The 57,671-nt window shown below is 59.2% G+C and carries 48 protein-coding genes (2 of these 48 only partly in view); 31 read left to right on the top strand and 17 right to left on the bottom strand.

Annotation, left to right across the window (positions count from 1 at the left end; translation table 11 throughout):
• Both HF320_RS01035 and HF320_RS01040 read right to left on the bottom strand, forming a co-directional pair.
• Nucleotides 1-2,079, bottom strand: the 5' portion of a protein-coding gene (locus tag HF320_RS01035) for a transglutaminase domain-containing protein (RefSeq protein WP_169276686.1). 564 nt of this gene lie to the left of the window's left edge; the window shows 2,079 of its 2,643 coding nt (coding positions 1-2,079); its start codon is at nucleotides 2,077-2,079; its stop codon lies beyond the left edge, outside the window.
• A gap of 3 nt (nucleotides 2,080-2,082) precedes the next feature.
• Nucleotides 2,083-3,432 carry an alpha-L-fucosidase gene (locus tag HF320_RS01040; protein WP_169276687.1) on the bottom strand — a complete coding sequence of 450 codons (1,350 nt, stop codon included), beginning with the start codon at nucleotides 3,430-3,432 and terminating at the stop codon, nucleotides 2,083-2,085.
• A 269-nt stretch (nucleotides 3,433-3,701) separates the two neighbouring features.
• Between HF320_RS01040 and HF320_RS01045 the strand changes: the two genes are divergently transcribed.
• The 7 genes from HF320_RS01045 to nhaA all read left to right on the top strand — a co-directional run bounded on the left by HF320_RS01045 (nucleotide 3,702) and on the right by nhaA (nucleotide 12,020).
• Complete coding sequence (locus tag HF320_RS01045; protein WP_169276688.1) at nucleotides 3,702-5,411, top strand: ABC transporter substrate-binding protein; 1,710 nt, start codon at nucleotides 3,702-3,704, stop codon at nucleotides 5,409-5,411.
• A gap of 121 nt (nucleotides 5,412-5,532) precedes the next feature.
• The gene (locus tag HF320_RS01050) at nucleotides 5,533-6,453 is read left to right on the top strand and encodes an ABC transporter permease (RefSeq protein ID WP_169276689.1); all 921 of its coding nucleotides are present in this window, start codon (nucleotides 5,533-5,535) and stop codon (nucleotides 6,451-6,453) included.
• 9 nt (nucleotides 6,454-6,462) lie between these two features.
• Nucleotides 6,463-7,362, top strand: coding sequence for an ABC transporter permease (locus HF320_RS01055; protein WP_169276690.1), 900 nt, complete (start codon nucleotides 6,463-6,465; stop codon nucleotides 7,360-7,362).
• Nucleotides 7,363-7,372: 10 nt separating this feature from the next.
• A complete protein-coding gene (locus HF320_RS01060; protein ID WP_022386806.1) occupies nucleotides 7,373-8,368 on the top strand; it encodes an ABC transporter ATP-binding protein in 996 nt (331 codons plus the stop codon).
• Entirely contained in the window at nucleotides 8,368-9,357 is a 990-nt protein-coding gene (locus tag HF320_RS01065) for an ABC transporter ATP-binding protein (protein ID WP_169276691.1), read from the top strand. The genes HF320_RS01060 and HF320_RS01065 overlap by 1 nt, the downstream gene beginning before the upstream one ends.
• A gap of 248 nt (nucleotides 9,358-9,605) precedes the next feature.
• Nucleotides 9,606-10,532 (top strand): manganese-dependent inorganic pyrophosphatase, encoded by a 927-nt coding sequence (locus HF320_RS01070; RefSeq protein WP_169276692.1) that lies wholly within the window; start codon nucleotides 9,606-9,608, stop codon nucleotides 10,530-10,532.
• 144 nt (nucleotides 10,533-10,676) lie between these two features.
• Nucleotides 10,677-12,020, top strand: coding sequence for a Na+/H+ antiporter NhaA (gene nhaA / locus HF320_RS01075; RefSeq protein ID WP_169276693.1), 1,344 nt, complete (start codon nucleotides 10,677-10,679; stop codon nucleotides 12,018-12,020).
• A gap of 165 nt (nucleotides 12,021-12,185) precedes the next feature.
• Here the strand turns inward: nhaA and HF320_RS01080 are convergent, their stop codons facing one another.
• On the bottom strand, nucleotides 12,186-12,440 hold the full coding sequence (locus tag HF320_RS01080) for a hypothetical protein (RefSeq protein ID WP_022386810.1): 255 nt from the start codon (nucleotides 12,438-12,440) through the stop codon (nucleotides 12,186-12,188).
• Nucleotides 12,441-12,540: 100 nt separating this feature from the next.
• On the opposite strand from HF320_RS01080, the gene HF320_RS01085 reads away from it, so the two are divergent.
• The 15 genes from HF320_RS01085 to HF320_RS01155 all read left to right on the top strand — a co-directional run bounded on the left by HF320_RS01085 (nucleotide 12,541) and on the right by HF320_RS01155 (nucleotide 32,932).
• Nucleotides 12,541-13,845 (top strand): aspartate aminotransferase type Ic, encoded by a 1,305-nt coding sequence (locus tag HF320_RS01085; RefSeq protein WP_169276694.1) that lies wholly within the window; start codon nucleotides 12,541-12,543, stop codon nucleotides 13,843-13,845.
• 78 nt (nucleotides 13,846-13,923) lie between these two features.
• On the top strand, nucleotides 13,924-15,312 hold the full coding sequence (locus HF320_RS01090; protein ID WP_169276695.1) for an amidohydrolase family protein: 1,389 nt from the start codon (nucleotides 13,924-13,926) through the stop codon (nucleotides 15,310-15,312).
• A gap of 132 nt (nucleotides 15,313-15,444) precedes the next feature.
• Nucleotides 15,445-15,759: an STAS domain-containing protein gene (locus HF320_RS01095; RefSeq protein ID WP_169276696.1), complete on the top strand. Its 315-nt coding sequence runs from the start codon at nucleotides 15,445-15,447 to the stop codon at nucleotides 15,757-15,759.
• Between the two features lie 159 nt (nucleotides 15,760-15,918).
• A complete protein-coding gene (locus HF320_RS01100) occupies nucleotides 15,919-16,518 on the top strand; it encodes a Sec-independent protein translocase subunit TatA/TatB (RefSeq protein ID WP_169276697.1) in 600 nt (199 codons plus the stop codon).
• Nucleotides 16,518-17,303, top strand: coding sequence for a twin-arginine translocase subunit TatC (gene tatC, locus HF320_RS01105; protein WP_211158903.1), 786 nt, complete (start codon nucleotides 16,518-16,520; stop codon nucleotides 17,301-17,303). Before HF320_RS01100 ends, tatC begins: the two co-directional genes overlap by 1 nt.
• A gap of 190 nt (nucleotides 17,304-17,493) precedes the next feature.
• Entirely contained in the window at nucleotides 17,494-20,073 is a 2,580-nt protein-coding gene (locus HF320_RS01110; protein WP_169276698.1) for a DNA topoisomerase I, read from the top strand.
• Between the two features lie 500 nt (nucleotides 20,074-20,573).
• Nucleotides 20,574-21,062, top strand: a complete 489-nt coding sequence (locus HF320_RS01115; protein ID WP_169276699.1) for an RrF2 family transcriptional regulator — start codon at nucleotides 20,574-20,576, stop codon at nucleotides 21,060-21,062.
• Nucleotides 21,063-21,105: 43 nt separating this feature from the next.
• Nucleotides 21,106-21,999 (top strand): HhH-GPD family protein, encoded by an 894-nt coding sequence (locus HF320_RS01120; protein ID WP_169276700.1) that lies wholly within the window; start codon nucleotides 21,106-21,108, stop codon nucleotides 21,997-21,999.
• Nucleotides 22,000-22,134: 135 nt separating this feature from the next.
• A complete protein-coding gene (locus HF320_RS01125) occupies nucleotides 22,135-22,683 on the top strand; it encodes a hypothetical protein (RefSeq protein WP_169276701.1) in 549 nt (182 codons plus the stop codon).
• Nucleotides 22,684-22,739: 56 nt separating this feature from the next.
• Nucleotides 22,740-24,152 carry a DNA recombination protein RmuC gene (locus tag HF320_RS01130; protein WP_248276544.1) on the top strand — a complete coding sequence of 471 codons (1,413 nt, stop codon included), beginning with the start codon at nucleotides 22,740-22,742 and terminating at the stop codon, nucleotides 24,150-24,152.
• Nucleotides 24,152-24,808 carry an endonuclease III gene (nth, locus tag HF320_RS01135; RefSeq protein ID WP_169276702.1) on the top strand — a complete coding sequence of 219 codons (657 nt, stop codon included), beginning with the start codon at nucleotides 24,152-24,154 and terminating at the stop codon, nucleotides 24,806-24,808. Before HF320_RS01130 ends, nth begins: the two co-directional genes overlap by 1 nt.
• Before the next feature lie 81 nt (nucleotides 24,809-24,889).
• Nucleotides 24,890-28,534: a transcription-repair coupling factor gene (gene mfd / locus HF320_RS01140; protein WP_169276703.1), complete on the top strand. Its 3,645-nt coding sequence runs from the start codon at nucleotides 24,890-24,892 to the stop codon at nucleotides 28,532-28,534.
• A gap of 131 nt (nucleotides 28,535-28,665) precedes the next feature.
• Nucleotides 28,666-29,691: a threonine aldolase family protein gene (locus tag HF320_RS01145; protein WP_169276704.1), complete on the top strand. Its 1,026-nt coding sequence runs from the start codon at nucleotides 28,666-28,668 to the stop codon at nucleotides 29,689-29,691.
• A gap of 39 nt (nucleotides 29,692-29,730) precedes the next feature.
• Nucleotides 29,731-31,743 carry a RecQ family ATP-dependent DNA helicase gene (locus HF320_RS01150; protein WP_169276988.1) on the top strand — a complete coding sequence of 671 codons (2,013 nt, stop codon included), beginning with the start codon at nucleotides 29,731-29,733 and terminating at the stop codon, nucleotides 31,741-31,743.
• Between the two features lie 76 nt (nucleotides 31,744-31,819).
• The gene (locus tag HF320_RS01155) at nucleotides 31,820-32,932 is read left to right on the top strand and encodes a Gfo/Idh/MocA family protein (RefSeq protein WP_169276705.1); all 1,113 of its coding nucleotides are present in this window, start codon (nucleotides 31,820-31,822) and stop codon (nucleotides 32,930-32,932) included.
• Nucleotides 32,933-33,148: 216 nt separating this feature from the next.
• Here the strand turns inward: HF320_RS01155 and HF320_RS01160 are convergent, their stop codons facing one another.
• Entirely contained in the window at nucleotides 33,149-34,102 is a 954-nt protein-coding gene (locus HF320_RS01160; protein WP_169276706.1) for an L-lactate dehydrogenase, read from the bottom strand.
• Nucleotides 34,103-34,178: 76 nt separating this feature from the next.
• Here HF320_RS01160 and HF320_RS01165 point away from each other — a divergent pair, with 76 nt between their 5' ends.
• On the top strand, nucleotides 34,179-34,712 hold the full coding sequence (locus HF320_RS01165; protein WP_169276707.1) for a hypothetical protein: 534 nt from the start codon (nucleotides 34,179-34,181) through the stop codon (nucleotides 34,710-34,712).
• Nucleotides 34,713-34,840: 128 nt separating this feature from the next.
• The gene (gene metA, locus HF320_RS01170) at nucleotides 34,841-35,761 is read left to right on the top strand and encodes a homoserine O-acetyltransferase MetA (protein WP_169276708.1); all 921 of its coding nucleotides are present in this window, start codon (nucleotides 34,841-34,843) and stop codon (nucleotides 35,759-35,761) included.
• A 210-nt stretch (nucleotides 35,762-35,971) separates the two neighbouring features.
• On the opposite strand, the gene thrB is transcribed toward metA, so the two are convergent.
• Both thrB and thrC read right to left on the bottom strand, forming a co-directional pair.
• Nucleotides 35,972-36,853, bottom strand: a complete 882-nt coding sequence (gene thrB, locus HF320_RS01175; protein ID WP_169276709.1) for a homoserine kinase — start codon at nucleotides 36,851-36,853, stop codon at nucleotides 35,972-35,974.
• Between the two features lie 6 nt (nucleotides 36,854-36,859).
• Nucleotides 36,860-38,374, bottom strand: a complete 1,515-nt coding sequence (gene thrC, locus HF320_RS01180; protein ID WP_169276710.1) for a threonine synthase — start codon at nucleotides 38,372-38,374, stop codon at nucleotides 36,860-36,862.
• Nucleotides 38,375-38,605: 231 nt separating this feature from the next.
• Here thrC and HF320_RS01185 point away from each other — a divergent pair, with 231 nt between their 5' ends.
• From HF320_RS01185 to HF320_RS01200, 4 genes are all read left to right on the top strand, one after another.
• Nucleotides 38,606-39,994 carry an aspartate kinase gene (locus HF320_RS01185; RefSeq protein WP_022386833.1) on the top strand — a complete coding sequence of 463 codons (1,389 nt, stop codon included), beginning with the start codon at nucleotides 38,606-38,608 and terminating at the stop codon, nucleotides 39,992-39,994.
• A gap of 171 nt (nucleotides 39,995-40,165) precedes the next feature.
• Nucleotides 40,166-41,194, top strand: a complete 1,029-nt coding sequence (locus HF320_RS01190) for an aspartate-semialdehyde dehydrogenase (RefSeq protein ID WP_169276711.1) — start codon at nucleotides 40,166-40,168, stop codon at nucleotides 41,192-41,194.
• A 438-nt stretch (nucleotides 41,195-41,632) separates the two neighbouring features.
• Nucleotides 41,633-42,319, top strand: a complete 687-nt coding sequence (locus HF320_RS01195; RefSeq protein ID WP_211158905.1) for a response regulator transcription factor — start codon at nucleotides 41,633-41,635, stop codon at nucleotides 42,317-42,319.
• Nucleotides 42,319-43,635 (top strand): sensor histidine kinase, encoded by a 1,317-nt coding sequence (locus tag HF320_RS01200; protein ID WP_169276712.1) that lies wholly within the window; start codon nucleotides 42,319-42,321, stop codon nucleotides 43,633-43,635. Before HF320_RS01195 ends, HF320_RS01200 begins: the two co-directional genes overlap by 1 nt.
• A gap of 76 nt (nucleotides 43,636-43,711) precedes the next feature.
• Here the strand turns inward: HF320_RS01200 and HF320_RS01205 are convergent, their stop codons facing one another.
• Complete coding sequence (locus HF320_RS01205; RefSeq protein WP_169276713.1) at nucleotides 43,712-44,413, bottom strand: ABC transporter ATP-binding protein; 702 nt, start codon at nucleotides 44,411-44,413, stop codon at nucleotides 43,712-43,714.
• 199 nt (nucleotides 44,414-44,612) lie between these two features.
• Between HF320_RS01205 and HF320_RS01210 the strand changes: the two genes are divergently transcribed.
• Entirely contained in the window at nucleotides 44,613-45,152 is a 540-nt protein-coding gene (locus HF320_RS01210) for a methylated-DNA--[protein]-cysteine S-methyltransferase (RefSeq protein ID WP_138378079.1), read from the top strand.
• A 265-nt stretch (nucleotides 45,153-45,417) separates the two neighbouring features.
• On the opposite strand, the gene HF320_RS01215 is transcribed toward HF320_RS01210, so the two are convergent.
• Entirely contained in the window at nucleotides 45,418-45,816 is a 399-nt protein-coding gene (locus HF320_RS01215; protein WP_169276714.1) for a holo-ACP synthase, read from the bottom strand.
• 111 nt (nucleotides 45,817-45,927) lie between these two features.
• On the opposite strand from HF320_RS01215, the gene HF320_RS01220 reads away from it, so the two are divergent.
• Together HF320_RS01220 and HF320_RS01225 are read left to right on the top strand one after the other, a co-directional pair.
• Nucleotides 45,928-47,301 (top strand): M18 family aminopeptidase, encoded by a 1,374-nt coding sequence (locus HF320_RS01220; protein ID WP_211158906.1) that lies wholly within the window; start codon nucleotides 45,928-45,930, stop codon nucleotides 47,299-47,301.
• A gap of 167 nt (nucleotides 47,302-47,468) precedes the next feature.
• A complete protein-coding gene (locus HF320_RS01225; protein WP_169276715.1) occupies nucleotides 47,469-48,326 on the top strand; it encodes a DegV family protein in 858 nt (285 codons plus the stop codon).
• 105 nt (nucleotides 48,327-48,431) lie between these two features.
• On the opposite strand, the gene HF320_RS01230 is transcribed toward HF320_RS01225, so the two are convergent.
• The 9 genes from HF320_RS01230 to HF320_RS01270 all read right to left on the bottom strand — a co-directional run.
• Nucleotides 48,432-49,367, bottom strand: a complete 936-nt coding sequence (locus HF320_RS01230; protein ID WP_169276716.1) for a D-2-hydroxyacid dehydrogenase — start codon at nucleotides 49,365-49,367, stop codon at nucleotides 48,432-48,434.
• 111 nt (nucleotides 49,368-49,478) lie between these two features.
• Nucleotides 49,479-50,366 carry a methionyl aminopeptidase gene (locus HF320_RS01235; protein ID WP_075844599.1) on the bottom strand — a complete coding sequence of 296 codons (888 nt, stop codon included), beginning with the start codon at nucleotides 50,364-50,366 and terminating at the stop codon, nucleotides 49,479-49,481.
• A 119-nt stretch (nucleotides 50,367-50,485) separates the two neighbouring features.
• Nucleotides 50,486-51,262, bottom strand: coding sequence for a radical SAM protein (locus HF320_RS01240; protein WP_169276717.1), 777 nt, complete (start codon nucleotides 51,260-51,262; stop codon nucleotides 50,486-50,488).
• Nucleotides 51,263-51,287: 25 nt separating this feature from the next.
• A complete protein-coding gene (locus tag HF320_RS01245; protein WP_349290678.1) occupies nucleotides 51,288-52,127 on the bottom strand; it encodes a gamma-glutamyl-gamma-aminobutyrate hydrolase family protein in 840 nt (279 codons plus the stop codon).
• 36 nt (nucleotides 52,128-52,163) lie between these two features.
• On the bottom strand, nucleotides 52,164-52,919 hold the full coding sequence (locus HF320_RS01250) for an amino acid ABC transporter ATP-binding protein (RefSeq protein ID WP_169276718.1): 756 nt from the start codon (nucleotides 52,917-52,919) through the stop codon (nucleotides 52,164-52,166).
• A gap of 22 nt (nucleotides 52,920-52,941) precedes the next feature.
• Nucleotides 52,942-53,775 (bottom strand): amino acid ABC transporter permease, encoded by an 834-nt coding sequence (locus HF320_RS01255; RefSeq protein ID WP_169276719.1) that lies wholly within the window; start codon nucleotides 53,773-53,775, stop codon nucleotides 52,942-52,944.
• A complete protein-coding gene (locus HF320_RS01260; protein WP_169276992.1) occupies nucleotides 53,772-54,431 on the bottom strand; it encodes an ABC transporter permease subunit in 660 nt (219 codons plus the stop codon). Before HF320_RS01260 ends, HF320_RS01255 begins: the two co-directional genes overlap by 4 nt.
• A 142-nt stretch (nucleotides 54,432-54,573) precedes the next feature.
• Nucleotides 54,574-55,563 (bottom strand): glutamate ABC transporter substrate-binding protein, encoded by a 990-nt coding sequence (locus HF320_RS01265; protein WP_169276720.1) that lies wholly within the window; start codon nucleotides 55,561-55,563, stop codon nucleotides 54,574-54,576.
• Nucleotides 55,564-55,740: 177 nt separating this feature from the next.
• Nucleotides 55,741-57,671, bottom strand: partial view of an insulinase family protein gene (locus tag HF320_RS01270; protein WP_169276721.1) — the 3' portion only. It continues 1,060 nt past the right edge of the window; 1,931 of the gene's 2,991 nt are visible here — the last part of the coding sequence; its start codon lies off the right edge, out of view — the gene reads right to left on this strand; it ends in the stop codon at nucleotides 55,741-55,743.

Below are 57,671 nucleotides of genomic sequence, written 5' to 3' on the forward strand. Positions count from 1 at the left end.
ATCGCCGTTGGGCAAGCGCGTGCTGCACACCAGGCGATAATCACCGGCGGGAAGCGGCAGCGTGCACGAGCCGTCTTGGACCGAGGCACCCCAGAAGTCGAGGGCCTCGAAGCCCAGCGCGCGAGTTCCGGCAACCGTAACGCTTGTCTCCAAGCGGGCAACGCTCCAGGCCTGGAAATATCCAGGACCGGGCTCCACGGTGGAAGTGAATGTGACGTCGGCGGTGTGCTCGGCGCGCTCGACGGCCACAAATGCGCCCTGGTGGTAATACTCGATGGCGCGATCATGCGGGTTTTGACGAGCGGCGATACCAAAGGTGCGGCAGATTGCCACGAACAGTGCACGGCAGGTGACGGGGCTGCCCTGGCGGGAGAGCCAGGCGCCGCGCGGGCTGGCGCAGAGCTTCTTGACGTGCTCGGAAGCGGTGAAGTCGAGGTTTTCGCAAATCATGTCCCAAACACGGCGCGGGTCTGCGCGGAATTCCTCGACTGTCGCCGCGTCAAAAGTCTCGACAAAGTAGGAGCGGAAGCTCGAGAGCTGTTCGAACATGATGCGCGGAGCGAGGACGTACTTGACGTAGAGCTCCTCGGCAGCGTCTTTTGCACCCTCGCGCTCGAGGTAAGCGATGGCGGCGTCGTGCATGGCGCGGGCGCCGGCCAGATGATCTTCCAAAACATCGGCGGTAAGGTCGCGGAAGTCTTTTGAGGTGAGCGTCGAGAGCAGCTGGACGCGATCGGCGCCGTTGTCCACGGAGAGGAAGCGATCAACTTCGGGGGCGTTGGCAAAAGCCTGCTCATAGTAGGCGAGACATTCGTCTTTGCCATGGCCTGCGGCGTTTGCCAGGCGACGTGCCTCCTCGACAAAGCCTGCCACGCGCTCGGTGCGCATCTGGTCGGCTTCGTGCTTGCGAGCACGGCCAGATGCTGCCTGTTCGGGCGTGAGGGGGCAGGAGGGGGCGGGATGGTCTGCCGGTGCGTGGACGTCGATATCGCGCCATGCGGCGGCTGCGGCCGTGTCCACGTCGTGCAGGGTAAGTTCCACATGATCGCACTCGCCGGTGTCGACCAAGGTGTCTGCCATTTGATTTTCGGTTGCGGCGATAACGCGCAGAGTGCCCTTGCCGATCACAATCTGGGCATGGCCGCATTCATCGGCGATGAGGTGCGCGATGTCGCCCCATTCGGCGGAGTTTACAAGCGTCAGGCGCACATAGGCGCAGGGTGCGGGCTCGCCCGCCTCATCGGTGACCGTAACCGTGAGTTTGACGGTGGGGCCATAGGCCGCCGTTTGGTTCACGATGACCTGGCTGCCTTCGCGTGCGAGGATGCTGCGATCGCGCTCAAAATCGCAGCCGTAGTCGGAGAACAAGCGCGTGTGCACCAGCATGGCGCGTCCGGAGGCGGCGGTGAACCAACCGCGGTTAAGCGCCTCTTCAGGCTCGCAAGCGCCCAGGTAGTACCATTCGCCATCGACATAGGCTTCGACCCAGGCGTGGTTGTCATCGCAATGGGCCCAAAGCGGGGTGTAGATCTGACGGGCGGGGATGCCGTTTGCGCGCAGTGCGGTGACCAGATAGGTTGACTCTTCGCCGCAGCGGCCATTGCCGGATGCCAGCATGCCCAGTGGCCCCAGGGTGCGCTCGTCGGCAGTCTGATAGGTTGCGGTCTCGCAGCACCAGTAGTTGGTCTCGAGCACGGCGTCGTGCGCGCTCATGCCTGCGATGCGTTCTGCAAGCTCCTTGCGCAGGATGGGCCACGAATCGACGAACGGCTCGTTGTTCACGCGCGGGGTTGCCACAAAGTGGATAAAGATGTCTTCGTCAACATCGCGGCACCACGGCGAGGTGGCGCGAAGCTCGACGGCTTGGCGTGCGATGGATTCGAACACGGAGAAATCGGCGTCGAATACGTCGGTGAGCGGCAGGGTGCCATAGTAATTTTTGATGAGCGCAGCGACGTCGGCGTTGTCGACGCGGGCAAGGCCCGCGGCGATGGTGCTCGCGAGCGGCTTGAGCAGCTCGGCACGCTCGTCAAATTTAGCTTGGGCAAAGGATGCGAAGGCGGGGGAGAGAATGCGCATACGTTAGTTCTCCTTGATCTTGATGGCCAAGACGGTGTCAACGGGGTCGGGCAGATAGGGCGAGGGACCCAGATCGGCAAAGGCGATGTCGGGATAGTCGCTGTGCGTCCAGCTGGTGGAGAGCTTGACCTCGCTGCCATCGCGCAGAAGGCGAATGGACTCGATGCGATCTTTGGGCACGCCCATGAGCGGCACGGGGCCCAGGGCGTTCTCATATAGATGGAAGTAGTACGTATTGCCGTTGCGCGTGATGCGACCCCACTCGGGGCGCTCGGGCTCGATGGGGCCGCCTGCGGCCATGCCCGCGCCGTAGATGCTCTGGGAGTTGCGCGCCATCCAAGCACCGATCTCCTTCAGGATGGCGCAGGACTGCTCGGGGAAGCGACCCGTCGCGTCGGGGCCCACATTGAGAATAAGATTGCCGCCCTTGGAGACGCACTCCACCAGCTTGTGGATGAGCAGCGACGAGGGTTTGTAGTTGGTGTCGGTAGAGCAGTAGCCCCAGTTGTCGTTCATGGTGATACAAGATTCCCAGGCAAGGGGGTTGCCCTCGGCGTCCAGGATGCCGGTCGGCGGGATGATGCGCTCGGGCGTTACGAAGTCGCCGTGATAAGGCGTGGGGTTGCACTCTGCGAGCGATCCGTAGCCCTCACCCGAGACCTCGAGGCGATTGTCGGTGATGACCTGCGGCTGCAGCTCGCGTACCATGCTCATGAGCTCGGTTGCGCGCCAGGTCTCGCCGCGCATCTTCATGCCGTTGACGGGCGAGTCGTAGGCAAAATCGAACCACAGCAGGTCGAGCTTGCCGTAATTGGTGCACAGTTCGCGCACCTGCTCGTGCATGTAGTCGAGGTAGCGGTTGAAATCGCGTTTATCGTTGCAGCCCGCTACGGGGTCGTTGCGCAGCGGGGCCTGACGATCGCCGTACTGGGGGAAGTCGGGATGGTGCCAGTCGATGATCGAGTAGTATAGGCCTACTTTTAGACCCTCGGCACGAAACGCCTCGAGGAACTCGGCGACGATATCGCGCCCAAAGGGAGTCTTGGTTGATTTCCAGTCGGTGGTCTGGGTGTCGAAGAGGCAAAAGCCGTCGTGATGCTTTGCGGTGAGTACGGCATATTTCATACCGGCCTCACGTGCGGCGCGCGCCCAGGCGCGGGCATCGAAGGCATAGGGGTTGAACTCATCGAAATAGGGCTGATAGAGTTCCTCGGGCATCTCCTCATCGCTGCGAACCCATTCGCCGCGAGCGGGGATGGAGTACAAACCGAAATGAAGGAAAAGGCCAAAGCGATCGTGCAGGTACCATTTCATGCGTTCGTTATACCGAACGCGGTCAAACTGATAGGTCATGGCAATCTCCGTTCTGCTGCCGACGTTTTGTGTACAAATCGCGTGTTATGGGCCGTGAAAGGTAGTTATTTTGGGGTGATCGGTAAGTCGACCCACCGTTTACCTGCTCGGATAGTCATGTTAAAGCATCGTAAACGGAGAAACAGGGCGAATTTAATACAATAAGATGTGATGTGTGGTTCTTCGGAGACGAAAGACTTCGAAGGCCGCGTAGAGAAAAAGGGTGCCCGCGATTCTGGATGGCTCGCAGGCGCGAAAGGAGAGTTTTCATGGACTTGGAAAACAAGCTTAACCCCGCCGTTTCCCGCCGTGGTTTCGTCGGTGCCGCTGCTGCTGGCGCCGCCGCTCTCGGTCTTGCTGCTTGCGGCAACACCGGCTCCGACACCAAGGGCTCCGCAGCCGGCTCCAGCTCCAGCTCCGTCGAGGAGATCGTTGCTGACAAGGACGGTTTCGTCGTCAAGGCAGAGAAGACCGACGGCAAGGCCCCCAAGAACGAGTGCATCATCGCGCTCGAGGGCGAAATCCAGAACATGCACCCCATGAACTGGTCCGATGGCAACTCCGGCAATGTCGTGTACTACATCTACGATTCCCTGTATGCGTTCGACGAGGATTACAACTTCGTCCCGAAGGCCGCCGACTCCTATGAGGTCTCCGATGATGCCTGCACCTACACCTTCCACATCCATGAGGGCATCACCTTCGAGGACGGTACGCCGCTCGATGCAGACGCTATCGTCACCAACTATCAGGAGTGCATCAAGAAGGAGAACGGTTGGCGTCGCCGCCGCATGTTCATCCGCACGATCGATGACAACACCGAAGAGACCCGCATCGACAACGTCTACAAGGTCGATGATGATCCTTTGACCGTCGCCTTCCACCTGCCGAAGCCCTACGCTCCGTTCATGAACTCCATCACGCAGTTCTACATCGTTAATCCTAAGGTCATCACCGATCCGGATTACGATTATGGTAAGAAGTCCGCTGGCTCCGGCCCTTACATCCTCGAAGAGTATGCAAAGGGCGACCACTGCTCGCTCGTCAAGAACGACAAGTACTGGGGCGGCCAGAAGGACGAGGGCGAGGTTACGATCGACCGCGTCGACTTCAAGATCATTCCCGAGGCTGGCTCCCGTATCGCCGCTCTTCAGACCGGTGAGGCTACGGTCATTTACCCGATGCCGACCGACCAGGTCGCTACCGTCCGCAGCGCTGGCGACATCAACATGGTCTCCATGCCCTCCACCACCATGCGCTATGTGACCCTCAACACCAACGTCAAGGAGCTCTCCGACGTTCGCGTGCGTCAGGCCATGAACTACGCCTTCAACCAGGACGAGTACGTCAAGGTTATGTACGCTGGTGCCGCTACCCCGGCTACCTCCGTGCTCCCCGCTCTCGTTCCCGGTTACAAGGAGCAGGAGCCGTTTGCCTACGACCTCGACAAGGCCAAGTCGCTGCTCAAGGAAGCCGGCTACGAGGATGGCTTCGAGGTCGAGATCATCGGCGACAACTCCACGCAGGAGACCAAGGGCATGACCTTCGTCATGCAGCAGCTCAAGGAAGTTGGCATCGACGTTAAGGTTGTCCCCAACGAGGCCGCTACCAACGCCGAGATCGCTGCTGAGCCCGAGGACACCACCAAGATTCAGATGTGGTACGTCAACTGGTCCCAGTCTGACGCCGACGGCTTCATGCGTTCGCTGCTTTCCACCGCTATGACTCCTCCGACCGGCTACAACACCGCCTTCTGGAAGAACGAAGAGTTCGACAACGAGCTCCAGCTTGGCAACGAGGGCAAGACCGAGGACGAGCAGAACCAGCACTACGCCAAGTGCCAGGACATCGTCTGGCCCGAGTGCCCGTGGCTGTACCTCGCTTCCGACAACACGCTGATGTCCTACAAGGCTTACCTCACCGGCATCAAGTATGTTGCTCAGGGTATCGATGTCATTCATGCTAAGCTCAACGCTTAAGGCTGCGCGTGTTTGATTCTGTAAGCTGACAAGCAAGCAGTTTTGGCTGCCGGCCTCCCATCCGCGGAGGCCGGCAGCTTTGCGCTTTGATTGTCCTTAATTTGAAAGGGGAGGGAGCTAAATGGGGAAATACACCGTTAAGCGAATCATCAACATGATTCCGCTGCTATTCGTTATCTCCATCATCATCTTCTTGTTCATCCACCTTATCCCCGGTGACCCCGCCCGCCAGATTGCCGGACCTACCGCGACCATCGGCGAAGTGGACGAGATTCGTAACCAGCTTGGTTTGAATCAGCCTTTGGTGCCGCAGTACATCAAGTGGATTACCGGCATTTTCACGGGTAATTTCGGTGTCTCGTATGCCAATAAGACCACCGTCATCGCGCTCCTTGCGCCCCGCCTGCCCATCACCATCTACCTGACCATTTGCTCTATTACTTGGTCTGCGATCATGGGTATCATCATCGGCGTTCTGGCCGCTGTGAACCGCGGTCGTGCGTTCGATCTTATCGGCATGGTTATCGCCATCGCCGGCATCTCGCTGCCTAACTTCTGGCTGGGTCTGCAGCTCATGCAGATCTTCGCCGTGAACCTGAGGATCCTGCCTACGGGTGGCCTTGATTCGTGGAAGGGCTACATCCTGCCTTCCATCGCCATGGGCGCGGGCATCATGTGTATTCTGGCGCGCGTGACGCGCTCTTCGATGATTGAGAACCTGGGCAAGGATTACATTCGCACGGCACGTGCCAAGGGTCTGCCCGAGCATCGCGTGATTATGCGCCATGCGTTCAAGAACTCCTCCATCGACGTCATCACCGTCACTGCGCTTCAGATCGGCGCATTGATCGCCGGTTCCGTCGTGGTCGAGTCGGTTTTCTCGATTCCGGGCCTCGGCCGTCTGCTCGTCGATTCCATCGGCTTCCGCGACTACGAGGTTGTGCAGGCACTCATTTTGTTCTTCTCGCTGGAGTACATGGTGATCAACCTGCTTGCGGACATCCTGTACGGCATCATTAACCCGCGCGTGCGCTACGAATAGGAGGTTGCCATGTCTGATACCACTGCTAATGCTGCCTCCGCAACACGTGAGGCTGAGGAGCTGCCGAAGGCGCAAAGCCCCGTTAGGCAGTTTGTCAAAAAGTTCTTGCGCCGCAAGACCGCCGTTATCGGCTTTCTGTTTATCGTCTTCATCCTGATTCTTGCCGTGATCGGACCCAACATCACGCCGTACGATCCCAACGCGTACGACTACAGCGCGATTTTGGCTGGCCCTTCCGCTAGGCATCTGTGGGGCACCGACGAGTTTGGCCGAGATGTCTTTAGCCGCATCCTTGCCGGCACGCAGCTGTCGCTTGGCACGGCGCTTACCGCTTCGATCATCGGTACCGCCGCGGGCGTCGTCTTTGGCCTTATCGCCGGCTTCTTTGGCGGCATTGTCGACTCCCTTATCATGCGCGTTTGTGACGTTATGTTCGCGTTTCCGGGCATCCTGCTCGCCATCGCCATCGTGGCCATCATCGGTCCGGGCATCACCAACATCATGATCGGTGTTGCCGTTTTCACGGTGCCGTCGTTTGCGCGTATTATTCGCGGCGCGGTGCTCGAGGTGCGTGGTGAGCTGTACGTCGAAGTGGCGCAGTCCATTGGCTGCCCGTCCACCCGCACCATGTTCGTGCACATCTTCCCGGGTACCATGCAGGCCCTCATCGTCAACTTCACGATGAATATCGGTGGCGCCATCCTTTCGGCATCGTCCCTGTCCTTCCTGGGCTTCGGCGCATCCGTGACGCAAGCCGAGTGGGGTGCGATCCTGTCTCAGGGCCGCAACTACCTGGCTATTGCTCCGCACCTGGTCCTTTTCCCCGGCTTGGTGATTTTCTTGACCGTGCTTGCCTTCAACCTGTTCGGTGACGGTCTGCGCGACACGCTCGACCCGCGACTGAACTAAGGAGGCCCTGATGTCTGAAACTCTTTTGGAGGTCAAGGACCTCAGAACGCAATTTAAGCGCGGTAAGAAGGATTGGATCACGGCGGTAAACGGCGTCTCCTTTAACGTCAACGCTGGCGAGATCGTGGGCCTGGTCGGCGAGTCCGGCTGCGGAAAATCCGTAACCTCGCTTTCTGTCATGCGCCTGCATAACGAGCGTCTGACCAAGATTTCCGGCTCCATCAAGTTTGGCGGCAAAGAGGTTCTCGACCTCACTACGAGCGAGATGCAGTCCATGCGCGGTAACGAGATGTCCATGATCTTCCAGGAGCCCATGAGCGCTCTTGACCCGATCATGCGCATCGAGGATCAGCTTGCCGAGGCCATCAGCCTGCACAACAGCAACATGAGCAAGGCTGAGATTCACGAGCGTTGCGTTAACGCCCTCAAACTCGTGGGCATCCCCGAGCCCGAGATGACGCTTCGCAACTATCCGCACGAGCTTTCGGGCGGTATGTGCCAGCGCGTCATGATCGCTATGGCTATGTCTTGCGAGCCCAAGCTTCTGATTGCCGACGAACCCACCACGGCTCTCGACGTGACCATCCAGGCGCAGATCTTGGCGCTGATGGAGGACATTCGCAACCGTCGCAACACCGGCATCCTGCTCATCACGCATGACTTGGGCGTTGTTGCCGAGACCTGCAGCCGCGTCATCGTCATGTACGCTGGCAATATTGTCGAGGAAGCACCGGTCAAAGAGCTGTTCGCTAACCCGCAGCACCCCTATACCGAGGGTCTTATCGCTTCGGTGCCGCGTTTGGGCAAGCGCCTGCATCGCCTGCCGTCCATCCCCGGCTCCGTTCCCGATCTGTCCGTCATGCCCGAGGGCTGCCGTTTCGCTCCGCGCTGCAAGTATGCACAGGATTCCTGCAAGCAGAAGCTGCCTGAGCTCCAGACGGTTGCCGAGGGTCATCGTTGCGCGTGTCCGTTCTATCGCAATGCTCGAGAGGGGGCTCAGCAATAATGAGTGCAACTGAGACCAAGCCGTTGTTGTCCGTTCGTCACCTGAGCAAGAAGTTCCCTGTGGGCAAAGACTTCTTCGGTCGTGCCAACAAGTTTGTGCACGCGGTGAACGACGTGTCCTTTGACATCATGCCCGGCGAGACGTTCTCGCTCGTAGGCGAGTCCGGCTGTGGTAAGTCCACTACCAGCCGTCTGATCAACCATCTCATCAAGCCCAACGAGGGAGAGATTCTCTTTGAGGGCAAAGACGTGGCGAAGCTCTCCGAGAAGGAGGTTCGTCCGCTGCGCGCCGAGATGCAGATGGTGTTCCAGGACCCATACGGATCGCTCAATCCTCGCATGAAGGTGCAGGACATTATTAGCGAGCCGCTGCTTGTTCACACCAAGATGAGCAAGGGCGAGCGTCTGAAGAAGGCGCAGGAGCTGCTCGAGGTCGTTGGCCTTTCGGCCAGCCATGGCGAGCGCTATCCGCACGAGTTCTCTGGCGGTCAGCGTCAGCGTATCGGCATCGCCCGTGCGCTTTCGGTTAACCCCAAGCTCATCATGGCCGACGAGCCCGTTTCGGCACTTGACGTGTCTATTCAGGCTCAGGTTCTGAATCTTCTTCGTGATGTTCAGGAGCAGTACAACCTGACGTACCTCTTTATCTCCCACGACCTTGCTGTTGTTGAGATGATTTCCGATCGCATTGGCGTCATGTACCTGGGTTCGCTGATGGAGGTCGCTCCCAACGAGGACCTTTACAGCAACCCGCTGCATCCGTATACGCAGGCTTTGCTTTCCGCTGTGCCCATTCCCGATCCTTCGATTGAGAAGAAGCACGTGCTTATTGAGGGCGACCTGCCGAGCCCCACGAACATTCCTTCGGGCTGCCCGTTCCACACGCGCTGCCCGCATGCTACCGAGAAGTGCAAGACCGAGGTTCCGCAGATGACGGAACATACTCCGGGCCACTTTGTGAAGTGCCACTTTCCGGGTGTGAAGATCTAACAGATCGTTCGGCATATATTTGCATTCAAGGGGGGAGACGTCCAAGAACGCCTCCCCCTTCTTATGTGACAGCAAAACGACAGGTTTATTTTGTCACATTTTCACATGTCCTTCATATCGTGCCCGGATGACGGCTCTCCGTGCGAGATGTGACGAATAAACCCGGGGTGCGCCGTATGGAGGGCGCACCTTGAGTTCGTGCTACCATTTATTCGTTTGAGTACACCTGTGCAAATGGAGGAAAATCCATGGCTACCGTTCTTGTTTTTGGCCACCAGAATCCCGATAACGACGCCATCATGTCTGCCGTCGTGCTGTCCCAGCTTCTCAATCAGGTTGAGTATGCTGGCAACACCTACGAGGCATGCGCTCTGGGCGCTCTGCCTGCCGAGTCTGCGAAGCTTCTCGCCGACGCTGGCGTGGCGGAGCCGCGTCAGATCGACTCGGTTGAGGAAGGTCAGCTCGTGCTCCTCACCGACCACAACGAGAGCGCTCAGTCCGTTGAGGGTCTAAAGTCTGCAACCGTCTTTGGTGTGGTCGACCATCACCGCATTGGCGATTTCGAGACCGCCGGCCCCCTGCACTACCTCGCCTTCCCGTGGGGTTCCAGCTGCACGATTGTGACTAAGGTTGCCCAGATGCTGGGCATCGAGCTCACCGATGTTCAGGCCAAGCTGCTGCTTTCCGCCATGATGACCGATACGCTCATGCTCAAGAGCCCCACCACTACCGATGTTGACCGCACTGTGGCCGCCCAGCTGGGCGAGCAGGTGGGCGTCGATCCCGTTAAGTTTGGCATGGAGGTCTTCCTTACCCGTCCGTCCGGTTCCTTCACTGCTGCCGAGATGGTGGGCAACGACATCAAGATGTTCGAGCCTGCTGGCAAGAAGCTCCTCATCGGTCAGTATGAGACGGTCGATAAGTCTCGCGCTCTGGGCATGATTGACGAGATTCGCGAGGCCATGCGTGCCTACGCTGCCGAGAAGGGTGCCGACGGCATCGTCTTGTGCATCACCGATATCATGGAGGAGGGCTCGCAGGTGCTTCTCGAGGGCGACACGGAGTTCGCTCAGAAGGGCCTGTCCATTTCTGACGAGCATGATGGCGTGTGGATGCCCGGCGTGCTTTCCCGCAAAAAGCAGGTTGCTGCCCCCATTATCGCTGCTGCTGAGTAATTTCGGTTGCATATGTCGCGTAAGTCTGCCTAAAACGGTGTAGATTTGCGCGCGGTGGGTAGGATAATTCCAGACGCAAGGTTTAGCGCGACTCGCATAACAGCGGGCCGCGCTTCTTTTAAGTTTCAAACAAGGAGGCCGCCTATGGAATCATGCGACCAGCTCTTCGACGCCGCCCAGAGAAAGCGCCTTGAGCGCCATGATCTATGGGATCGGGTCACGTCAAACGGTACGATATCGGCTGCGGTGATGGTGCTCGCTGCAATCGCCGCCGTCGTGTGTGCCAACACAGCTGCGTACGAACCCATCCATCATTTCCTGGAACAAGAGCTCTTTGTGGGCTTGGGCTCGCTAACGGCGGGGCTTACCGTTGAGGTCTTCGTAAACGATTTCCTCATGGCGATTTTCTTCCTGTTAGTTGGTATCGAGCTTAAATACGAGATGACCGTGGGCGAGCTCACCAACCCGCGCCAGGCGATGCTGCCGATGCTTGCCGCCGTGGGCGGCGTGGTGGTTCCCGCATGCATCTATGCCTTCCTAAATAAAGGCGGGGCAATTCATGGTTGGGCAATCCCAATGGCGACCGACATCGCGTTCGCGCTGGGCGTTATGTCGCTTTTGGGCAATCGCGTGCCCAACGGCGTGCGCGTGTTCTTCTCCACGCTGGCTATCGCCGACGACCTTATCTCGATTCTCGCCATTGCCATCTTCTATGGCCAGAGCCCCAATCTGCTGTGGCTGGCCGCCGCTGTGCTGGTAACAGTGCTTCTGATTGTGCTCAATCGCACACGTCACTTTAGGCTTGCGCCCTATATTATTCTGGGCCTGCTGCTGTGGTTCTGCATGTTCAAATCGGGTATTCACGCTACGCTCGCCGGCGTGATCTTGGCTTTTACCGTGCCTGCCAAGTGCGGTGTCAAACTTTCGAATCTTACCGACTGGCTTGGCGAGATTATGCCCGAGCTGGACGATCATTTTGACGAGGACGCGCATGTACTGGGCCAGCATGACTTCACGCATGCTGCCACGCGTGTGGAGCGCGTGATGCATCGTGTGACCCCGCCGCTGCAGCGCTTGGAGCATTACATCAGCACGCCGGTAAACTTCTTGATCCTGCCCATCTTTGCTTTTGTGAACGCGCAGGTGCGCCTGGTGGGCGTGGACATGGGTGCTTTGCTTGTCGACCCCGTGACGCTTGGCACGTACCTTGGCATGCTGTTGGGCAAGCCCATTGGTATCTTTGGAGTGACGTTTGTCCTGGTGAAGCTTGGTTTGGCCGAGCTTCCGCGTCGTGTGAACTGGAAGCATATCGTGGGCGTTGGCATTTTGGGCGGCATTGGCTTCACCATGTCGATTCTTATTGCCGGCCTGGCGTTCCCGGCTGCCGAGTTCGAGGTCTTGGCGGCCAAGGCTGCCATCTTGGGCGCCTCGGTCACAGCGGCCGTGGTGGGCATGATCTATATGAGCCGTGCTTGCCCGCGTCGTTAGCGCCCGCCCTCAATAAAACAAGATAAACAAGGGGCCCGCCACCGTGCTTGCTTCGACGCGGTGGCGGGCCTTTGGCGGTGAACGGTGTGATTTCGCCCCCAAACAGCAAAATGTGACAAATTAAACCTGTCGACTTTTTGTCACATCTAGGGAAGAGGGGGGTGATTATTCTACGGTGCCGTAGAGGGAGCCCCAGCCGTGGGCGGCGAGGGAGGAGTTGAGCTGGTCGCAGAGGCGCGAGCGCTCGTATATGCCAGGCGGCAACAGGGTCACGATCTCCATGAGGTCGGCGGGTAGATCGAGGATCTCGGCTTGCACTACAAGGTCAAGTCGGTCGATTTCATGCTTGTTGGAATACAGGCTGTCGACTAGACGCTGAAGTTCTCCGTACTCATCTGCTTGAAAGGAGCCAATGCGCATGTTTCCTCCTCGCGCTCTTTTGCGCCCACGCATAAAGCGAGGCGTCGGTAAAGCTATACTTTAGCGGAGTGTATCAACGCCGGCGAGTGAAAGGCCGATTATGCAGACGATATATCAGCAGATGGATTCAGGTGAGCTTGCACAGACGATTGCCTCGCTTAAAGACGAGGTTGCCGCTGCCAAGGCTCGTGGCCTGGCGCTCGACATGGCCCGCGGCAAGCCCTCTCCATCGCAAGTGGACATCTCGCGCCCCATGCTCGATATCTTGGGCGCCGATTCCGATCTGCATGATGGTAGCGTGGACTGCGGCAACTACGGTTGTTTTGAGGGCATCCCTTCTGCGCGCAAGCTTGCAGGCGAGTTTTTGGGTTGCCCTGCCGAGCAGACGCTCGTGCTGGGTTCTTCGAGTCTGCTGATTGAGCACGATATCGTGGGCACCTTCTGGCGTTGCGGAACATGCGGGTCTGAACCCTGGTCGGCCTATGCCGCCGCCCATGAGGACAAGCCGGTCAAGTTTTTGTGCCCCGTGCCCGGCTACGACCGTCACTTCGGTATCACGGAGGACCTGGGCATCGTCAATATCCCGGTTGCCATGACCGAGGATGGTCCGGATATGGATGAGATCGAGCGTCTGGTCGCGTCGGATGATTCCATCAAGGGTATCTGGTGCGTTCCCAAGTACTCCAACCCCACGGGCATTACCTTTAGCGAGGATACGGTGCGTCGACTGGCTACCATGACTTGCGCTGCCCCCGACTTCCGTATCCTGTGGGATAACGCCTACTGCGTCCATGACCTCTATGATGAGGGCGACGAGCTCGCAAACATTTTTGACATCGCCCACGAGGCAGGAACCGAGGATCGCGTGGTCGCGTTCGCCTCGACCTCCAAGATTACCTTCCCGGGTGCGGGTATCGGATTCGTGGGCGCTTCGCCTGCGGTGCTTGCCGAGTTTGCGCATCACCTCAAGGCCGGCCTTATCAGCGCAGATAAGCTCAACCAGCTGCGCCACGTACGTTTTTTGCCCACGCTCGATGCGGTGCGCGAGCACATGAAGAAGCATGCTGAGTTCTTGCGCCCGCGCTTCGAGTGCGTGGAGCAAAAGCTTGCCGAGGGGCTGGGCAGCACCGGTTGCGCCACCTGGACGCATCCACGCGGCGGCTACTTTGTTTCTTTCGACGGTCCCGAGGGCTCTGCCAAGCGTGTGGGGGCGCTCTGTGCCGAGATGGGCGTCAGGCTCACCACGGTGGGTGCCACTTGGCCGTATGGGGAGGATCCGCACGACACCAATATCCGTATCGCCCCAAGCTATCCCACGGTGGAGGAGCTCTCTGCCGCCCTTGACGTTCTCGTACTTGCCGTCAAACTCGTGTCCGCCGAGCTCGCCGCCGAGGCGCTCGAGTAGCTCGAATAGCACATACCGTTCGAGCGCCCGAGCCTGCGACTGCATGCGGGGCGCACCCATGTATTCAGGGGGATTGTCATGATCTTAACCGCTCGATATGTCTTGCCCGTTGTGGGGCGTGCCATCGAAAACGGCGCCGTTGTGGTGCAAAACGGTCGCATTGCTGCTGTAAGTACCCTTGATGAGCTGCGCTATTGGTATCCGGATGACGAGGTGCGCGACTTTGGCACCGCAGCGCTCATTCCCGGTTTTGTGGACGCACACAGCCATTTGGAGTACTCCACCATGGGCGGCATTTTTGAGGATGTGCCGTATGCGCCCTGGAAGGCTCGCATCGTGGAGAAGAGCCGCCTTCTCACTCCGCAGGATTGGGAGGACGCAGCGCTGTTGGGAGCCGTGCAGGCTCTGTCTGCGGGCATCACCGCTATTGCCGATGTAACGCAGACGGGAGCGCCTCTGCGCGCCATCGCCGCTACCGGCCAGCACGGCGTGATCTATCGCGAGGTCACCACTCCAAAGAAATGCGACGTCAAGGCCGATATGGCCGCTGCCGATCGCGACATTCAGGACTGGCGCGCCTTTGCCGCAGATCGTGACATGCTCGTGCGCGTGGGCATCGGACCGGGTTCGATCTATGCCGTGCACCCCGAGGTATTGCGTGCCATTGGCGAATATGCCGACGAGCAGACCCCTGTTGCCGTCCATGTGGCGGGTTCTCGTGAGGAGGCGGACTTTATCCGCTATGGCTCCTCGCCGTTTGCCCTTGCCGCCGATAGCGAGGAGTCCCATGCGTATGAGGGGCTGCAATCCGATACCTTCCTGCCCACGGGCGTTTCCCCCATCCGCTATGCGCTCAACTGGGGCATCCTCTACGCACCCGAGGTCGTGGCAATTCATGCGATCTGCATCGAACCGGGTGACATCGAGCGCTTGGCCGAGCAAAACGTAGGCGTTGTTGCCTGTCCGCGTTCCAACGCTAAGCTCGGCAACGGCGTGACCCCGCTGCTGACATTCCGCGATGCGCACATCCCCGTGGCGCTGGGCACCAACTCTCCCGCCGCAGCAGACTCCACCGATCCTTTGGAGGAGATGCGCTTTGGCCTGCTGCTGCAGCGTGCAACCTCAGGTGACAAGGGATTCCTGTCTGCGCACGATATGCTTCGCATGTCCACCATCGATGCGGCGCGCCTTATTGGCATGGACAAGGAGATTGGTTCGCTGGAGATTGGCAAGCGCGCCGATATCGTGGCGGTGGACCTCTCGAACTCCATGCAGGTTCCCACCAACTCGCCGCATGCTGCGGTAGTGCATTCTGCCAGCCGTAACGACGTCATGATGACGATGATCGACGGTCGTGTGGTTTACGATCGCGCCGAGGGTTTTTCGCTTCCATGCGAGGCCGAACGGGACGACGTGGATGCCATCTTGCGCCGTGCAGAGGAATTGCGAATCAGGTTACGCGACTAGGGAGGCTGTCCTCTCGCACGTTACAATTGACAAAGCGAGGGCCTTCGCTGTTCGCAAGGTAGTTTCATCTCGCCGTGCGTCACCATGTCTGGTTGATGCACGGCTGTTTTCATCAAAGGCAAAGGAGACAACATGGAACTCGGCATCACCACCAGCCCCACGCCTGAACGCTATACCGTCCACGTTGCGGGCGAGGTCGATATTTCCAATGCGGATGCACTGCGCACCGCGATCGATCTTGCGCTCGAGCAGCCTCCGGCGGAGGTCGAGCTCGATTTTTCGCAGGTGTCCTATATCGACTCTACGGGTATCGGCGTGCTTGTGGGCGCCGCACATCATGCGCGTGACCACCAGAAGAGCTTTGCCATCACGGGCGCTCAGGTGGGCGTGATGCGCGTGGCGCAGCTTCTGGGCGTCGACAAAGAAATTGGCATGAGCGCCGCTTAAGCAGCGGAACCTATGGGCGCTGCGTAAACAATCCACAGTCTTGTTTAGGGCGGCCTCGAGCCGCCCTACTTCGGGGTATACTTTTGCTCGCTTGTTCGCATGATGCTGCGCTGAGGGCACGGTCGCAGGTGCTGTAGCGCATGCTTGTTGGAGGTTTCCTTGTTCGGTATTGGATCGACTGAGCTGGCGATCATTTTGGTCTTCGGCTTTCTTCTCTTTGGGCCGGATAAACTGCCCCAGATGGGTCGCACCATTGGACGTGCGCTTCGTCAGTTCCGTGAGACGCAAGAAAAGCTCACCAGCGTGGTGCAGTCCGAGGTGGTCGACCCCATGACCGCTGCGGTCAACGAACCCACGCGCCCGCGTCGCGTTGATGACGGCGATGACGACGCCGATGCTTCTGCCGAGGAGGCCGAGGCCCCCGCTCGCAAGGAGACGTTTGCCGAGCGCCGTGCTCGCCTGGCCGCCGAGAAGGCTGCTGCCGAGCAGACAGCGCAGGAAGGCGATGCCGGCGAGAAGGACGCCGCGGTTGCTGATGTTGCCGCTACTGCCTCCGAACCTGCACCTGCAGGCGATGCCACCGATACCGCGAGCGATATCGCCGCTGCGGATACCGAGGCCGAATCCGAGGACCGTGCCATGGCTGACCTTTACGCTCGCCGCCCGCGCAAGCGCAAGGTAGAGGCCGAGCAGACCGACGCCCGGGATGCTGAGGTTTCTGCTCAGCCCGGCGATGCTGTGGAAGGAGGCGACCGATAATGCCCATCGGACCTGCGCGCATGCCGCTTCTCGATCACCTGGGAGAGCTTCGTCGCCGTCTTACCATTGTGATCGTCACCATTGTGGTTGCTACCGTCGTCATGTACTTTGCCACGCCCGTGCTGGTGGACATCCTGAAGGAGCCCATTGTCCCGTATGTCCCGGATGGCAAGTTCTACATCACCACCTCGCTCGGCGGCTTTGCCCTGAGATTCTCTATCGCCATCAAGATCGCTGTGGTCATGTGTACGCCGATGATCATCTGGCAGATTTTGGGCTTTTTCCTGCCGGCGCTCAAACCCAATGAGCGTCGTTGGGTTGTCCCCACTGTTCTTGCCGCCACGGCGTTGTTCTTCATCGGCGCGGTCTTTTGCTACTTCATCATTGTCCCGGCGGGCTTTGAGTGGCTGCTGAGAGAGGCCGATGCCATTGCCTCGGTCTTTGCGAATCTTGAGGACTATATCAACATCGAGATTTTGCTGATGATCGGTTTTGGCGTGGCATTCGAGTTGCCGCTGATCGTTTTCTACCTGGCTGTCTTCCACATCGTGCCATATTCCAAGTTCCGTTCGGCATGGCGCTATATTTACGTTGCAATGCTGGTGGTTTCGGCCTCGATCACGCCCGATGCAAGCCCTGTCACCTTGATATTCATGTATGCTGCCATGCTCTCGCTCTATGAGATTTCGCTTGCGGTGACGCGCATGGTCATCATTGCGCGCGACGGCAAGAAGGGCCTTACGGAGGGTCGCCTGGACTTCTTCTCCGATGAGGATGACGAGTAGCGCTCGCACTCCAACCGCTTAATAGCTCTGCGAATATCGGCACGGGTTTCCCGATGTGCGATGCCATTTGTGGCGTCCATTTGAAGGGAACCCGTGCTTTTGTGTGTCATGAGCACGGGTACCTGCGCAGATATTCTTTAAACCTGTATACTGTACCGCTTGAAAGCCTACCGATTTCAGGAGCATGCTTGTGAAGCTCGTAATCGCCGAGAAGAATATCGCCGCACAGAAGATCGCTCAGCTGCTGAGTGATGCCGGCAAGCCTAAAAACGACAAGGTGTACAACACCGCGGTCTATCGTTTTACGGTGGATGGCGAAGAGTGGGTCTCCATGGGCCTGGCGGGCCATATTTTGGCTCCCGATTTTCCCGATGAGATTCTGTTCGATGAGAAACAAGGCTGGTACTCGCTGACCGAAGACGGCGAGGTTCTGCCTGCCGATGTGCCCGATGGCCTGGCGCGCCCGCCTTACGAGAGCAAGCGTCGTCCTTTTTTGCCCAACGGAATCAACATCAAGGGTTGGAAGGTAGAGAGCCTCCCGTACCTTACATGGTCTCCCATTATCAAGAATCCCGCAGAGCGCGAGATCATCCGCGTGCTCAAGAATCTTGCCAAGAAGTCCGATTCCGTGATTATCGCTACCGACTTTGACCGTGAGGGCGAGCTTATCGGTGCCGATGCTCTTAGCATGGTGCGCGAGGTGGCCCCCGATGTGCCCGCTTCGCGTGCGCGTTACTCTGCACTCATTAAGGCTGAGGTCACGGCTGCGTTCGATAACCTTGTTGAGCTTGACGAGAATTTGGCCGATGCCGGCGAGAGCCGACAGTATATCGACCTGATCTGGGGCGCGGTGCTTACGCGCTACCTGACTCTTGCCAAGTTTGGCGGTTTTGGCAATGTTCGTTCTGCCGGCCGTGTGCAGACGCCTACCTTGGCGTTGGTTGTCGAGCGCGAGCGCGAGCGCAGGGCATTTGTGCCCGAGGATTATTGGCAGATCCGCGGCATGGGCGCTACGGCCGACTCTGAGTTTAAGATTTCGCATAAGACACCGCGCTTTACCGATAAGGCTGCGGCAGAAGATGCCTTTTCCCATGTTGAGCATGCGACGACGGGCACGATCGTCGAGGTGTCCAAGCGCTCGCGCAAGCAGCAGCCCCCCGTGCCGTTTAACACCACGTCCCTCCAGGCCGCCGCTGCTGCAGAGGGCATTTCGCCTGCGCGCACCATGCGTATTGCCGAGTCCCTCTATATGAGTGGTTTTATTTCGTATCCCCGTGTCGACAACACGGTTTACCCGCGTTCGCTCGATCTTGAGGGTATCGTCAAAGGGCTGTCGTCGGGTTCGCCGGCGCTTGCTCCCGTATGCAAAAAGGTCCTCGCCGGCCCCATGAAGCCCACGCGTGGCAAGACCGAGACCACCGACCATCCGCCCATTCATCCTACCGGTCAGGGCGACCCCGAGACCCTCGATGGCGGCCAGAAGAAGCTCTATAACCTTATTGCACGCCGTTTCCTGGCTACGCTTATGGGCCCTGCAACCATCGAGAACACCAAGCTTTCTATCGACGTTGCGGGCGAGCCGTTCACGGCGACCGGTGACGTACTGGTAGATCCGGGTTTTCGCGAGGCGTATCCGTATGGCCTCAAGCGCGATGAGCAACTTCCGGCGCTGGCACAAGGCGACGTTATCGATGTACACGACATCAAGCTTGAGGCGAAGCAGACCGAGCCGCCTGCGCGCTATAGCCAAGGCAAGCTCGTGCAAGAGATGGAAAAGCGCGGCCTGGGCACCAAGTCTACGCGCGCGAGTATCATCGAGCGTCTCTATACCGTTCGCTATCTTAAAAACGACCCCATCGAGCCAAGCCAGCTGGGCATGGCTATCATCGACGCCCTGCACGAGTTTGCTCCGCGTATTACCACGCCCGAGATGACTGCCGAGCTGGATGCGGATATGACGCGCGTGGCAGAGGGCAAGGACACGCAGGAGCACGTGGTTGACCATTCGCGCGCTCTGCTCGCAGGCATGCTCGATGCGTTGATTGAGCATAAAGATGACTTGGGGGAGGCTATCTCCGATGCTGTGACTGCCGACGCGAAGGTGGGCGAGTGTCCCAAGTGCGGCAAAGACCTGGTCATGAAGACGAGCGCCAAGACGCGTGGCAGCTTTATTGGCTGCATGGGCTGGCCGGATTGCGATGTGACCTATCCTGTCCCTTCAGGCGTCAAGGTGAGCCCGCTGGAGGGCGAGGCCGGCGTGTGCCCCGAGTGCGGAGCACCGCGCATCAAGTGTCAGCCGTTCCGCAGCAAGGCATATGAGCAGTGCGTGAACCCCAAATGCCCCACCAATTTCGAGCCCGACCTCAAGGTGGGCGAGTGCAAGGTGTGTGCCGAGGCGGGACGTCATGGCGATTTAATCGCCCATAAGTCCGAGAAAAGCGGCAAGCGCTTTATTCGTTGCACGAATTACGAAGAATGCCAGGTGAGCTATCCGTTGCCGGCGCGCGGTAAGCTGCAGGCAACGGGCGAGACCTGCCCGGAGTGCGGTGCCCCCATTGTGGTGGTCGAGACAGCGCGTGGTCCATGGCGCATCTGCGTGAATATGGAATGCCCCAGCAAGGAAAAGAAAACAACGTCTCGCGGACGCGGTGCTGCCGGGTCGAAGACCTCTGCAGCCAAGAAGACGACGGCCAAGAAGACGACGGCTAAGAAAACGGCTGCAAAGAAGACGACGACAAAGAAGACGACTGCAAAGAAGTCGGCCGAGTAATATCCCAACATGCCAAGGATGCCATTTGCGGGTTGCTCGGTGTGGGCACTTCCAAACGTGCAGGGCTGCGTTCCAAGCGCGGCCCTTTCTCTTTTTGAGTCAGTTTAATAGCCCCCACACCGTGTTATCACGTAACAATTCGTTCTTTTGAAATAGGCTGTTTGCGTCGATTATGGGAGATTTGTTTCACAACTCCTTCACTAGTCGCAAGTAGTATTGACGATCTCGAACACCCTATCAAAATGGGGTAAATAGTAAAAAATTGATGCTTTGAACTTGGATTCATTTTAAAATAAAGCATCATATAACTATTTAATGAACCCAACGCATACGTTGCTGTTTATTCCATTTTTGACCGTTTGCAAACTTGTCTAGTTTTTAAGATATAAATAATTTTGATAGAGAGGTATAGTAATTTACAAGATACGCACGTCATGCGGTTATTTCGGCCTTTTGGTGAGGCTATCCTTTGACGGAATCGAAATATTAAGGGGTGGGGGATGGATATCTCTCGAAAGACCGACTACGCTCTTCGCATGCTCGCGATGCTTGCGGATGGCGAAAATAATCTCTTGTCGGTTAGGGCTGCTGCAGAGCAGGTAGACGTGCCCTATTCGTTTGCTCGATCCATTCAGCATGGCCTGGTGCAGGCGGGCATCGTGGAAAGCCTGCGTGGCGTGCACGGTGGCATGCGTCTCAAGGCGGATCCCAATGATGTCACAATCAGGCAGATCGTCGAGGCTGTTCAGGGCCCCATGGTTATGAATGATTGCACTGCCAACGGCGCCGAATGCTCGCGCATGAATTCTTGCTGCTATCATTCCGTTTGGATGGGCGCTCAGGCTCTTATGGTCGATTACCTTGACTCTGTGACGCTTGCCGACGTGGTTCAGGGCACGCTTGCTCCGGTAGTGGATGCCAAGTTTGCCAACCGCGAATCGTTTGCCGAGTACGTTTCGTGCGCCGAAAAGTGCCGTCGCCTCGCATAGGCGACGCTTGCTTCTTTTCCGCGCGGATTAGGAGCAGATACAGATGAATGCAGACCCCTTTCGTAAGCTTGTGCGATCGGAAGGGGTCCGTTTGTATCGCGACCTTCCGTGGCGCCGCACGCGCGATCCATACGGCATCTGGCTTTCTGAGGTGATGCTGCAGCAAACGCAGGTGGTGCGCGTTTGCGATCGATGGCCAGTGTGGCTCGATCGCTTTCCCACTGTTGGGGCCTTGGCTCAAGCGCCCGTTGCTGATGTTTTGGCTGCTTGGCAGGGTATGGGATACAACCGTCGCGCGCTTGCGCTGCATAGGGCGGCGATGTATATCATGGAGCGATTCGATGGCGAGTTTCCGCGTGACGCTTCTGCTTTGTGTGAACTTCCGGGGGTGGGCCCGGCGACGGCGCAAGGTATCCGCTCCTTTGCGTTTGATTTGCCCGGTGTGTATCTCGAGACCAATGTGCGCACGGTGATCCTGCATCACTTTTTTCCAGATGTTCCGGCGGTGCCCGACAAGGAGCTTGTGGGTATTGTAGAGGCTACGTGTCCTGGCCCGCAGGTGCCCGAGGGGCGCTTTGCCCTGCCCGAAGACGAGCGAGATACGCCGCGCACCTGGTACTATGCGATGCTCGATTACGGCGCATATCTTAAAAAGACGATTCCCAACCCTTCGCGTCGTTCTGCTTCGTATTCAAAGCAGTCTGCTTTTGAGGGTTCGCGCCGCCAGAAGCGCGCGGCTCTTGTCCGCTGTTTGCTTGAGGCCGGCGAGGACGGTTTGAATGCGGGCGAGGCGCGAGCTGCTCTGGACAAGATGGAAGCCTGCGCGGGACGTCCTGCGGTTGCGCCCGATGTGGCCCAGTCGATTTTGGAAGACCTTGCGCGCGAGGGCTTTTGCCAGAAGCGCTCGGATGTTGACCGATATTTTGTGGCGCACTAGATGTGCTCGGCGGATTTGCCAGGCGATACTTGCTAAGCGTGCCGCCCGCCTAAATACTGCTTGACCGCGCATGGCATCGCTCGCATGATGGTGCTGACAATCCTTCGTACATGCCCTTCCGTAAGGGAGGCCAATATGAGCTTGTTTATCGAGACTCCTCAGCAGGAGCAGCTTCGGTTGCTGCGCGAACAGCGGGAACAGCTGAAGCACCTGCGTGGCATGTCGGAGGGCGCGGGCGTTGTCGGTAGCGCCGAAGATACGTCGCAGATGGATCGATCGCTACTTGACCAAAGATTATTCGCTTCCGCTCCGGTACCGAACTCGGCGAAGCCGGCAGGTTCCCCTTCGGCAAAAGGGTCGCTGAGGGATTCAATTCGAGGGCTTGGACGCAAGCGGTGCAAGGGAGTATCCGAGGAGCCGTATTCGATCGCTCAGGAATCGTATGCCGAGCAGCTGGAGTTTGATCGTCGGCGCACGCGACGTCGTCGAGGGGCTGCGGTGGCGCGTTCTCTTCTTGTTGTGGTCCTGGTGCCCATTTTGCTTTTTGCTGCTTTTGTGGGGTCGTATGCATTGACGTGCATTCTCAATGGTGCGTCTCCCCAAGAGCTCACTTTGCTTATGGGCGAGCTTCTTGCCAAGATGCAAGCGTACGGCGGTTTGGTCATCGCGATGTTTTCCAGTTGATGCCTGGCGATACCCTATAATGAACCCGGTAAAAAATCGCAGGTAAGGCGGTTGGATTGAATATCTTATTGGTTTGCTGCACGGTTGCGGCGTGCGTTGCGGCTGTCGCCTCTGTGCTGACAGCGGTAGCTATGAGGCGCAATAGCCGCGATGCTGGTCTTGCGGAGCATGTGGACGAGGGGCTCGATATCTTGGTGCGGCTCGAGGATGCCCTGCGCGATACTCGTCTCGAGTTACGTACGCAGACCCAGGCGCAGGCGGCATTCTCGGCTGCGGAACAGCAGCGCTTCGAATCGCTTGTGCGCGCATTGCAGCAGGCTTCGACACAGACGGACGCCTTGCGCCGTGAAGTGTCACAGCAGATGGGCCAGACGCGTGAGGCAACCGAAGCGCGCCTCGAGGCGGTGCGGGCATCGGTCGAGCAGCAGCTGGCAGCCATTCGCCAGGATAACGAGCGGCAGCTGGAGCAGATGCGTCAGACGGTGGACGAAAAGCTCTCGCGCACACTCAACGACCGCCTTGCGGCTTCGTTTAAGCAGGTGAGTGAGCAGCTCGAGGCCGTCTATAAAGGTCTGGGCGATATGCAGAGCATTGCTGCGGGCGTGGGCGACCTTAAGCGCGTACTCGGCAATGTCAAGACGCGCGGAATTTTGGGTGAGGTTCAGCTGGGGGCGATTCTCTCCCAGATTTTGGCACCCGAGCAGTACGTTGAGAACGTTGCCACCAAACCCGGTTCAACCGAGCGCGTCGAGTTTGCCGTCAAGTTGCCCGTGGAGGCGGGCGACCCCATCTTGCTGCCTATCGATTCGAAGTTTCCAGGCGATGCTTACGAGCATCTGCGCGAGGTCATGGATGCAGGCGACGCCGATGCTGTGACGACGGCGCGTCGCATCTTGGATGCCCGCATTAAGTCAGAGGCCAAAGACATCTGCGAAAAATACCTTTCGGTGCCCGAGACCACGAATTTTGGCATCATGTTCTTGCCGTTTGAGGGCCTCTATGCCGAGGTCGTCAACAGACCGGGCCTTATCGAGTTGCTCTCGCGCGACTACCATGTGAACGTAGCCGGGCCCAGCACCATGGCTGCGCTGCTCAACAGCTTGCAGATGAGCTACCAGACTTTTCGTCTGCAAAAGCAGACCGACGATGTGCTGCGGGTTCTTTCTGCGGTCAAGGCGGAGTTGCCGCGCTATCAGGATGCGCTGCGCTTGGCGCGTCGCCAGATAGATACAGCGGGCCGCACGGTCGATTCGATCATCACTACGCGCACCAATGTGATTGAGCGCAAGCTCGGCTCCATCGGTACGATGGAAGATGTGGAGGAGGCTGAGCGCCTGTTGGGGGTGACCTCGGTGCTGCCTGAAGTGTCGGGGAACGATTCGGTCGAGGGCACGACGGTTGGTGCCGCTGCTACCGCGCATCTCGATGCCGTCTCTTCTGGTTCCGATGTGCGAGGAGGTGTCGACTGATGCCGCGCGAAACCAATGCTTCGCGTCGCGAACGCGCCATCGAGGTGTGTGAACGCCTGAACCGAAGGTACGGTCCGGTTGAGTGCTTCTTGGATCATCAAAATCCGTTTCGTCTGGTTATCTCGGTGTTGCTTTCTGCACAGACAACAGATGCCCAGGTGAATAAGGTAACTCCAGAGCTTTTTCGTCGCTGGCCCACACCCTATGAGATGGCAGGTGCCAGCGTTGCCGACGTGATGGATGTAATCAAGTCGCTGGGCTTTTACAAGACCAAGGCCAAGCACTGCGTGGAAGCCGCAAAGATGATCGTGGCCGATTTTGACGGTGAGGTGCCGTCGACCATGCGCGAGCTGCAAAAGCTGCCCGGTGTGGGGCGCAAGACGGCAAATATCGTCCTCAATGTGGGCTTTGGCATTGTGGAAGGCATTGCGGTGGACACGCACGTGAATCGCATCGCGCATCGGCTGGCGCTCTCACCCAAGACACACGAGAAGGAGCCTCTCAAAACCGAGCAAGATTTGCTCAAGATTTTGCCGCATGAGTATTGGGAATCGGTCAATCACCAGTGGATATCGTTTGGCCGCGAGATTTGCTCTGCCCGTTCTCCCAAATGCGCGGAGTGCCCGCTGGCAGATCTTTGCCCCTCCTGTAACTGATTTGGGCGGGTAGGCTTATTTGTGACGTCTCGTGCGCAATGGCCAGACCCGTTGTTTTGTTTTGAACGTAAGGAATGATCGATGCTCATTCATCGCATAGCTGCACAACTTCATACTGCCGAAGGCTTGCAGGTCATCGAGCAGGCGTTGGCGGACGGTCAGGATGCGACGCTTGCCGTGTCGCTCTCGGCGCGCACCCTTGTGCTTGCCGCGCAGTTTGCTCGGCATCCGCGCCCCTGCGTATATGTGGTTTCCGGCGAGGGGGCGGCCGACCGCGCAGCACGAGCGCTCATGGCCTATCTGGGCCGCGAGCATGTGGCTCGTTTCCCCGAGCGCACTGATTACCCCTGGAAAGACCAAAAGCCAGACGACGTTGTGGTGGCCACGCGTTGTGCTGCGCTTGGGCGTATCGCTCGTGGCGAGGCATGCGTGCTTGTGACTTCGGCTCGTGCCCTGCTGCGCTGCGTGCCCCCGCGCGAGAGCGGCTATTGGGAGTCCGCGACCTTTACCGTGGGCGACGAGATTCCTTTTGAGGAGGTGCCCGCACGTCTTGTGTCCATGGGCTACACGTCTGCCGATGCGGCGCCCGAACCTGGCTATTTCCACGTGCACGGCGATACCGTGGACGTCTATCCCGCGCAGGCCTCGTCGCCCGTGCGCATGGAGTTCTTTGGCGACGAGCTCGACCGTATTCGCCATATGGTTGCGTCGACTGGCCAGACGATCGGCGATGCCGATGCGGTCGAGATTTATCCCTGTCGCGAGCTTGCGCTTACCGACGATGCCGTTCATCGCATCACCTCGGCGCTGTACGCGCCAGCGAAAAGCGACACCGAGCTCGCTGCGCTGCTGGAGATGGTTCAGGCGCGTATCGTCACGCCCGAGCTCGAGCGCTTCTTGCCCTTGCTCTACGAGTCGACGGTGAGCCCGCTTGCCCATGTGAGTGACGACACCCTGGTGGTTCTTTCCGAGCCCCGCTCGCTTTTTGACGATTGCATCCGAGCCTATGAGGACTTGGAGCGTCGTGCGGGCGAGGCGGGTGTATCAAAGCTCGACGGGCTCTACGTGCGCGCCCAGCAGCTCGACTTTGGTCATCAGCAGCGTTTGAACTATGTTTCGCTTATCCGCGCCGGCGGCGCGGTGACGGCCGAGCTCAAGATCGAGCAGCCCGCTATCGCTGGTTCGGATATGCGTTTCCTGTCGCGCGTTCAGGAGGTGGTAAACAATCGCTGCGCGGTTGTCTTTGCCATTCCCGATCGCGGTGCGCGTGAATCCATGGAGCTCAGCTTTACCGACGAATCTATTCCGTTTGAGGAGTCGCTTACGGCTGCTCCCGAAAACGCTGGCGTTGTGGCAGGAAAGGCGAGCGTGCATGTGCTTGCAGCCGATTCCTCCGAACGCGTTGCCGCCGGCGAGCGCCGGGGCGCGGGCGTGCACGAGCCTGCCGTCTCTCGCCACACTGCTGATTCACTGAACGCCCGCGGTCTTGAAGAAGGCGCCTCCTACACGGTTCCCACGCTCACGCGCGGCCGCGTGACCTTTGTGGATGCGCCCATTCAACAGGGTTGCGTGGTTTCCGATGCGCATCTGGCTGTCTTTTCCATCGCCGATCTGAATGCTCGCATGGATGCCAAGCGCGGACGCACGCGTCGTCGCGTGGACATCACCGAGGTCACGTTCCCCTTCAAGCCAGGCGATTACGTGGTTCACGCGACGCACGGCATCGCGCTGTTCGCACAGATCGTTCGCCAGGAGGTGGGAGGCCGCGAGCGCGATTATTTCCTGCTTGAATACGCTGATGGCGACAAACTCTACGTGCCGCTTGAGCAAGTGGACCGCATCACGCGCTATGTTGGCCCCGACGGCGACAAGCCGCGCCTTACGCGCTTGAATACTGCCGATTGGAGCCGTGCTACGGGCAAGGCGCGTAAAAGCGCCAAGAAGCTTGCATTCGATTTGGTGGATCTTTATACGCGCCGCTCTTCCATCGCCGGTGTTGCGTGCCCGCCCGATACGCCCGAGCAGATCGAGATGGAGGAGAGCTTCCCGTACGAGGAGACGCATGATCAGCTCGACGCCATCGCCGATATCAAGGCAGACATGGAGGCGGCAAAGCCCATGGATCGCCTGCTCTGTGGCGACGTGGGCTTTGGCAAGACCGAAGTTGCCCTGCGCTCTGCCTTTAAGTGCGTGGACTCCGGACGTCAGGTGATGGTGCTGTGCCCCACGACCATTTTGGCGCAGCAGCATTTCCAGACGTTCTTTGAGCGCTTTGCCCCCTTTGGCGTGGAAGTGGACGTGCTTTCGCGCTTTAGGACTCCGGGGCAGCAAAAACGCGCACTGGCGGCCTTTGCCGAGGGCAAGGTGGACGTGCTCATCGGAACGCATCGCCTGCTTTCTGCCGATGTGAACCCCCACAATTTGGGATTGGTGATCATCGACGAGGAGCAGCGTTTTGGCGTGCAGCATAAGGAGCAGCTCAAGAACCTGCGCGAGCAGATCGACGTCCTTACGCTTTCGGCGACGCCTATTCCGCGTACCATGCAGATGGCCATCTCGGGTGTGCGCGACATGAGCCTTATCACCACGCCGCCTACGGGACGACGCTCCGTGATCGTGCACGTGGGCGAGTACGACCCCGACGTAGTGAGTGCCGCCATTCGCCTGGAGGTGGGTCGCGGCGGCCAGGTGTACTACGTGTCCAATCGCGTGAAGACTATCGACGACGCGGTCGAGCGCGTGCACGAGGCTGCGCCTGAGGCGCGCGTGGGCGTGGCGCACGGCAAGATGAGCCCGCGCGAGGTGGAAGACGTGATGGTTGAGTTTGCCGAGAAGAGGATCGACGTGCTCATCGCCACGACCATCGTGGAATCGGGTATCGACAACGCACATGCCAACACGTTGATCATCGAGGATTCACAGCGCTTGGGCCTGGCCCAGCTTTATCAGCTCAAGGGCCGTGTGGGCCGTTCTGCCACGCAGGCGTACGCGTACTTTATGTTCCCGGGCGAGATGCCGCTTACCGAAGAGGCGACGGCGCGCTTGACGGCGCTCTCGGAGTTCCAAGACCTGGGCAGCGGCATGCGTATTGCCATGCGCGACCTGGAGATTCGCGGTGCTGGTTCACTTGTGGGAGCCGAGCAGCACGGCAACTTGTCGAGTGTGGGCTTTGACCTGTTCACGCAGATGCTGGGCCAAGCTGTTGCCGAGGCGCGCGGGGACGATTCCGAGACCGTTGAGGCCGCGGGCGTTGCCATCAACATCCCGGCGGACTTCTTCTTGGACGAAGAGTACCTGCCGCGTGTGGATGAGCGCGTGCTCGTATATCGTAAGCTTGCTGCGGCGGATGATCTGGAGAGCGTGGACCGGCTGCAGGAGGAGACCGAGGCTGCTCACGGCGAGCTACCGCAGGCGGGGCTCAACCTGTTTGACCGTGCTCGCATTCGCATTCGCGCAGAGCGCTTGGGGTTGGAAAGCGTGACGCTCAGCGGTGGACGCTTGACGTTTTTGGGTGTGGACGTACCCAAGAACGTGGCGTTCGATCTTAAAGATCGCCTGGGGGCGGTGGTGTTCCCGCGTTCCCGCAAGCTGTCGATTCCCTATCGTGCGGGGGCGGGTGCCGGCTCGGGCGTGGGGCGCGGTCTCAATGCCGATGACGAGCAAGGGCCTGTTGCTGCGGCGCTTGCCGTTTTGTGCCAGCTGGGAGCGAGCGGCGACGACGATTAGCGTAAGCTATGGCGCCGGGATGTGGCGATGCATCGAGCTGTTTGCCATGCCCCGGTGTTCGTTTATGTTTGAATAACCGCTGCGGTAATGCGTCTGACGATCTGCCGCAGACCGAGAAGAAGGAGCATCTTTTGGTTACGTTTGAGAACGATTATTCCTTTGGCGCTTGCCCGGAGGTTTTGGCAGCTTTGGTCGATACCAACATGGAGGCAATGATCGGTTACGGTGAAGACCCCCATTGCGCTCGCGCCAAGGAGCTGATCCGTCAGGCCTGTGCGGCACCGGATGCCGATGTGTTTCTCCTTACGGGCGGCACGCAGACCAACCAAGTTGTGCTCGACATGCTGCTCGCTCCTTATGAGGGCGTGGTCGCCGCGGCCACGGGGCACGTTGCCTGCCATGAGGCGGGGGCTATTGAATTTGGCGGTCATAAGGTGCTGACGGTTCCTGGGCATGAGGGCAAGATGCACGCCGATGAGTTGGAACAGCTGATCGATCTGTTCTATGCAGATGACAATCATGAGCACATGGTCTTCCCGGGAGCGGCATATATTTCCTTCCCAACGGAGCTTGGCACACTCTATTCCCGTGATGAGCTGGCGGCAATCTACGAGGTCTGCCAGAAGCACGAGATTCCGCTTTTTGTGGATGGTGCGCGCTTGGGCTATGCCCTGGCATCCCCCGAATGCGATATCACTCTGCCGCAGCTCGCCCAGCTGTGCGATGTCTTTTATATCGGCGGAACCAAGGTGGGGGCATTATGCGGCGAGGCGGTAGTGTTTCCTTCGGGCAATGCTCCCGCGCACCCGATTCCGCGCATCAAGCAGCATGGCGCGCTTTTGGCTAAGGGTCGCCTTCTGGGCGTGCAGTTCGAGGCGCTGTTTACGGATGGTACCTATGTGCGCATTGCGCGCAATGCTATCGATATGGCAGGACGTTTGCGCGCCCTGCTGCACGAGCGCGGCGCACGTTGGTTCTTGGAGTCTCCCACCAATCAGCAGTTCATCATTTTGGAAAAAGGCGAGTATGAGCGCTTGGGCAAGCAGATTTGCCTGAGCTTTTGGGATACCTATGATGAGGACCATGTGGTTGTGCGATTGGCTACCAGCTGGGCAACAACGCAGGAGGACCTCGATGTCCTGGCCGCCGCGCTGTAGGGCACCGTTTGGTATCGGAGACGAGTTTAGGTGTCACAGATGTTCTCGATAGCAAGCGGGGACTCGACATCCGCCGCCCTCGAACAAGCGCATGCTACGCTTGGGCGATATTTTGGTTATGAGTCGTTCAGGCCGGGCCAGGAGCGCGTTATCTCTTCGATCCTTGCCCGGCGCGACGTTCTAGCCGTGATGCCTACAGGTGCGGGTAAGTCCATTTGCTACCAAGTGCCTGCGCTCATGGGATCGGGTCTTACCTTGGTGGTGAGCCCGCTCATCTCGCTTATGGAAGACCAGACGCGGGCGCTGCTTGCTGCCGGTGCGCATCCGAGCTACCTCAACTCGTCACTTTCCATTCCTCAGCAAAATACTGTGCTCAAACGAGCGGCTGCTGGTGCCTATCAGCTTATGTTCGTGGCGCCCGAACGCCTGGCGGACCCGCGCTTTATTGCATTTGCCCAGGCTGCGGCGCGGCCGGGTGGTATGGGCATTCCGCTTTTGGCAGTGGACGAGGCCCATTGCATGAGCCAATGGGGCCAGGATTTTAGGCCGGCATATCTGCAAATCGCTCAGTTTATCGAGGCGTTGCCGCAGCGCCCCGTAGTCGCGGCGTTTACCGCTACGGCAACCGAGCGCGTGCGTATGGATATCCAGCAGATGCTGTGCTTGCACTTACCGCAGGTTGTGGTGACGGGTTTTGATCGGCCCAATTTATCGTTTGAGGTGCAGGAGATGCCCGAGCGCCAGAAGACGTCGTGGATTTGTCGGTATGTGACAGAACATCCCGACGAGGCGGGAATCGTCTACTGTGCCACGCGCAAGAGCGTGGACGAGCTGACGTTAACATTGCAAGATGCGGTGGAAAAACAGGGGCTCGATATGCGCGTTGCGAGCTACCACGCCGGTATGGGCATGGAGTCTCGAACGCAAAACCAGCAGGCATTTGTGCGCGACGACGTGCGTGTGATGGTTGCCACCAACGCCTTTGGCATGGGTATCGACAAGCCCAACGTGCGCTATGTCATCCACAATAACGCGCCCGAGAGCATCGAGGCTTACTATCAGGAGGCTGGGCGTGCCGGCCGCGACGGCGACCCTGCGAGCTGCTTTTTGCTTTGGAACGGCAACGATCTGCGCTTGCGTCGTTTCTTTGCCGAGCAAGAGCCCGATGACGAGCAGCTCGATGAAGAGCAGCGCCTGCGTGCGCGGCAGAATCGCTTTAGGCTTATCGCCCAGATGGAGGGCTATTGCAAGACAACCGGTTGTTTGCGCGAGTATATGCTGCGCTACTTTGGCGACGAGGATGCCGCTGCCGAGGTGCTGGCACACGCGGCCGAAACGGGGACCGGTTGCGGAAACTGTGGCAATTGCCTGACGGAGTACGAGGTCGAGGATATGACCGAGGCTGCTCGCGCTGCTATGGCGTTTGTCGCCGCACGACCCGGGCGCTTTGGGAAGTCGCTTGTGGCCGATGTGCTGCACGGTGGAAAGACGCAGCGTATCTTTGAGCTGCATCTGGACGAGGCTGCAGGCTATGGCAGCTTGGCGGCAGAGTCGACCGGACGCATTCGCAATCTGATCGACCAGCTGTGCGGGCGCGGGTATCTGGCAAGCTCGCAAGGGCAATATCCCACGCTGCTTTTGGGGCCCCGTGCGGCGGAGGCTGTGGATGCGGATGGAGGCCTCGTTGCCGATACCGGCGCGTTTACGTTTACCGTGAAAAGAGCGGCAAAGAAGAGCCGCGGCTCGCGGGCGCGTCGCGCGGTCGATTTGCTGCGCGAGGAATCGGACGCCAGGAGCGTGCCACGCGTGGGCGACGATGTGGAGCTCTTCGAGCGCCTAAGGGCACTTCGCACGGAGCTGGCGCAGGAGATGCAGGTTCCCAGCTATGTGGTGTTTCCCGATAAAACGCTGCGTGCCCTGTGTCGCCAACGCCCCCATTCATTCGATGAGCTGCTCGAGGTGTCGGGTATCGGCGAGAAAAAAGCCGAGAGTTTTGGCGAGCGCTTCATGGCAGAAATCGCCGCTTTCGAAGAGTTGCACGCACGTGAATAGTGTTTGTACTGCCACTTCGATGTCCGTACAATATGACGGATAAATCTATCCCCCCCCAGCATATTGAGGAGCTTGTATGTCTCAACAGTCTGCACCGCGTGACGCCGCCGAGGCAGCCCGCGCCGCCTTCGCTTCGGTTGAGGGCAAGCCGTTTCCCGATGATATTTTCACGGCTCCCCAGCTTACGTGGGCTGTTATCGGTTGTGGCGTGATTGCCAACCAGATGGCCTCCACGCTTGAGCTCGCTGGCCGCAAGCTCGCCGGTATCTACAATCGCACACACGAGAAGGCGGTCGCTTTTGCCGATAAGTACGGCGTGGACCGCGTGTACGATACGCTCGAGGAGCTTTGTGCCGACCCCGCTATCGACGCGGTGTATATCACCACGCCGCACAATACGCACATCCACTATCTGCGCGCCGCACTTTCTGCCGGCAAGCACGTACTGTGCGAGAAGGCGATCACCCTCAATTCGGAGGAGCTCAACGAAGCGCGCGCGATTGCCGACGAGCACGGCGTGCAGCTTATCGACGCCACGACCATTCTCCATATGCCGCTCTACCGCGAGCTTATTCGCCGTGCCGAGAGGGATGAATTCGGCAACATGAGCATTGCCCAGGTGAGCTTTGGCAGCTATAAGGATTTTGATCCGGAGAATCGTTTTTACAATCCGCGCCTGGCCGGCGGTGCCATGCTCGATATTGGCGTCTACGCTCTTACCATGGCGCGCATGTTTATGCTTTCGCAGCCCGAGGATGTCGTCTCCATCGCTAACGCCTGCAATACCGGTGTGGATGTGACGAGCGGCATTGTGATGCGCAATCCCGATATGCAGATGGCTGTGATCTCCCTCACGCTTCATTCCAAACAGCCCAAGCGTGCCGTGCTCTCGTTTGAAAACTGCTACATCGAGGTCACGGACTACCCGCGTGCCGACCGTGCCACTATCGTATGGACGGCGACGGGCGAGCGCGAGGAGGTTCATGTGGGCGAGGAGGCATACGCTCTTGCCTACGAGGTGGCTGACCTCGAGAAAGCCGTTGCCGGGGACCGCGTGGAAGACGCGATGATCGTCTTTGCGGCCGACGTCATGGATCTGATGACGCAGTTGCGTCGCACCTGGCGCATCTACTACCCGGAGGAGGCCGAGCTGGCAGCTGCTGCCGGTTGTCGTGTGGCTGGGGAGTAAGTCTCGCCTGTTGGGCGTGCCTGCGACCGCGAGCGGCCGCAGGCGCTTCTCGTGCCCAGTCGCAGGCGCTTCTTGCGCCCAGCCCCTTTTCCAAATGAAGCAGAAAATCCCATTTAGAGCTGCAGCTGCGGCTTCTAAATGGGATTTTCTGCTTCATTTAGGTTTTTGAGGAGCGCCAACGAGGCGGAACGGCGCCAACGAAGGGCCAGCGCCTGTTTACCACCAGGCAAGCTGGGCGATGTTATCACGGATGTGCTGGCAGCTCTTATGGAAGCCTTCGAGCTCGGCATCGGAGAGGTCGAGAGTGTAGACCTGCTCGATGCCCTCGGCACCGATCACGCAGGGAAGCGACGTGAAGATGCCCTCTTCGCCATATTGGCCGCACATGAGGGTAGATGCGGAAAGCACGGCGTGCTCGTTATGCAGGACGGCAGCGCAGACGCGCACAGCGGAATTGGCCACGGCATATTCGGTGCAGCCCTTGCCCTCGTAGGTTACATAGCCGCCTTTGCGCGCAAGCTCCTCGACCTCTGCCTGGTCAAAGCCATATTGCTCGGGATATTCGCACGCAAGCTCAGAAAGCGGTTTGCCGGCGATGGTCGCGGCCTTCCAGGCGGCGATCTGGCTAAAGCCGTGCTCACCGATCATATAAGCATCGATGGACTTGGGGCTGATGCCGCATTTCTTGGAAATCTCGGAATGCAAGCGCGCGGAATCCAGGCCGCAACCCGAGCCGATGATCTTTTTGGGGTCATAGTTGGTTAGGTGCCATATGGTCGTGCACACTACGTCACAGGGGTTTGCGATGGATACCCAGATGCCATCGAATCCGGCATCGACAACGCGGTTGGCGAAGGAGCGGGCAGAGTCGGTGGTGCAGAACAGCTCGCCGTCACGGTTGCCTGCAGCCATGGCCACATTGCCTGCGGCGTTAACGATGATGTCGCACGAGGCAAGCTCCTCGTATCTGTCGCCTACATTGACGATCTTTGTGTTGAAGGGAACAAAAGTGAGGGAGTCGTGCAGGTCCTGAGCTTCGGACAGGACCTTTTGCGCCTTGACGTCGCAAAGATAGAGTTCGTCAGCCAAGCCCTGCAGAAGCAAGCTGTTGGCGACGTGCGCGCCAACGTGTCCCAAACCGATGATGCCAACTTTACGTGCTGATGCCATAGTGGTAAGCCTTTCTGCGAGCGAATAGTTTGCTCATTGTAGTTCTATGGCAATGGGGGAGAGTGGTGATTGCACGATGTACGGCCCGCGTGCACATAACGTAACAATTGAGGGCTTGGCGCAGCTCATTATGGGCGGCTCCGTGCGCATAGACGTGGGCTGTGCTGCGCGCATCTTGGGCACGATGTTGGAGAGCCATATCGAGGTGGGGGATGCCTCGCACTACATTTACCATTTTGCGCGCAAGCAGGGTTGGGATATTCCGGCCTATCCGCTTGCGGGCTGTGGCGAGATCAAACGCTTCTTTGCCGAGCAAGACGTGTGTAATGTACCTTCCTGGTATGTGAAGATCGGCGTCGATCCCCAGCGTGCCAAGCGTCTGTATGGAAATACGTTGGTGGCGGTGTGCGGTCCGGATTATCGCCATGTGGCCTTTGTCTTGAATGGGTGCTATCACGCGCATGATGCGGGCTTCACCGATTTATTGCATAGCGGCTTGATTGAGAAGATGAGTGCGCGCCCCGATACGACGCAGGCGCTCGAGCGGCTCACGGACCGTATTCTTGCCTTCGAGCTCCATGGCGACACAGGCGGCCTTCCTACCTTTTAGGTGTTAGGCACACGCGGCATTCTCGAGTTTTATTTGGCACGTTGGGGCGCGCGGCATACAAGCCACGGTACAATCAAAACCAATGCCGAACGTGCCGTTAAGCGTGTGAGTGAAGGAGTGTATGCGTCGTGCCGATTCGAATTCCTGATGCTCTGCCCGCAACCGAGATTCTCGAGGGCGAGAACATTTTTGTCATGACGGAGTTTCGCGCTCTCCACCAGGACATTCGTCCTTTGCGCGTGCTGATTTTGAATCTCATGCCCACCAAGATCGCTACCGAGACGCAGCTCATGCGCAAGCTCTCCAATACGCCGCTGCAAATTCAGGTAGACCTGCTGCGCACCAAGAGCCATGAGGCAACGCATGTGTCAGCGGGGCATTTGGAGACGTTTTACCGCACCTTTGAGGACATCGAAAACGAGCATTATGACGGTCTGATTATTACCGGGGCCCCCGTTGAGCTCATGGAGTTCGAAGAGGTGGATTATTGGGAAGAGCTTTGCCGCATCATGGATTGGTCGAGCACGCATGTGCATTCCACGCTGCATATCTGCTGGGGTGCTCAGGCAGGCTTGTATTACCACTACGGTATTCAGAAGTATCGTCTGCCAAAAAAGGCGTCGGGCGTTTTCGAGCATCGCTTGCTTAAGCCGAAAAGTCCGCTCGTGAGGGGCTTTGACGATCGCTTTTATGCGGTTCATTCGCGCAATACCGATGTGAAAATCGAAGACGTGAAGGCAGTGGACGATCTTGAGATTGTTGCCGTGTCGGACGAAGTGGGCCTCTACATCGTGAAGTCGGTTGATAGCCGTCGCTTCTTCGTGTTTGGCCATCCCGAGTACGATACAGACACCCTTAAGCTCGAGTACGAACGCGACGTCAAGCGTGGCATTAACCCCGAGATTCCAACGAACTACTTCCCGGATGACGATCCCACCCGCGCTCCCCTGAACGTCTGGCGCTCTCAGGCCCAGCTCTTCTACACCAACTGGCTGAACTACTACGTCTACCAAACTACCCCTTACGATCTGGAAAAGGTGGGCGAGTAAGTTCCCAAGCTTGGCGACCCTTCAAAGCGTGTACTTTTAGGCGCGACCAGATCACCCCGGCGTCCCCGCACGGCCTACCCCTGAAAACATTCCGCAGACAAGAATCCCCCTGCTCGAAGCTCCGAAGGAGCAAGAGCAGGGGGATTCATTTGTCGAGGACGTTTTCAGGGGTAGGCCGTGCGGGGACGCCCGCAACGAAGGCACCGCGCCTTACAGGTACTCGATTTGCGCGCCTTCCGTGTCGCACGTCAAAATATGCGTCTCGCACTCGGGGAAGCGCTCGCGCAGGCGTACCTGCAGGAACTTGGCCACGATGGTGTCGTCGGTCACGGCCATGAGGGTCGAGCCAGAGCCCGAGATCCACATGGTCTTGGCGCCGCCCGTCAGGCAGGTTTCGCGAATAGCGTCGTAGTCGGGGATGAGCGCACGACGGTAAGGTTCCTGCAGGCGGTCGTCATTGGAAGCGGCAATCAGATCGAGGTCGCCCATCTCCAAACCGCGCGTGAGGCCGGCGATGCGTCCCATCTGCCAGACGGCGGTGGACAGCGGCACCTCTTGCGGAACAACCTTGCGTGCATCGCTCGTGTGCACCTCGTAGGGCGGGATGATGGTGATGAAGCGCAGACGCTTGCTCACCTCGTAGCGCAGGCAGCGAGGGAGCTCACCTTCCGGCGTGAACGAGCAGACGGCTGCTCCCAGGATGGCGGGTGCCACATTGTCGGGATGTCCCTCGACAGCGGTGGCGATGGCCACGAGCTCCTCGCGGGTGACGGTGTGGCCGGTGAGCGCCGCGGCGCCCATGATGCCGGCAACCACGCAGGTGGAGCTTGAGCCCAGGCCGCGGGCGACAGGCACCTCGGTGGAGATGTCGATGGAGACGGGGAAGGTCTCCTCGCCCCACTCGGCAAGGGCATTCACGAAGCTCTCGTAGACAAGGTTGTCTTCGTTTTGGAATTGCTCGGGGCAGCCCGTAATGGTGAGGGTCTCGGCACGATTGAACGTGAAGTGCGAGTACAGCGAGACGGCCATGCCCAGGGTATCGTAGCCGATGCCTAGGTTTGCGCTGGTGGCGGGTACCGTAATGCGGATCATGGGGTCTTAGGCCTCCTTGGCGATGCGGCTGGCTGCCTGCTCCACGTAGGAACCCATGTCGGCAACGTCGACCACGTCTTCAAAACGCACGGGCTTGGTTTTGAGACCGGCGAGCTGTGCGGGCGCGGTGGTGCCGGTGTGCTTGGCGAGCACCTCCATGCAGGCAAAATCGTCGGGTGGGCAGAAGAGGCCCAGCGACTCGGCCACGGCCTTGGGGAACTTGTAGGGGCTTGCGGTGGAAAGCAGTACGCGGCAAGCGGTGCCCTCGACGGCGGCGGTTTGCTCCATCACGTGATAGCCACAGGCGGTGTGCGGGTCGATCACGTAGCTGTTTTCGTCCCAGCAGCGTCGAATGGCAGCTGCCACCTGGTCTTCGTCGGCCCAGCCGCCGTCAAAGACGGTGCGGATGCGCTCGAGGAGCTCGGCGGGAATCTGATAGTTGCCCTCGTCGGTAAGCTTGGACATGAGGTCTGCCACGAGCTCGCAATCACCGTCTGCCAGGTAGTACAGCATGCGCTCCAAGTTCGAGGAAACCAGGATGTCCATCGAGGGCGAAGTGGTGGTGTAGAAGGGACGCTCGCGGTCGTAGGTGCCGGTTGCCAAGAAGTCGGCCAGTACGTTGTTCTTGTCGGAGGCTACAAGGAGCTTGGCCACGGGTAGGCCCATGCGCTTGGCGTAGTAGCCGGCAAGGATATCGCCAAAGTTACCGGTGGGAACGCAGAACTCAACGGCGTCGCCAGTCTGGATGGCGCCTGCGCGCAGCAGCTGCGCATAGGCGGCAAAGTAGTAGACGACCTGCGGAACCAGACGGCCCACGTTGATGGAGTTCGCGGAGGAAAGAATCGTGCCGCCAGCGGCCAGACGCTCGCCCAGCTCCTTGTTCGCAAAGATCTGCTTGACGGCGGTCTGCGCGTCGTCAAAATTGCCGCGCACGGCACAGACGGCGACATTGGCGCCTTCCTGCGTGGACATCTGCAGATTCTGGACATGGCTCACTTTGCCTTCCGGGTAGAAGACGGTGATGCCGCATCCCGGAGCGTCGGCAAATCCCGCGAGAGCCGCCTTGCCCGTGTCGCCCGAGGTGGCGGTGACGATCATGATGCGCTCGCCTTCGGCTCCTGCGGTGCGCGCCATAAGGCGGGGGAGCATCTGCAGCGCGACGTCCTTGAATGCGCTCGTGGGGCCGCCAAAGAGCTCCATAACATAGGTGGGGGTGCCATCTGCATTGGGTGCTTGAGAAAGGGGCACGAGCGGCGTCACTTCGCTCGAAGCGAAGGTGCCGGTGTATGCCTCGTCCACGCATGCGGCGATCTCGTCTGCGGAGTAATCGGGCAGAAGGGCGCCCATGACCTCGCGCGCAAGCGTGGGGTAATCCTTGTTTGCCAATGTGGAGATGTCAATGGTGGTGCCACCCAGGTCGTCGGACACAAACAGGCCTCCGTCCGGGGCGATGCCGCGGCGGATTGCCTCCTTGCTCGTAAAGGTTGGCGAAGCGGAACGTGTGCTATGGTAAAAACCCATGTCGTCGACTCCTTGAAAGCCCAGGGCGTAACGTGTGCGCTCATGGTATCAGAAGCGTTTGGGCACGTGGAGCCGCGGCCCTCGGAGAACAGGCGCAGCACACAGGCCGTTTTTCTTTTGGAAACAATGTAGATGCCCACGACAACATCCCAGGGTGTTTAGTAGACTTGCACCTACGATTATGGGCGCGTCGTCATTTGGTGCGTTCCTATCAGGAGGGTTTTAGTTCGCATGATCAAGATCGCTAAGTTTGGCGGCTCATCAGTCGCAGATGCCGAGCACTTCAAGAAAATCAAAGCAATCGTCGACGCCGATCCGGCGCGTCGTTTTGTGGTGGTTTCCGCTTGCGGCCGTCGTTTCAAGGGCGACACCAAGGTGACCGACCTGCTTTATCTGGTGAGTGCCCACGTTAAATACCACGTATCTTGTGAGGATCTGCTCAAGGATATTGGCCAGCGTTACTTTGATATCGCCGATGAACTTGAGCTCACCTATCCTATTCGCGAGGAGTTTGCGGCATTTGCCGAGCGTGCAAGCACTGGCGGCTACTCCACCGAGGAGCTCGTGAGCCGCGGCGAGTACTTTACCGCTCGTCTGATGGCCGAGTATCTGGGCCTACCGTTCCTGGATGCATCGAAGGTCATCGCTTTCCATCACGACGGTACGCTTAGCATGAGGCGCACCACCGAGCTTGTGGAGGAGTACAGCCAGCAGGCGGGCTTTGTTATGCCCGGTTTCTACGGTGCGACTCGTGAGGGTCAGATCAAGCTGCTCGACCGTGGCGGCGGAGACATCTCTGGATCTATTCTTGCCAAGTGCCTGGGCGCCGACCTGTACGAGAATTGGACCGACGTATCGGGCTTCTTCTCGGCAGATCCGCGCATTGTTCCCGAGGCACAGCCTATCGCACGTGTTACCTACGAGGAGCTGCGCGAGCTTTCTTACATGGGTGCAAGTGTTTTGCATGAGGAAGCTGTCTTCCCCGTGCGCGAGGCCGGTATCCCGCTGGTCATCAAGAACACAAACGCTCCGCAAGACCCCGGCACCATCATCAGCGAGACCGCCGACGAGGGCGCAGCCGAGCCCATCATTACCGGAGTGGCCGGCAAGAGCGGCTTTGTTGCCATCAATGTTGCGCGCGACCGCACTAAGCCGCGCATTGGTTTTATGCGCCGCGCGCTTTCCGTCTTCGAGCGCTATAACGTTTCGGTTGAGCACATGCCCACCGGTGTCGACCGCTTTGGCGCCGTTGTGCAGAAGGAAGACGTGAACGATTCGCTCTATTCGCTCGTGGCAGACATCCAAAAAGAGGTTGAGCCGCTGGAGATCGAGGTTGTCGAAGGTCTTGCGCTCATCGCTACCGTTGGCCGCAATCTGCGCGGACGCGCCGGCATCTCGGGGCATCTCTTTGGCATGCTTGGCCAGGCAGGCGTGAGCGTGCGTATGATTTCGCAGAGCTGCGATGAGATCAACATCATCATCGGCGTGGACGAGAAGGATTTTGAGCTGGCCATCCGCACCATCTACCGTGCATTCTCGGACGAGAACGGCATCGTGAAGGTTGCCGATCTGGATGAGCCTTCGACTATCGACCTGGGGTTGGCATCGCTTACTAAATAGCGAGCGCCTTGGCTTTGAGGGAGATTTCATTCATCCTGTTGGTTGCGGGTTTCGTTTCGATTTCATTTCGGCGGAGTGGGCTTCGAGTCCACTCCGTTCTTGTATAAAAGGAAGACAATCATTTGGCCTGCGCAGGTTGCAGGAGAAGAGCATGACCTAAAAGGGGGAAGCATGAAACAGTACACGGTGGCTATTTTGGGCGCGACGGGAGCCGTGGGCACCCAGATGCTCCAGTGTCTTGACGAGCAGGATTTCCCCGTGGGCAAGCTCAAGCTGTTGGCAAGCGCTCGCTCTGCCGGCAAGGCTGTTGAGTTCCGCGGCGAGCAGGTAGTGATCGAGGAGGCCCGCCCCGAGGCATTTGAGGGCTGCGATATCGTGCTCGGCGCCGTTGAGGATGACCTCGCCAAGACGCTTTTGCCCGAGGCCGTGAAGCGCGGCGCTGTGGTTGTGGACAACTCCCATGCGTTCCGTCTTGACCCCGATGTTCCCCTGGTGGTGCCCGAGATTAACGCCGAGGACATCAAATGGCACAAGGGCCTTATCGCCAATCCCAACTGCGCGACCATCATCGGCTTGGTGCCCACCTGGCCGCTGCACAAGCTCGCGGGCGTCAAGCGCATGGTTGTGAGCACGTACCAGGCGGCTTCGGGCGCTGGCGTTCCGGGCATGCGTGAGCTCGAGGAGCAGCTTGCTGCTCTGGGTCGCGGCGAGCAGCTTCCCGATCCGCGCGCTTTTGCGGCGCAGCTTGCCAATAACCTCATTCCGCAGATCGGCGGCGTGAAGGAGGAAGGTTTCACCTCCGAGGAGATGAAGCTTCAAAACGAGGGCCGCAAGATCATGCATCTGCCCGAGCTGCGCGTAAACTGCACCTGTGTGCGCGTGCCCGTGCTGCGCTCGCACTCCGAGAGCATCACGCTTGAGTTCGAGCGCGACATCACGGTCGAAGAGGCTCGCGAGGCCCTTGCCGCCGCCCCTGGCGTCAAGCTGGTGGACGACATGGATGCCGCTGATGCTTCGGATCGCTACCCCATGCCGCTCTTTACGAGCGATCAGGACCTGATCTGGGTCGGCCGCGTTCGTCGCGACATCTCCAATCCGGAAGTCACGCGCGGCATCACCTTCTGGTGCTGTGGCGACCAGATTCGCAAGGGCGCTGCCACCAATGCCGTCCAGATTGCAAAGCTTCTTACGGAAGAGTAGATCGCAAGCTTCTGACATACGCGCTATCGCTGTACGCAAAAGGCGCCTCGGTCGGGCACGTGCCCAGCCGAGGCGCCTTTTTGGTGGATGGCAGTGGGTTTTTCTGGAGAGTTTGTTCGCGCTCCTCTCGTCGATTGTGCATGGAGACGAGTCGCTTCTGCCATGCGGCTTACCGGATGGATTGCGAGCAACGGGCGACGGGCGCAGGCATGGGGGAAGGAAAGTGTGTGTGCCTGGTCTCACGCATCCGCCGCCGTGCTCGATATCTGTTGTACCGCAGTGGCAACAGTTCTTGCGCGCGGTTGCCAATGCTTAGGTTCGGCTAAGGTCTATCCTGCAAAAACGCCTGCTTGTACAGGGTGGCTGCTAAGGTTCGACTAAGGCTTTGCCCTCTGCGTTATTATCAAAGCCAACAGGTGGCAACAACGAAAGGCGAGGATGATGCGGCTCCTATTGGCGGAGGATGAACTCGAGCTCTCGCGCGCCCTTACGGCGATTTTGCGACACAGCGGCTATGAGGTCGATGCAGTCCATGATGGCCTGGCTGCTCTTGATCATCTTCGGCACCAGACATACGACGCCGCGGTTCTCGATATCATGATGCCCGGAATGGATGGCATCGAGGTGCTTTGCCAGGTGCGTCAGAGCGGGATTCGGCTGCCTATTATCATGCTGACGGCAAAAAGTGAAGTGGCGGATAAGGTCGAGGGCCTCGACGCCGGCGCCAACGATTACCTCACCAAACCCTTTGCAGCAAAAGAGTTGCTCGCGCGCATTCGCGCCATGACGCGCAGCGCGACTGCGATTGACGCGACCACCTTTTCCGTTGGCAACGTTCGCCTCGACTGCGCTTCCTGCACGCTTGTGGGTCCTGCGGGGGAGGAGCATCTTGCCAATCGAGAGTTTCAGCTCATGGAGTATTTCATGGCACATCCAGGGTCGGTCACGCCCACCGAGCGCCTGCTGTCTCAGGTGTGGGGCGACGATGCGCTCGAGACCTCCAACGTGGTGTGGGTCTACATCTCCTATCTGCGCAAGAAGCTCGTGGCAGTGGGGGCAAACGTATGTATCCGCGCTGCGCGCAACCAGGGGTATTCGCTTGAGTGCGTTGAAGGCAGGGCGTGATGGAGAAGCGTCTACGCCAAAAGTTCGTGCTCGTAGCCATGCTCTCGGTTGCCGCGGCTCTGGCATTGATCTTGGTGGTTATCAATGCCGTCAACTATCAAAGCGTGTGCCGCATGGCGGACGATCGTATCGAGGCAATCGTGGAGAATGGCGGAAGCTTCCCCGGCGTCTTCGGTGCGGACGGGGCCCAGGATGGCCAGGGGGAGACGTCCGATGCTTCCGTGGTGATACTCGAGGAGCTCTCGGCTACTTATATTGACCGCTCTTATGGTTTGGGCAAGCGAGCTGCCGACATCATGGACAAGGAAGCACCGTACGACACGCGTTACTTTACGGTGACCGTGAACGGTGATGGCACGATTGCCGGGGTTGACGTCAACCATGTTGCGGCGACAACAGCGCAGGACGCATGCACCTATGCCTTGCAGGTGAGCACCAAGAGCGCAAAGCATGGCTTTTACGGCGCATATCGCTATCGGGTGGTGGATACGGACGAGGGGTCTCTCTACGTGTTCGTTGACTGCTCTCGCGAGCTTTCCAATTTTGAGGCGTTTTTGGGCGCAAGCGCTGCCATCGGCATGGGTGCCTGGCTGCTCGTGTTTATCTTGATGGTGATTTTCTCGCGCGTGGCGGTTCGTCCTATTGTGGAGAGCTATCGCAAGCAGCAGCGTTTCATTACGGATGCAAGCCACGAGATCAAAACTCCGCTTGCGGTGATCAGCGCTGCAAACGACGTGCTGGAGATTGAGGCGGGCGAGAGCGAATGGACGCAAAGCATTGCCGCACAGGTGACTCGTCTTAAATCACTGACCGAGAGGCTGGTGTTCCTTGCGCGCATGGACGAAGGCGCCACGCAGTTTGAGAAGACGGACTTGGATCTATCCGAGCTGGTTGAATATGCCTCGGAGCCGTTTTGTGCTGTTGCCGAGTCACGTGGAAAAAGGCTCGTGCGTGACATGGAAACCGGCCTGCGTATCCAGGGCGATATTTCGGCTTTGTCGCAGGTAGTGGAGCTTTTGCTGGATAATGCCACGCGCTATGCGAGTGAGGGCAGCGAGATTGAGCTTACGCTTAAGAGGCGATCGCGCGGTGGGGTAACCCTACAAGTGAGTAATGCGGTGGACACGATGCCACAGGGTGATTTGGAGCGCCTGTTCGATCGCTTTTATCGTGCGGACGCCAGCCGCAACTCGCAGACGGGCGGTTCTGGAGTGGGCCTTTCTGTGGTGCAGGCAATCGTCGAGGCACACAGTGGCAGCATCCGCGCCCAAGCGCTCGATGCCCACACCATCTGCTTCACCGTAACCCTCCCCTGAGTGTGACAAAAACAAGACAGAGTTATTTTGTGAAGATTTGCGCTCCGATGCACACAACTCGGCTTGTTGGTGCCGTCTACCACTCGATTTGCTCGATGGGAGTGGGGCTAGGCTGCAGAGTCTCATCGGTCACTTTGCCGCTCTTAAAGCGGATGAGACGATCGGCCATGGGGGCAAGCGCGGAGTTGTGCGTGATGATGATGACCGTGATGCCCTCGCGACGACAAGTGTCCTGCAGCAGCTGCAAAATCTGCTTGCCGGTTTGGTAGTCGAGGGCACCCGTGGGCTCGTCGCACAGCAGGAGCTTGGGATTCTTGGCGAGGGCGCGCGCGATGGCTACGCGCTGCTGCTCACCGCCGGAGAGCTGGGCCGGGAAGTTATCCATGCGCGCTTCGAGGCCCACTTTGGCAAGTGTCTCGGCAGGATCGAGCGAGTCGGGGCAGATCTGTGCCGCGAGTTCGACGTTTTCCAGCGCGGTGAGGTTGGGAACGAGGTTGTAGAACTGGAAGACGAAGCCGACGTCGGCGCGGCGGTACGAGACAAGCTCTCCTTCGTTTGCATGGCTGATGTCGCGCCCGTCAACGGTGACGGAGCCCGATGTCGCGGTATCCATGCCGCCCAGGATGTTGAGTGCCGTAGTCTTGCCTGCGCCCGAAGCGCCCAAGATAATGGCAAGCTCGCCACGCTCGACGGTAAAGCTTGCGCCGTCGAGTGCGTGAATCTCGGCCTCACCCGTGCCGTAAGCCTTGATGACGTTGGAAAACTCGATATATGCCATGAAGGTGCCCTATCTGATCGGATGCTTTCATTATCGCCGTCCGCAGGGCTTGTGCCCACCTCGATTCCGCCAAGCGTAAATGACACACGGCACGATTTCGCACGGCGCGAAGACGGCACCGAAGCGGGCTCTGCTGCTTTTGCCTTTATACTAGGCTGCGGATGAGGACGAGGGAAAGAGCGGCGCAAAGGGGAAGCACATGATTACCAAGTCGTATCGATCGCCGCTCGGCATGATTACCCTTGCTGCCGATGCGCGTGGGCTTACCGGCCTTTGGTTTGAAGGTCAGGCGCACTATGGCGCGACCCTCGATGGCGAGGGCGTACCGAACGGCTTGGGTTCGGCATCTGCCGTGCTCGATTACACCTGGGCTTGGCTCGACACCTTTTTTGCCGGGCGTGCACCTGCGTATACGCCTCCGCTTCATCTGATAGGCACACCATTTCAGCTTGAGGTATGGGGCGTGCTGCAAGGTGTTCCGCGCGGTTCCACGGTGACGTATAGCTGGGTTGCCGATGAGATTTGTCGTCGACGCCTCGCTGCGGGCGATGAACGTTCCACGAGCCCTCGCGCGGTGGGCGGTGCTGTGGGTCGAAACCCGGTTTCGATTATCGTTCCGTGTCATCGTGTGGTGGGCGCTAATGGCGCCCTTACGGGTTACGCCGGCGGTCTTGATCGAAAAAAATGGCTGCTCGATGTCGAGAAACGCTTTTGCAACGACGCTGGTGCTCGGCTGTAGTATCGGTGCGTCCACGATGAATGGCGGTTTTCGAACGTTTCTCGATGAGTGGCGGTTTCTCGGACGTTTATTGGTGGGAAGCGGCCCCGTTTTGCATCGATAGCCGCCACTCGTTTCAAAATGCACGTTTTACCGCCATTCATTGCGCCGTCGGTTGCTTACGAATATGAAGAAAACCGGTTACCATGCGATCACGACTACCACGCGAACACGACTACCACGCGAGCACGACTACCACGCGACTCCGGCTACCGCGCGACTTCGACTACTGTGCGAGTACGATTGCTGCTGCATAGTCGCCATCGTTGCTGATGGAAACGAGCAGTTCGTCAACGTGAGCCTCATCAAGGGCCTTGCGCAGAGCGGGTATCTCGACATTGACATAGGGGGCGCCGGACGTGGCTCGGAGTGTTTCGACCCAGCGCAGGTTGAATTCTCCATTGATAAGTGGACCGACCGCTTTGCGCGCAGCGTGTTTGACGGCAAGCCTGCCGGCAAGAAATTCTGCGGGCTGCTGTCGGGCAAAGGCCAGTTCAAGCTCTGTAGAGGTAAATAAATGCGTCAACCAGGGCGACGCTGCCGTGTTGCATGTACATACGGCGTTGCCAAGATGGTCGGCAACGTCGCCGATGCGAACTAAATCGATGCCGATGCCTCGCGCCATATCTGCCCCTTTCGTTTGGCCCATTATAGCTTTTGCACAAAGATGCCGTGCGCGTTAGGCTTATGCAAACGTTCGCTCGCATGACCATGTGATAAATGGAAAGAGGCATACATGGCATCCGATATCATCACCAAAGAAGATTTGACGGCAGCGGAGTCGCTCATCGAATTTATCGACAGCTGTCCCAGCATGTTCCATACGGCAATGACGCTGTCTGAGCGTTTGGAGCAGGCTGGCTACGTCTACCTGCCCGAGGGCTCCGCATGGACCATCGAACGCGGCGGGAGCTACTATACGCGTCGCAACAACTCGAGCGTCATCGCCTGGCACGTGGGCGCACGGGTCGCACAGGCAGCTGCCGAGAAGCCCTGCGCTGCCGCCCCCTATCATTTTCAACTCACTGCGTCCCATGGCGATTCCCCTACGTTCAAGGTTAAGTCTGTGGGCGAGCTCGAGGGACCGCAAGGCTATCTGCGCCTTAATGTAGAAGCCTATGGCGGCATGATTGACTATACCTGGTTCGATCGCCCCCTGTCGCTTGCGGGTCGCGTGCTTGTGCGCACGGGCGCGCGCGTGGAGAGCCGTCTGTTCTCGCTCGATCGCGATGTTGCCATTATTCCCAGCCTTGCTATTCACATGAACCGCGACGTCAACAATGGCTTTGCTCCCAATCGCGCTCGCGACTTGTGCCCCCTCATCTCCGCCGGCGCGCTTCCTGCGGGCTCGCTCGACCAGATGGTCGCCGATGAGTTGGGCGTGGACGTTGCCGACGTTTTGGCTCGCGACCTGTTCTTGGTGAATCGTCAGCGCTCCTGTGTGTGGGGCATGGCGAACGAATTTGTCTCGGCGCCTAAACTCGACGACCTAGCCTGTGCCTATACTTCGCTCGAGGCCATGCTCGCGCAGACCAACGAGCACGATGTGAGTCTCTTTGCTTGTTTTGATAACGAGGAAGTTGGGTCGGGTACCAAGCAAGGTGCCATGTCTACCTTTTTGCGCGATACGCTCGCACGCGTGAATGAGGGTCTGGGCTTTGGCGAAGAGGATTACCGTCGAGCGCTTGCTGCCTCGATGCTCGTGTCCTGCGATAACGCCCATGCGCTGCACCCCAACCGCCCCGATTGCGCCGATGAGGGCGCCCGTCCCATGCTCAACGCCGGCTTGGTGATCAAGGAGGCTGCAAATCAGCACTACTGCACGGATGCCTTTAGCCGCGCCGCGCTCGTGGCGGTGCTCGAGAACGCCCAGGTGCCCTATCAGGCGTTTGCCAATCGAAGCGACATGGCGGGCGGCTCCACGCTGGGCAATCTTTCCAACATCCAGGCGAGCATGCATGCCGTGGATGTGGGCTTGCCGCAGCTTGCCATGCATTCGAGTTTTGAAACCACGGGTGTTCGTGACGTTACCCTCGCTATCCAGGCACTTACGGCTTTCTACAATGCCGACCTGCAGATTTCCGAGGCCGATTCCGTCGTTTTGGCATAACGATATCCGTGGCCGCTACGTGAATTATTCCTCACGCCTACCGAAAGTGGGTAATAAGGCATAGCCAATACAGGGCCCGGGCCCTACAATGATGCGCACTTGACTGGATGTCGGCACGTTGCCTGTAATTTGTGCGGCGTGCCACGCATCATTGAAGGGATACGCCCATGAGCGAAATCATTATCGTGGCCGAAACCGGCTCGGATGTTTCTGCGGCTGAGGCTGCGGAGCTTGGTATCGAACTCGTGCCCATGCACGTTTCTATTGGCGACCGTACGATCGATGACGGCGCCCTTGACCCGGCAGAGATGCTTGAGGAATGCCGTCAGCTGGGCGTTTTGCCCAAGACGAGCGGATGCACTCCGGGTGACTTTGCGAAGGTGTTCGACCGCATCCATGCAGAGCATCCCGAGGCGCAGATCCTCTACATCGCCTACTCTGCGGTGACCACGTGCTCCTATGAGTCGGCGCGCACTGCCGCCGAGGGCCGCGATTACATTGACATGTTCGATACGGCGCACGTGACCATCGGCCAGGGTTTTGTTGTGACGGGTGCGGCACACTACCTGCGCGAGCACCCCGAGGTAACCCTGGCTGAGCTCAAGGCATATGCCGAGGACCTGGCGCGGCGCACGCGCATGGCCTTCATTCCTGGCGACCTGGGTTACCTGCGCGCAGGCGGCCGTCTTTCCAACGCCGCGTTTTTGGGTGCCACGCTGCTGCGCATCAAGCCGGTGATTGAGATTATCGACGGTCGTTTGGTTGCAACCAAGAAGCTTCGCGGCAAGATGGTAAATGTTGCGCTCGAGCTCATCGACATGATGTACGCCCAGGGTCCTGTCGACCACGAGCGTGTCTTTCTCGTGCGCTCTTCCGGTTTGCCTCTGGCGATTCAGGAGGCTGCCGAGGAGCGCGTGCGTGAGCTGGGCTTTAAGGAGATTCGCTGGTACGACACACGTAACGTGATTACGTCGCACTGCGGCCCTGGCTCCTTTGCCGTCTGCATGGCCGCTCCCGTAGCGTAGGGCACGGACGACCTGGAACTCTAATACGCCAAGAGGGCGCCGCGTACAACATGACGCGGCGCCCTCTCTTTTTGCGAGGATATGGGTGCGTGCTTTGAGCTTTCCCTACAGCGTGACGGCGTTGCGGATGGGTTCGCCGGCAGCAAGGTGATGCAGGTTCTCGATGGCGATGTCGAGGATGTTTTCGAGCGTGATCGGCAAGTGGTACCAGCCGGAGACATGCGGGGTGATAAAACAGTTGGGCGCATCCCACAGGGCATCATTGGCGGGAAGAGGCTCGGGCGAGGTGACATCGAGCGCAGCGCCAGCGATGTGCCCAGACTCAAGTGCGGCGATCAGATCGGAGGCAACCACAAGGTCTCCGCGGCCTCCGTTGGCAAAAAGTGCACCGGGTTGGCAGGCAGCAAAGAACTTCTCGTTGGCAAGACCGCGCGTGGCATCGCAGCTGGGCAGGATGGAGAACACGATATCCGCGCGTCCCAGCTCATCATACAGGGCATCCATCGTCGCCATGCGCTCGTAGGGGGCTCGTGGTTCGACGGCACTGCGGCGCATGCCCGTCACGTGCGCGCCCATGGCAGAGGCGAGCGTGGCGAAATGCGTCCCAATGTCGCCCGCTCCCAGGACGAGCACCTGCGCATCAACAAACGTAGTGACCGGCCCTAGGTCGCGCCAATCGTGCTCGCGCTGGCAATCGCGATAGGCGGGCAGGCGCTTCATCATAGCGAGGACCATGGCAAACATGTGCTCCGAAACGGACTGCCCATAGGCACCTGTGGCGCATGCCATGATGGCGCCCTCGGGCACGATGCCCGGTGCGGCATACTTGTCGTAGCCTGCGGAGTTGAGCTGGAAAAGACGCAAGTTCTGCGCGGCATTAAGGCGCGCGGGCGCCAGGTTGCCGATGATGACGTCTGCTGCGGCGATCTGCTCGTCGGACACGACGTCGCGGTCCACAAACGTAACGGTGTCGGCAGGTACTGCTGCGCACAAGCGCTCGCTTTGGGTCTCGTTGACGGGCAGCAGGCAAAGTACGTTCATGGAGGTCCTTCCAAAAGGTCGATGTGTCAAAAAGTCGACAGGTTTAATGTGACACATGTTGCGGTTTCAGATACGGATGCCAATGCGGCGGCAGCGCCGTGATCGGATTGGCTACCAGCTCAGCAGTTCGTAGCCATCTTCGGTGACGACAAGCTGTACTTCCCACTGGGCAGAATCTGAGCCGTCTTTGGTGTGGACGATCCAGCCGTTTTTCTCGTCGATAAAGATATCGGGTGCCCCGGCGTTGACCATGGGTTCGATGGTGAAGCACATGCCGGGGACGAGTAGCGTGTCCACATCGGGCGACTCGACGGTAAAGCCCACAAATGGATCTTCGTGGAAGTCGAGGCCGATGCCGTGGCCGCCAAACTCGCGCACCACGCTAAAGCCGTTTTCCTCCACGCACTCCTGCACGGCGGCTGCCATGTCGCACAAGGTTCCCCATGGCTTGACGGCGGCAAGGCCGCGCTGCACGCTCTCGCGCGTGACCTCGACGAGCTTCTTGCGTTCCTCGCTTACCTCGCCAATGCAGAACATGCGACTCGAGTCGGAATAGTAGCCGTCGAGAATCGTGGAGCAGTCCACGTTCACGATGTCGCCCTCGCGTAGTACGTCCTCTTTGCAGGGGATGCCATGGCATACCACATCATTGATGGAGGTGCACACGCTCTTGGGGTAGCCCTCGTAGTTGAGGTCGGCGGGAATGCCGCCATGCTGCGTGGTGTACTCGTAGATCCATTGGTCGATCTCTTCGGTGGTCACGCCGGCGTGGATGTGCTCGCCCACATAGTCGAGGGCTCCGATGTTGATGGCAGCCGAGCGCTTGATGCCCTCGATATCCTCGGGGCTCTTGTAAAGGCTGCGCGGCAACACGTCGAGGCCCTTATCCCAGAAGCGCTGAAGCTTCTCGTCAAAGGCCTCATGGCATTTCTTGTATTTCTTTCCGCTGCCGCACCAGCAGGCATCGTTGCGGCCGGGTGTGGGTCCATTGTCATACATGGGTAACTTCCTTTCAGTCACCGATAGTATGCCACTATCGTCGATCAAATGGGCGAGGAGGAAGGACAGCCCGCGTTCTCGCAGGGAGAAAACGCGGGCTGCGGGCAGTCGGTACAGGGTTAATAGCTTACCTGGCAGCCGATGCCGAGCTCGCGAACGCGCGTGGCGATGGCATCGAGGGTTTCGGCGGGAGCCTTGCAAAGACCTTTTGCAGGGGTTTCACGCGCGATGGTGTAGATGGTGACCGCCTGCGGGCGAATGCGGCTCAAGGCGTCGAGCCACGGATCCACGTAGGCGTCGCCGGTGTTGTCCATATCGTGGCCTTGCCAGGTGCCTGTGAGGAACATGGTTTGGATAATTGCGTGCCCTTTAAAGCTGGCGAAGGTCTCAATCTGATGCTCAACGTCGTATGCGGCGACAGGCTGGTCGATAAGCTGGATATAGGTAGCGTCGACAGTGTCAAGCTTAAGGATGTTGTCGTCTACGAGCATGAGGGCGTCGTGCACCGCAGGACGGTCGGCGCGCGTGCCATTGGAGAGCACAGCGATCTTGGCCGCTGGCGCAAGTTCATCGCGCAAGCGCACAGCCCCTGCAACTGCTTGAGGAAACTCCGGCGCCGCCGTGGGCTCGCCGTTGCCGGCAAAGGTGATTACATCGGGTAGCTCGCCTGCGGCAGCCATCTCGCGAAGGCGCGCTTCGAGCGCGGTGAGAACAGTTGCGGCGTCGTTGTACTCCTCATGGCAGGGACGGTCGGCATTGAATCCGTTTTCGCAGTAGATGCAATCGAACGTGCAGATCTTTCCCGAGGCGGGCATCATGTTGACGCCAAGCGAGAGCCCCAAGCGCCGGCTGCGTACGGGGCCAAAAAGCGGGCTATCATTCAAAAACGTGGACATCGATTGCCCCTCCCAAAACGTTGCGCTATATGGATTTGCCGGCAGCGGCGGCAACAAATGCCTGCCAGAGCTTGAAATCGCTCTCGATGGTATGCCACGTATACTCGGGATGCCACTGCACGCCAAGGCAAAACGGCTGGCCTTCGACCTCGATAGCTTCGGGCATGCTGTCGGTCGCGTGCGCGACAAGATGGGTGTGAGACCCTACCTTCTCAACGCAGCAATGGTGCGCCGAGTTAGTTTGGATAAGCGTACGACCTTCGAGCGCGCGGCAGAGAAGCGAGCCGGGCTCAACCTCCACCGGGTGACAGGGCTCGGTGAGCGAATGCGCATGACGCCACTGTGCCATACCCTGGCAGGGCTTCATGCCGGGGACATCCATGCAGAGGGTTCCTCCGGTTGCGACGTTGAGCAGCTGCATGCCGCGGCAGGTGGTGAACAGTGGCTTTTTCTGCGCGAGTACCTCGCGTACCAGGCGGAACTCAAAGCAGTCGCGAATCTCGCAGCAAAGCGTCGGGTCGTATGGGTCGGCAACTCCCCAGCGCTTGGGATTCACATCCGGACCGCCGGGGATGGCAAAGCCGTCAGCCATCTCCACGTATCGTTTGATAACCGCATCGTCGTCGGTGAGCGACATGAGCATCGGCAGCCCGCCTGCAGCCAGAATCGCATCCATGAACACGGTGGCGATACTTTCGTTGGGTGAGAGGGTCTCGCATCCTACGACGTGGCCTTCTTCCCAGCGCGGGGCGACCAAGATGAGAGGACGTTTGCATTCGAGGGAATTTTGCATAAGACGGCTTTCGTGGTGCGGCAATGCGTCAGGTTCATTTGTCGCGGTGTCGTTGGGGTGCAGTACAGGCACAGCAGTGACACCTGACGTCGCGCTGTGCCCGGAGGGTTAATGATTTTTGATGCTGTCGAGGAAATCGCGAGCGCGTTGCGTTTGCGGGTGATCGAAGAATGCATCGGGCGCGCCTTCTTCTACGATGGCGCCGTCGGCCATAAAGACCACGCGGTCGGCAACGCGGCGTGCGAAGTTCATCTCGTGCGTAACTACCACCATGGTCATACCCTGGCGTGCTAGGCTAATCATCACCTCGAGCACCTCGTTGATCATCTCGGGGTCAAGCGCGCTGGTAGGCTCGTCAAAGAGCATGGCGCGCGGATGCATGGCAAGGGCGCGTGCGATGGCTACACGCTGCTGCTGGCCGCCCGAGATCTGGGCGGGTACTTTTTCGGCCTGTTCGGCCACGCCCACGCGCTCGAGCAAGTCCATGGCGCGGGTGCGTGCCTCCTCGCGCGAGAGGCCCAGTACGTCGGTGGGGGCGAGCATCACGTTTTCTAGCACGGTCATATGCGAGAATAGGTTGAACTGCTGGAACACCATGCCCAGCTCAGCGCGCATGGCAGCAAGCTCGCGACCTTCTTGTGGCAGGGGTTCGCCATCGATAAGAATCTCACCCGAGTCGATGGTCTCCAGGCGATTGATGGCTCGGCAGAGGGTCGACTTGCCCGAGCCGGACGGGCCAATGACCACGACGACCTCGCCGGGGGCGATCGAGAGATTGATATCGCGCAGTACGTGGAGCGAGCCAAAGTGCTTATCCACATGCTTGAGCTCGATAAGGGGCTGCTGGGTAGTTGCGTCTGTCATATCGCGTTCCACCTTTGTTCGGCTAGCGGATGATCTTTACGCCCAGGCGGTGCGAGACGTAGATACTTGCCTGGTTGATGGCGTAGTTGATGAGGATATAGATGATGGCGATGGTGAAGTAGACCGAGACAAGCGCATCGTAGTTGGTGATGAGCACGCGCGCATTCTGCATCAGGTCGGGGTAACTCACTACGTATGCCACCGTGGTGTCCTTGACCACCACGACGAGCTGCGAGATGAGGGAGGGGATGACGAAGCGAATCGCCTGGGGCAACACGATTTTGAGCGTGGTGCGCAGCGGCGACATGCCCAGAGAGAGCGCTGCCTCGATTTGGCCCTTTGGCACGGCGTTGACGCCTGCGCGAAAGACCTCGGCAAGTACGCCCGAGGCAGCAAGCGCCACCGGCAAGGTGAGCATCCAGAAGGAAGACATCTTGATGCCGTACTGAGGCACGATCAAGAAGAAGAAATAGATGAGCAGGAGGCTCGGCAGGCTACGGAAGAAATCGGTAACCACGCGACAGGCGGCGGAGAGCGCCTTTAGGTGCGAGATGCGCCCCAGCATGAGCAGGAGACCCAATGCGAGGGCGATGGCCCCTGCGGTGAGTGCTACGCGCACCGTGCCGGCAAAGCCTTGGAGTAGGAATTTCCAGGTCGTTGCCTTGGCGAAGAAGGTCCAGTAGCGCGGTGCGAACTGACCGGTGATGTAGAAGCGATGTCCGATGGCGGCAAGAGCCGCGACGACCAAAATAAGCGAGATAGCCGTGGCGATGCGTACGCGACGACGCGTGCGTGGACCGGGAGCTTCGTAGAGGGCATCGCGCACGGAGCGCGATGCGGGTGCGGATGTACTCATCGGTAAATCCTCACCTTCTTATCGATGCGGTTGCCAACGGCACCAATTATCAGGGCCGTTCCTGCATACCCGATGGCCGAAATGAGGAAGGCGAGGATGCCGCCGGTAACGCGCGTGTTGACATAGGAAACCACGCCGGTGAGCTCGGTGGGATTGAGCGGTACCTGGCTGCCAAGGGCGGTGGTGAGCATGACGGCGATCAGCAGGTTGGTCATGGGCAGCACGCATGAGCGCAGCGCCTGCGGAATCACAATGCGGCGCAAGATCTTGCTAAACGAGAGCCCAAGGGCGCGTGCGGCTTCGATCTGGCCGGCGCTCACGGTGTTGATGCCGCTCATGAAGTTCTCGGAACCAAAGGCAGAACCCAGAAGCACGGTGGTGACCACTACGCATACGCGATAGTCGAGCACTACGCGCAAGCTGGGCAGCGCATATACCACGATAATCAGGAGCGCGACGCCGGGGATGTTACGAAAGATCTGCACGTAGAGGTCTCCCGCCACGCGCAAAGGGCGCATGGGCGAGACGCGCATGACGGTAATGCCTACGGCGATGATCATCACCAGCGCAAACGATTCAATCGTCATAAGCCAGGTGGTCAGAAGCGCCCGAAGGTAGTTTTGGCCATATAGGGAAAGAAGCTCGGTGAGCCCCATCGTTATCTCCTCAACGATAACGGGGCCTTCCACGCGTGACATGGAAGGCCCCGATGCATACCCGTGTTCTGCAGTCTAGCAAAACCGCGCGCGTTGAGCGCGCGCAGCGGTGCTATGTGTCCTACGGATTACGTGTGAACTCTTACGCTCCGAGTGCGGGCGGGTTGGGGGCGTCTGCGATATCGGCGCGGTCGCCAATGCAGATCTTCCAAAGGTTGGCCCACGTGCCGTCGTCCTCGATCTTCTGGAGGAAGTCGTTGACAAACTGAACGCCGTCGGAATCCTTGGGCAAACCGATGCCGTACTGGTCCTCGGGGCCAAACGGGTCGCCGGCAAGACGGTACTTGTTGGGGTTACGCACCATGCTGCCCATTTGCATCGTGGTGTCGATCACGTAGGCGTCAACGCGGCCCTGCTCGAGGGCCTTGCGGGCCTCCTCGTCGGTCTTGAACTCCTGGAGTGTGGCGTCGGGGGCAACATCGGCGACGATCTGGGGGCCGGTGGAGCCGGACTGCACGGCTACGGTCTTGCCGGCAAGGTCGTCCACGCCCTTGATGTCCTTTTTATCGGCCATGGTGAGGATGGACTGCTGGGTGGTGTAGTACGGGCCTGCGAAGGAGATGACCTTCTTGCGGTCATCGGTGATGGAGTAGGTGGCAAAGACGACGTCGACCTGGTCGTTTTGGAGCACGGACTCGCGGGTGTCCGAGGTCACCTGGGTGTTGTCGATCTTGGTCTCGTCGCCAACGATATAGCGGGCGAGCAGCTGGGAGAGGCCGGCGTCAAAGCCGCGCAGGACATTGTCCTCCTCGTTGAGCTGGCTAAACAGCAGAGAGGTCTGCACGCCGCCCACGCGCAGGGTACCGGCCTCTGCTACGGCAGAGGCCCAGGTACTGCCGGCGATGGCGGAAGCGTCCGCCACGGCACCAGAGGCGATCAGCTCGTCATATGCCTTGGTGTCCATAGCTACGGCCTGCACCTTGGTGTCGGAGCCGGCGCCGGTGCTGCCGGCAGGGGCGTTGGTATCGCTGCAACCGGCAAGGCCCAGGCCAGCAATGGCTGCGGCGGTGGCGCCGGTGGCGGCCAAGAAACCGCGGCGGGAAACGTTGAGGGAATTCGAGAGGTTGCTCATCGCCTCGTATCCTTTCATTTGAGTGGTAGTGCAAATAAGGGTGTTTGCACGGTAACCCTAGTTCTATACCCAGTAGGTGGGTTAACGATGCACGAAACAAGTTGTTGGCTTTAGCTGTCTTTGTCTTGCGAAAAGAGAGCGGCGCGACAGTTCTTGTTTCCGTCGCGCCGCTGCGTGTTACTTCAAAAGGTCAATAGGGGTGAGGCCTGCCGTGCTCGCCTCGATAATCTCACGTCCGCCAAAGACGCAGGCAGGGGCGTTGGCGGCGACGCGCTCAATGTCATCTGCAAGGTCGCGGACCTTCTTGGGTGTGGCCGAGAGCATGGCGTGGCGGCGCGTTTCGCGCCAGTCTACCGGGCGCTTGGCAAAGAACTCGCTGTCCTGGCGACGCGCCAGGCCATAGGGCTTCGTGGGCGCGTCGTGACTCGAGACACATGAGACGATGAAACCCTCGAATACTTCGGGCGCAGGGTCAAATGAGCGCAACCACGCGCCAGCGTGGCCGATGCGTTCGAGCGAGGGGTCGATGGCGGGATCGCGATAGGTGTAAAACGCCAGCTGGCGGTCGGCGGCACAGCGGAAGCCACAGCCGTAGGCACCGCCCTTTACGCGGATCTCGTTCCATAGATAGTCGAACGAGAGGGCGCCGGCGGCGACGCCCCAGGTGCCGTCAACGGCAAGGCCCAGACGACGCGGGTCGACGGCTTTGCCCGCAAAGCACACGTCGCTTGGAATGATGAAGGCTTCGTTTTTAACGACGGGTGCAGGAATCTGCAGGTTGATGTTGTCATCGATGCGCTCGCCCAGTCCCAGCGTGCCCGCCGCGTTCCAATAGGTGCGATAGTCGTCGTCGGATCCCGTGAAGCTCACGATGGCGCCATCGGCCACAAAGATGCGCTTTTGCAGGTCGCGCAGCTTGTTGCACAGGTCTTCGGCTCGCTCGTCAAAGTGCTCGACAAGCTCGCGCAAGAAGCGGTAGAAGTCCACGCCCGAAAGCTGTTCGGAAAGCACGCCGGCAGGCGAGGTGTAGGAGTAGGAGCGTGCAACGGCGGCGCTATGTCCGTTCATCAAGAAGCGCTGCTCCTGGGCGATTCGCATCTGAGTGATTACATCGCGCATGCGGTCAGTGTCCTCAAACAGCGTCTCGCTCCAGACTTCGCGCGGAATCTGGGCGAGTGCCTCGATTTTCTCGGAGAGGGCGCCGGCGGAAATAGTGAGTACAGGGCGCACTTTGTCCCAGGAGCTTTCGCTCACCACCTCGGCGGAAAGGCTCAAAAAGCCCAGGTTGGCGCCAATGTGGCTATCGAGCTCATCGGCCGTGTGCCGTGCAGTTGGGAGCCTGCGCATAAGGTTTGCCATGATCGTCACATAGGGCAGCTCGTCAAAGGTCAGATGGCTCAAGTCAAAGTATGCGAGCGCATAGGAGAGGCCGCGTGTGGGGATGGCGTGCTTAAGGCAGGGGAGCGGCGTGGTCTCGTCGACGGTGAGTGCGGGCTCGGGGCGGGCAGGGCCGATGTCCGAGACGTGCAGGCGCGGCAGGGTGGCGCGGGCCTCGGGCGAGTCTTCGGCCTCCTGGGCTGCGCGCAGGGTCTCGACATCGGCGTCGATGGCGGCGAGCTGCTGGTCGCTTGCCTTTTCGAGAGTGGCTGCAAGCTCGGCAGCCTCGGGGTCGTCGCCGTCGGACGCCTCCTGGGGCTTGAGTTCTACGAGCGCGCTGTGGTTCGTGTCAAGAACGAGCTCGCGCAGGAGGTCCTCAAAGTAGTTGCCCGAAAGCTCCTGACGAAGCTCCTCATAGACGGGGCCATACTTGAGTGCAAGGGTTGCGGCGGCGTCGTCGTAGAGCCAGGTGGAAAGGGCGTCGCAGGCGATTACCACGCCATCGGCCGTGCCGTAGTCGCGCTGACGCAGGTCGAACTCGTTGCCGCAGATTACGGCTTCCAGGCGGTCGCGGGGGATGCCGGCATCCACCAGCTCGCGGGCGCTTTGCTCAATCACCTCGCGTAGGTGGCGGGCAACTTCGGGCTGGGCATTTTGCAAGATGATGAGCTCGTAGGGCTGCAGGCACGCAGCCGAGGTGTAGCTCGTCACATCGCCGCCCAGGTTCGCCG

The organism is Collinsella acetigenes (assembly GCF_012844445.1).
GTDB classification, from domain to species: Bacteria; Actinomycetota; Coriobacteriia; order Coriobacteriales; family Coriobacteriaceae; genus Collinsella; species Collinsella acetigenes.

Coding starts and splice junctions, on each gene's coding strand:
- HF320_RS01040 (WP_169276687.1), bottom strand. CDS start 3,432: ATGACCTATCAGTTTGACCGCGTTCGGTATAACGAACGCATGAAATGG.
- HF320_RS01045 (WP_169276688.1), top strand. CDS start 3,702: ATGGACTTGGAAAACAAGCTTAACCCCGCCGTTTCCCGCCGTGGTTTC.
- HF320_RS01050 (WP_169276689.1), top strand. CDS start 5,533: ATGGGGAAATACACCGTTAAGCGAATCATCAACATGATTCCGCTGCTA.
- HF320_RS01055 (WP_169276690.1), top strand. CDS start 6,463: ATGTCTGATACCACTGCTAATGCTGCCTCCGCAACACGTGAGGCTGAG.
- HF320_RS01060 (WP_022386806.1), top strand. CDS start 7,373: ATGTCTGAAACTCTTTTGGAGGTCAAGGACCTCAGAACGCAATTTAAG.
- HF320_RS01065 (WP_169276691.1), top strand. CDS start 8,368: ATGAGTGCAACTGAGACCAAGCCGTTGTTGTCCGTTCGTCACCTGAGC.
- HF320_RS01070 (WP_169276692.1), top strand. CDS start 9,606: ATGGCTACCGTTCTTGTTTTTGGCCACCAGAATCCCGATAACGACGCC.
- nhaA (WP_169276693.1), top strand. CDS start 10,677: ATGGAATCATGCGACCAGCTCTTCGACGCCGCCCAGAGAAAGCGCCTT.
- HF320_RS01080 (WP_022386810.1), bottom strand. CDS start 12,440: ATGCGCATTGGCTCCTTTCAAGCAGATGAGTACGGAGAACTTCAGCGT.
- HF320_RS01085 (WP_169276694.1), top strand. CDS start 12,541: ATGCAGACGATATATCAGCAGATGGATTCAGGTGAGCTTGCACAGACG.
- HF320_RS01090 (WP_169276695.1), top strand. CDS start 13,924: ATGATCTTAACCGCTCGATATGTCTTGCCCGTTGTGGGGCGTGCCATC.
- HF320_RS01095 (WP_169276696.1), top strand. CDS start 15,445: ATGGAACTCGGCATCACCACCAGCCCCACGCCTGAACGCTATACCGTC.
- tatC (WP_211158903.1), top strand. CDS start 16,518: ATGCCCATCGGACCTGCGCGCATGCCGCTTCTCGATCACCTGGGAGAG.
- HF320_RS01115 (WP_169276699.1), top strand. CDS start 20,574: ATGGATATCTCTCGAAAGACCGACTACGCTCTTCGCATGCTCGCGATG.
- HF320_RS01120 (WP_169276700.1), top strand. CDS start 21,106: ATGAATGCAGACCCCTTTCGTAAGCTTGTGCGATCGGAAGGGGTCCGT.
- HF320_RS01125 (WP_169276701.1), top strand. CDS start 22,135: ATGAGCTTGTTTATCGAGACTCCTCAGCAGGAGCAGCTTCGGTTGCTG.
- nth (WP_169276702.1), top strand. CDS start 24,152: ATGCCGCGCGAAACCAATGCTTCGCGTCGCGAACGCGCCATCGAGGTG.
- mfd (WP_169276703.1), top strand. CDS start 24,890: ATGCTCATTCATCGCATAGCTGCACAACTTCATACTGCCGAAGGCTTG.
- HF320_RS01150 (WP_169276988.1), top strand. CDS start 29,731: ATGTTCTCGATAGCAAGCGGGGACTCGACATCCGCCGCCCTCGAACAA.
- HF320_RS01155 (WP_169276705.1), top strand. CDS start 31,820: ATGTCTCAACAGTCTGCACCGCGTGACGCCGCCGAGGCAGCCCGCGCC.
- HF320_RS01160 (WP_169276706.1), bottom strand. CDS start 34,102: ATGGCATCAGCACGTAAAGTTGGCATCATCGGTTTGGGACACGTTGGC.
- HF320_RS01165 (WP_169276707.1), top strand. CDS start 34,179: ATGTACGGCCCGCGTGCACATAACGTAACAATTGAGGGCTTGGCGCAG.
- thrB (WP_169276709.1), bottom strand. CDS start 36,853: ATGATCCGCATTACGGTACCCGCCACCAGCGCAAACCTAGGCATCGGC.
- thrC (WP_169276710.1), bottom strand. CDS start 38,374: ATGGGTTTTTACCATAGCACACGTTCCGCTTCGCCAACCTTTACGAGC.
- HF320_RS01185 (WP_022386833.1), top strand. CDS start 38,606: ATGATCAAGATCGCTAAGTTTGGCGGCTCATCAGTCGCAGATGCCGAG.
- HF320_RS01190 (WP_169276711.1), top strand. CDS start 40,166: ATGAAACAGTACACGGTGGCTATTTTGGGCGCGACGGGAGCCGTGGGC.
- HF320_RS01195 (WP_211158905.1), top strand. CDS start 41,633: ATGATGCGGCTCCTATTGGCGGAGGATGAACTCGAGCTCTCGCGCGCC.
- HF320_RS01200 (WP_169276712.1), top strand. CDS start 42,319: ATGGAGAAGCGTCTACGCCAAAAGTTCGTGCTCGTAGCCATGCTCTCG.
- HF320_RS01205 (WP_169276713.1), bottom strand. CDS start 44,413: ATGGCATATATCGAGTTTTCCAACGTCATCAAGGCTTACGGCACGGGT.
- HF320_RS01210 (WP_138378079.1), top strand. CDS start 44,613: ATGATTACCAAGTCGTATCGATCGCCGCTCGGCATGATTACCCTTGCT.
- HF320_RS01215 (WP_169276714.1), bottom strand. CDS start 45,816: ATGGCGCGAGGCATCGGCATCGATTTAGTTCGCATCGGCGACGTTGCC.
- HF320_RS01220 (WP_211158906.1), top strand. CDS start 45,928: ATGGCATCCGATATCATCACCAAAGAAGATTTGACGGCAGCGGAGTCG.
- HF320_RS01225 (WP_169276715.1), top strand. CDS start 47,469: ATGAGCGAAATCATTATCGTGGCCGAAACCGGCTCGGATGTTTCTGCG.
- HF320_RS01230 (WP_169276716.1), bottom strand. CDS start 49,367: ATGAACGTACTTTGCCTGCTGCCCGTCAACGAGACCCAAAGCGAGCGC.
- HF320_RS01235 (WP_075844599.1), bottom strand. CDS start 50,366: ATGTATGACAATGGACCCACACCCGGCCGCAACGATGCCTGCTGGTGC.
- HF320_RS01240 (WP_169276717.1), bottom strand. CDS start 51,262: ATGTCCACGTTTTTGAATGATAGCCCGCTTTTTGGCCCCGTACGCAGC.
- HF320_RS01250 (WP_169276718.1), bottom strand. CDS start 52,919: ATGACAGACGCAACTACCCAGCAGCCCCTTATCGAGCTCAAGCATGTG.
- HF320_RS01255 (WP_169276719.1), bottom strand. CDS start 53,775: ATGAGTACATCCGCACCCGCATCGCGCTCCGTGCGCGATGCCCTCTAC.
- HF320_RS01260 (WP_169276992.1), bottom strand. CDS start 54,431: ATGGGGCTCACCGAGCTTCTTTCCCTATATGGCCAAAACTACCTTCGG.
- HF320_RS01265 (WP_169276720.1), bottom strand. CDS start 55,563: ATGAGCAACCTCTCGAATTCCCTCAACGTTTCCCGCCGCGGTTTCTTG.